General features: G+C 71.1%; 50 protein-coding genes, 1 tRNA gene and 1 pseudogene (2 of these 52 running past the window's edge). 25 read left to right on the top strand and 27 right to left on the bottom strand.

The genetic code is table 11. The annotated features are described in order from the left end of the window. Together ABTX18_RS21620 and ABTX18_RS21615 are read right to left on the bottom strand one after the other, a co-directional pair. A protein-coding gene (locus ABTX18_RS21620) for an aldo/keto reductase (protein ID WP_352124335.1) crosses the window boundary here: on the bottom strand, positions 1-229 show its beginning. It extends 653 nt beyond the left edge of the window; the window shows 229 of its 882 coding nt (coding positions 1-229); it begins with the start codon at positions 227-229; its stop codon lies beyond the left edge, outside the window. Further along, entirely contained in the window at positions 226-1,185 is a 960-nt protein-coding gene (locus ABTX18_RS21615; RefSeq protein WP_352124334.1) for an NAD-dependent epimerase/dehydratase family protein, read from the bottom strand. The genes ABTX18_RS21620 and ABTX18_RS21615 overlap by 4 nt, the downstream gene beginning before the upstream one ends. A gap of 70 nt (positions 1,186-1,255) precedes the next feature. On the opposite strand from ABTX18_RS21615, the gene ABTX18_RS21610 reads away from it, so the two are divergent. Further along, positions 1,256-2,176, top strand: a complete 921-nt coding sequence (locus ABTX18_RS21610) for a LysR family transcriptional regulator (protein WP_352124333.1) — start codon at positions 1,256-1,258, stop codon at positions 2,174-2,176. 29 nt (positions 2,177-2,205) lie between these two features. On the opposite strand, the gene ABTX18_RS21605 is transcribed toward ABTX18_RS21610, so the two are convergent. The 4 genes from ABTX18_RS21605 to ABTX18_RS21590 form a co-directional block, all read right to left on the bottom strand. Next, positions 2,206-3,663: an MFS transporter gene (locus ABTX18_RS21605; protein WP_352124332.1), complete on the bottom strand. Its 1,458-nt coding sequence runs from the start codon at positions 3,661-3,663 to the stop codon at positions 2,206-2,208. Between the two features lie 225 nt (positions 3,664-3,888). After that, positions 3,889-4,782 (bottom strand): cellulose-binding protein, encoded by an 894-nt coding sequence (locus ABTX18_RS21600; RefSeq protein WP_352124331.1) that lies wholly within the window; start codon positions 4,780-4,782, stop codon positions 3,889-3,891. A gap of 193 nt (positions 4,783-4,975) precedes the next feature. Further along, on the bottom strand, positions 4,976-7,435 hold the full coding sequence (locus tag ABTX18_RS21595) for an SUKH-4 family immunity protein (protein ID WP_352124330.1): 2,460 nt from the start codon (positions 7,433-7,435) through the stop codon (positions 4,976-4,978). Between the two features lie 5 nt (positions 7,436-7,440). Further along, positions 7,441-8,418, bottom strand: a complete 978-nt coding sequence (locus ABTX18_RS21590; protein WP_352124329.1) for an SMI1/KNR4 family protein — start codon at positions 8,416-8,418, stop codon at positions 7,441-7,443. Positions 8,419-8,722: 304 nt separating this feature from the next. On the opposite strand from ABTX18_RS21590, the gene ABTX18_RS21585 reads away from it, so the two are divergent. Together ABTX18_RS21585 and ABTX18_RS21580 are read left to right on the top strand one after the other, a co-directional pair. Then, entirely contained in the window at positions 8,723-9,256 is a 534-nt protein-coding gene (locus ABTX18_RS21585) for a YwqJ-related putative deaminase (protein ID WP_352124328.1), read from the top strand. Between the two features lie 10 nt (positions 9,257-9,266). Beyond that, positions 9,267-9,800 (top strand): SUKH-3 domain-containing protein, encoded by a 534-nt coding sequence (locus tag ABTX18_RS21580; protein ID WP_352124327.1) that lies wholly within the window; start codon positions 9,267-9,269, stop codon positions 9,798-9,800. Positions 9,801-9,896: 96 nt separating this feature from the next. Here ABTX18_RS21580 and ABTX18_RS21575 read toward each other — a convergent pair whose 3' ends face one another. Further along, a complete protein-coding gene (locus tag ABTX18_RS21575) occupies positions 9,897-11,198 on the bottom strand; it encodes a sensor histidine kinase (RefSeq protein ID WP_352124326.1) in 1,302 nt (433 codons plus the stop codon). A 199-nt stretch (positions 11,199-11,397) separates the two neighbouring features. Here ABTX18_RS21575 and ABTX18_RS21570 point away from each other — a divergent pair. The 6 genes from ABTX18_RS21570 to ABTX18_RS21545 all read left to right on the top strand — a co-directional run bounded on the left by ABTX18_RS21570 (position 11,398) and on the right by ABTX18_RS21545 (position 16,164). Beyond that, a tRNA-Gln gene (locus tag ABTX18_RS21570) sits at positions 11,398-11,469 on the top strand. A 109-nt stretch (positions 11,470-11,578) separates the two neighbouring features. Continuing rightward, positions 11,579-13,027, top strand: a complete 1,449-nt coding sequence (gene glmU / locus ABTX18_RS21565) for a bifunctional UDP-N-acetylglucosamine diphosphorylase/glucosamine-1-phosphate N-acetyltransferase GlmU (RefSeq protein ID WP_352124325.1) — start codon at positions 11,579-11,581, stop codon at positions 13,025-13,027. A gap of 120 nt (positions 13,028-13,147) precedes the next feature. Then, complete coding sequence (locus ABTX18_RS21560; protein WP_352124324.1) at positions 13,148-14,125, top strand: ribose-phosphate diphosphokinase; 978 nt, start codon at positions 13,148-13,150, stop codon at positions 14,123-14,125. Between the two features lie 180 nt (positions 14,126-14,305). Continuing rightward, positions 14,306-14,893, top strand: a complete 588-nt coding sequence (locus tag ABTX18_RS21555) for a 50S ribosomal protein L25/general stress protein Ctc (protein WP_352124323.1) — start codon at positions 14,306-14,308, stop codon at positions 14,891-14,893. Positions 14,894-14,998: 105 nt separating this feature from the next. Further along, positions 14,999-15,592 (top strand): aminoacyl-tRNA hydrolase, encoded by a 594-nt coding sequence (gene pth / locus ABTX18_RS21550; protein ID WP_352124322.1) that lies wholly within the window; start codon positions 14,999-15,001, stop codon positions 15,590-15,592. A 101-nt stretch (positions 15,593-15,693) separates the two neighbouring features. Beyond that, entirely contained in the window at positions 15,694-16,164 is a 471-nt protein-coding gene (locus ABTX18_RS21545; RefSeq protein WP_352124321.1) for a hypothetical protein, read from the top strand. Between the two features lie 26 nt (positions 16,165-16,190). On the opposite strand, the gene ppc is transcribed toward ABTX18_RS21545, so the two are convergent. Then, positions 16,191-18,920, bottom strand: a complete 2,730-nt coding sequence (ppc, locus tag ABTX18_RS21540; RefSeq protein ID WP_352124320.1) for a phosphoenolpyruvate carboxylase — start codon at positions 18,918-18,920, stop codon at positions 16,191-16,193. Between the two features lie 334 nt (positions 18,921-19,254). Here ppc and ABTX18_RS21535 point away from each other — a divergent pair, with 334 nt between their 5' ends. From ABTX18_RS21535 to ABTX18_RS21520, 4 genes are all read left to right on the top strand, one after another. After that, a complete protein-coding gene (locus ABTX18_RS21535) occupies positions 19,255-20,235 on the top strand; it encodes an acyl-CoA desaturase (protein WP_352124319.1) in 981 nt (326 codons plus the stop codon). Next, the gene (locus ABTX18_RS21530; RefSeq protein WP_352124318.1) at positions 20,232-20,918 is read left to right on the top strand and encodes a TetR family transcriptional regulator; all 687 of its coding nucleotides are present in this window, start codon (positions 20,232-20,234) and stop codon (positions 20,916-20,918) included. The genes ABTX18_RS21535 and ABTX18_RS21530 overlap by 4 nt, the downstream gene beginning before the upstream one ends. Positions 20,919-21,199: 281 nt before the next feature. Further along, positions 21,200-22,858 (top strand): FG-GAP repeat domain-containing protein, encoded by a 1,659-nt coding sequence (locus ABTX18_RS21525; protein WP_352124461.1) that lies wholly within the window; start codon positions 21,200-21,202, stop codon positions 22,856-22,858. Positions 22,859-22,960: 102 nt separating this feature from the next. Then, positions 22,961-24,715 carry an FG-GAP repeat domain-containing protein gene (locus ABTX18_RS21520; protein ID WP_352124317.1) on the top strand — a complete coding sequence of 585 codons (1,755 nt, stop codon included), beginning with the start codon at positions 22,961-22,963 and terminating at the stop codon, positions 24,713-24,715. A 49-nt stretch (positions 24,716-24,764) separates the two neighbouring features. Here the strand turns inward: ABTX18_RS21520 and ABTX18_RS21515 are convergent, their stop codons facing one another. Together ABTX18_RS21515 and ABTX18_RS21510 are read right to left on the bottom strand one after the other, a co-directional pair. Beyond that, positions 24,765-25,148: a VOC family protein gene (locus ABTX18_RS21515; protein WP_352124316.1), complete on the bottom strand. Its 384-nt coding sequence runs from the start codon at positions 25,146-25,148 to the stop codon at positions 24,765-24,767. After that, complete coding sequence (locus ABTX18_RS21510) at positions 25,148-25,945, bottom strand: trans-aconitate 2-methyltransferase (RefSeq protein WP_352124315.1); 798 nt, start codon at positions 25,943-25,945, stop codon at positions 25,148-25,150. The genes ABTX18_RS21515 and ABTX18_RS21510 overlap by 1 nt, the downstream gene beginning before the upstream one ends. Before the next feature lie 89 nt (positions 25,946-26,034). Between ABTX18_RS21510 and ABTX18_RS21505 the strand changes: the two genes are divergently transcribed. Further along, positions 26,035-26,532 carry a MarR family winged helix-turn-helix transcriptional regulator gene (locus ABTX18_RS21505; RefSeq protein WP_136328054.1) on the top strand — a complete coding sequence of 166 codons (498 nt, stop codon included), beginning with the start codon at positions 26,035-26,037 and terminating at the stop codon, positions 26,530-26,532. Here the strand turns inward: ABTX18_RS21505 and ABTX18_RS21500 are convergent. Continuing rightward, complete coding sequence (locus ABTX18_RS21500) at positions 26,491-27,294, bottom strand: LuxR C-terminal-related transcriptional regulator (RefSeq protein ID WP_352124460.1); 804 nt, start codon at positions 27,292-27,294, stop codon at positions 26,491-26,493. The two genes, ABTX18_RS21505 and ABTX18_RS21500, sit on opposite strands and share 42 nt — an antisense overlap. Positions 27,295-27,587: 293 nt before the next feature. On the opposite strand from ABTX18_RS21500, the gene ABTX18_RS21495 reads away from it, so the two are divergent. Next, complete coding sequence (locus ABTX18_RS21495) at positions 27,588-28,031, top strand: GNAT family N-acetyltransferase (RefSeq protein ID WP_352124314.1); 444 nt, start codon at positions 27,588-27,590, stop codon at positions 28,029-28,031. Positions 28,032-28,070: 39 nt separating this feature from the next. Here ABTX18_RS21495 and galK read toward each other — a convergent pair whose 3' ends face one another. The 3 genes from galK to galT are packed head-to-tail and all read right to left on the bottom strand — an operon-like array spanning position 28,071 to position 31,275. After that, a complete protein-coding gene (gene galK / locus ABTX18_RS21490) occupies positions 28,071-29,258 on the bottom strand; it encodes a galactokinase (protein WP_352124313.1) in 1,188 nt (395 codons plus the stop codon). After that, complete coding sequence (gene galE, locus ABTX18_RS21485) at positions 29,255-30,235, bottom strand: UDP-glucose 4-epimerase GalE (RefSeq protein ID WP_352124312.1); 981 nt, start codon at positions 30,233-30,235, stop codon at positions 29,255-29,257. Before galE ends, galK begins: the two co-directional genes overlap by 4 nt. Next, positions 30,232-31,275, bottom strand: a complete 1,044-nt coding sequence (gene galT / locus ABTX18_RS21480) for a galactose-1-phosphate uridylyltransferase (protein ID WP_352124311.1) — start codon at positions 31,273-31,275, stop codon at positions 30,232-30,234. Before galT ends, galE begins: the two co-directional genes overlap by 4 nt. Positions 31,276-31,512: 237 nt before the next feature. Here galT and ABTX18_RS21475 point away from each other — a divergent pair, with 237 nt between their 5' ends. Together ABTX18_RS21475 and ABTX18_RS21470 are read left to right on the top strand one after the other, a co-directional pair. Further along, the gene (locus ABTX18_RS21475) at positions 31,513-33,183 is read left to right on the top strand and encodes a sodium:solute symporter family protein (RefSeq protein WP_352124310.1); all 1,671 of its coding nucleotides are present in this window, start codon (positions 31,513-31,515) and stop codon (positions 33,181-33,183) included. A gap of 15 nt (positions 33,184-33,198) precedes the next feature. Continuing rightward, positions 33,199-33,495, top strand: a complete 297-nt coding sequence (locus ABTX18_RS21470) for a hypothetical protein (protein WP_352124309.1) — start codon at positions 33,199-33,201, stop codon at positions 33,493-33,495. Positions 33,496-33,534: 39 nt separating this feature from the next. On the opposite strand, the gene ABTX18_RS21465 is transcribed toward ABTX18_RS21470, so the two are convergent. Beyond that, a complete protein-coding gene (locus tag ABTX18_RS21465; RefSeq protein ID WP_352124459.1) occupies positions 33,535-34,230 on the bottom strand; it encodes a helix-turn-helix transcriptional regulator in 696 nt (231 codons plus the stop codon). A gap of 208 nt (positions 34,231-34,438) precedes the next feature. Between ABTX18_RS21465 and ABTX18_RS21460 the strand changes: the two genes are divergently transcribed. Beyond that, positions 34,439-34,885, top strand: coding sequence for a hypothetical protein (locus ABTX18_RS21460; protein WP_352124308.1), 447 nt, complete (start codon positions 34,439-34,441; stop codon positions 34,883-34,885). Positions 34,886-34,962: 77 nt separating this feature from the next. On the opposite strand, the gene ABTX18_RS21455 is transcribed toward ABTX18_RS21460, so the two are convergent. The 4 genes from ABTX18_RS21455 to ABTX18_RS21440 all read right to left on the bottom strand — a co-directional run bounded on the left by ABTX18_RS21455 (position 34,963) and on the right by ABTX18_RS21440 (position 42,846). Beyond that, positions 34,963-36,879 (bottom strand): outer membrane protein assembly factor BamB family protein, encoded by a 1,917-nt coding sequence (locus ABTX18_RS21455; RefSeq protein ID WP_352124307.1) that lies wholly within the window; start codon positions 36,877-36,879, stop codon positions 34,963-34,965. Positions 36,880-36,991: 112 nt separating this feature from the next. Beyond that, positions 36,992-38,860: an outer membrane protein assembly factor BamB family protein gene (locus tag ABTX18_RS21450; RefSeq protein WP_352124306.1), complete on the bottom strand. Its 1,869-nt coding sequence runs from the start codon at positions 38,858-38,860 to the stop codon at positions 36,992-36,994. Between the two features lie 250 nt (positions 38,861-39,110). Next, positions 39,111-40,853: an outer membrane protein assembly factor BamB family protein gene (locus ABTX18_RS21445; RefSeq protein ID WP_352124305.1), complete on the bottom strand. Its 1,743-nt coding sequence runs from the start codon at positions 40,851-40,853 to the stop codon at positions 39,111-39,113. 178 nt (positions 40,854-41,031) lie between these two features. Further along, a complete protein-coding gene (locus ABTX18_RS21440; RefSeq protein ID WP_352124304.1) occupies positions 41,032-42,846 on the bottom strand; it encodes an ABC-F family ATP-binding cassette domain-containing protein in 1,815 nt (604 codons plus the stop codon). A gap of 194 nt (positions 42,847-43,040) precedes the next feature. Here ABTX18_RS21440 and ABTX18_RS21435 point away from each other — a divergent pair, with 194 nt between their 5' ends. From ABTX18_RS21435 to ABTX18_RS21425, 3 genes are all read left to right on the top strand, one after another. Further along, positions 43,041-43,700 (top strand): lipoprotein, encoded by a 660-nt coding sequence (locus tag ABTX18_RS21435; RefSeq protein ID WP_352124303.1) that lies wholly within the window; start codon positions 43,041-43,043, stop codon positions 43,698-43,700. A gap of 96 nt (positions 43,701-43,796) precedes the next feature. Beyond that, the gene (locus ABTX18_RS21430) at positions 43,797-44,048 is read left to right on the top strand and encodes a type II toxin-antitoxin system Phd/YefM family antitoxin (RefSeq protein ID WP_352124458.1); all 252 of its coding nucleotides are present in this window, start codon (positions 43,797-43,799) and stop codon (positions 44,046-44,048) included. Beyond that, on the top strand, positions 44,045-44,305 hold the full coding sequence (locus ABTX18_RS21425) for a Txe/YoeB family addiction module toxin (RefSeq protein WP_352124302.1): 261 nt from the start codon (positions 44,045-44,047) through the stop codon (positions 44,303-44,305). The genes ABTX18_RS21430 and ABTX18_RS21425 overlap by 4 nt, the downstream gene beginning before the upstream one ends. Here the strand turns inward: ABTX18_RS21425 and ABTX18_RS21420 are convergent. The 6 genes and pseudogenes from ABTX18_RS21420 to rsmI all read right to left on the bottom strand — a co-directional run bounded on the left by ABTX18_RS21420 (position 44,293) and on the right by rsmI (position 49,778). After that, positions 44,293-45,198, bottom strand: a complete 906-nt coding sequence (locus ABTX18_RS21420) for a 4-(cytidine 5'-diphospho)-2-C-methyl-D-erythritol kinase (RefSeq protein WP_352124301.1) — start codon at positions 45,196-45,198, stop codon at positions 44,293-44,295. The two genes, ABTX18_RS21425 and ABTX18_RS21420, sit on opposite strands and share 13 nt — an antisense overlap. Continuing rightward, positions 45,195-46,067 carry a 16S rRNA (adenine(1518)-N(6)/adenine(1519)-N(6))-dimethyltransferase RsmA gene (gene rsmA, locus ABTX18_RS21415; RefSeq protein ID WP_352124300.1) on the bottom strand — a complete coding sequence of 291 codons (873 nt, stop codon included), beginning with the start codon at positions 46,065-46,067 and terminating at the stop codon, positions 45,195-45,197. The genes ABTX18_RS21420 and rsmA overlap by 4 nt, the downstream gene beginning before the upstream one ends. A 21-nt stretch (positions 46,068-46,088) precedes the next feature. Beyond that, positions 46,089-47,123 (bottom strand): annotated as a pseudogene (locus ABTX18_RS21410) (resuscitation-promoting factor); the annotation flags it as partial. A gap of 247 nt (positions 47,124-47,370) precedes the next feature. After that, positions 47,371-48,237, bottom strand: a complete 867-nt coding sequence (locus ABTX18_RS21405) for a TatD family hydrolase (RefSeq protein ID WP_352124298.1) — start codon at positions 48,235-48,237, stop codon at positions 47,371-47,373. Between the two features lie 62 nt (positions 48,238-48,299). Further along, the gene (locus ABTX18_RS21400) at positions 48,300-48,722 is read right to left on the bottom strand and encodes a hypothetical protein (protein ID WP_352124297.1); all 423 of its coding nucleotides are present in this window, start codon (positions 48,720-48,722) and stop codon (positions 48,300-48,302) included. Between the two features lie 159 nt (positions 48,723-48,881). Next, on the bottom strand, positions 48,882-49,778 hold the full coding sequence (gene rsmI / locus ABTX18_RS21395; protein WP_352124296.1) for a 16S rRNA (cytidine(1402)-2'-O)-methyltransferase: 897 nt from the start codon (positions 49,776-49,778) through the stop codon (positions 48,882-48,884). Between the two features lie 53 nt (positions 49,779-49,831). On the opposite strand from rsmI, the gene ABTX18_RS21390 reads away from it, so the two are divergent. From ABTX18_RS21390 to ABTX18_RS21375, 4 genes are all read left to right on the top strand, one after another. After that, positions 49,832-51,610 (top strand): dolichyl-phosphate-mannose--protein mannosyltransferase, encoded by a 1,779-nt coding sequence (locus ABTX18_RS21390; RefSeq protein ID WP_352124295.1) that lies wholly within the window; start codon positions 49,832-49,834, stop codon positions 51,608-51,610. A gap of 169 nt (positions 51,611-51,779) precedes the next feature. Then, a complete protein-coding gene (locus ABTX18_RS21385; RefSeq protein WP_352124294.1) occupies positions 51,780-53,432 on the top strand; it encodes a penicillin-binding transpeptidase domain-containing protein in 1,653 nt (550 codons plus the stop codon). Between the two features lie 68 nt (positions 53,433-53,500). Next, complete coding sequence (locus ABTX18_RS21380) at positions 53,501-54,016, top strand: YbaK/EbsC family protein (RefSeq protein WP_352124293.1); 516 nt, start codon at positions 53,501-53,503, stop codon at positions 54,014-54,016. Beyond that, entirely contained in the window at positions 54,013-54,864 is an 852-nt protein-coding gene (locus tag ABTX18_RS21375) for an EamA family transporter (protein WP_352124292.1), read from the top strand. Before ABTX18_RS21380 ends, ABTX18_RS21375 begins: the two co-directional genes overlap by 4 nt. A gap of 81 nt (positions 54,865-54,945) precedes the next feature. On the opposite strand, the gene ABTX18_RS21370 is transcribed toward ABTX18_RS21375, so the two are convergent. Both ABTX18_RS21370 and ABTX18_RS21365 read right to left on the bottom strand, forming a co-directional pair. Continuing rightward, on the bottom strand, positions 54,946-56,106 hold the full coding sequence (locus ABTX18_RS21370) for a serine hydrolase domain-containing protein (protein WP_352124457.1): 1,161 nt from the start codon (positions 56,104-56,106) through the stop codon (positions 54,946-54,948). Positions 56,107-56,206: 100 nt separating this feature from the next. Beyond that, on the bottom strand, positions 56,207-56,473 hold the 3' portion of the coding sequence (locus ABTX18_RS21365) for an energy-coupling factor ABC transporter ATP-binding protein (protein WP_352124291.1). Its footprint extends 513 nt past the window's final position; only the last 267 of its 780 coding nucleotides appear in the window; the start codon falls outside the window, past its right edge — the gene reads right to left on this strand; its stop codon occupies positions 56,207-56,209.

Raw genomic sequence — 56,473 nt, 5'->3', positions numbered from 1 at the left:
CGCCGCCGTGGAGCCGTAGCGCGCGGGCGATGAGGCGTTCGTTGTGGCCGCTCTCGCCGGCATGCCAGTGGTAGCTGTCGGCGGTGTCGATGAGGGTGACGCCCGCGTCGAGAGCGGCGTGGACGGTGGCGAGGGCCCGCTGCTCGTCCGGGCGTCCCTCGATGGAGAGCGGCATGGCGCCCAGGCCGATGGCGCCGACCGTGATGTTCCCGATGGTGCGCTGCCTCATGCCTGGTGCGCTCCTCGGGCCGCGGGGGCGGCGGAAGCGGTGACGGATTCGGCGGCGGCGCCCGGGAGCCAGTCGGCGGTACGGGAGAAGGCGAAACCCAGCGTCTTCGCACGGGAGTTGCTCATGGGGTAGTACCGGTCGAAGGAGAACGGCCCGGCCGGCTCGCCCGCGGCCGCCGTCCGGTACACGGGCCGGCGCCCGGTTGCCGCCGCGACGGCGTCGGCGATGTCCCGCACGTCGAGCAGCCCGTCGGAGCAGGCGTTCAGCGGGCCGGTGAAGCCGGTGGCCGTCGCCGCCCACAGGAGCAGGTCCGCCAGCTCCTCGTAGTGGATGAACACCGTGGGCAGCTCCCGCGCGTGCACGACGATGTCCGCGCCCCGGGCGAGGCGGTCGGCGTAGTACGCCAGCCGGCCGGTGAACTCCCGGGCTCCGCCGCCCAGTACGTGGGCGCTGCGCACGGAGGCGAAGCCGAACCGGCCGTCCTGGGTGAAGACGGCCTCGGCCTGCCGCTTGCCCTCGGCGTAGTGGGCGTCCAGGTAGGCCTCGTCGTGCCAGGGCAGGTCCGCGCGGACCGCCCACGTCGCCGGATCGACGCGCTCCTCCTCCGCCGGGGTGTCCTGTGCTCCGGCCGGCGGGGTGGCGGTCGCCGGGTCGTAGACCTCGATGGTCGACGTCATGACGTACCGCCGGGTGCGCCCGGAGAAGACGCGGACGGCGATCCCGGCCTGCACGGGCGTGTAGCAGACCTGGTCGACGACCACGTCGAACGTACGTGTGCCGAGCGCGGCGGCCAGCGCGGACTCGTCGTCGCGGTCGGCGACGAGGTGCTCGACGCCCGGGGGTGGCGGCGTGGAGCCGCGGTTGATGACCGTGACCCGGTGTCCGGCGGCGTGAAGCCGCTCGACCAGGAGCTTTCCGAAGTACCGGCTACCGCCGATGACGCAGATCCTTTGCATGCCCCCATCGTGGAGACGTACCGTCGCCAGCAGAAGTGCCCGCTTACTGGTTGCGTCGTAAGGAAAACTGTTGATCGATGTGCAGCGGCTCCGTGTCCTGCGGGCGGTGGCGGAGCACGGCAGCTTCAACCGGGCGGCCGCCGTCCTGCGCCTGACCCCCTCCGCCGTCTCGCAGCACGTGGCCGCCCTCGAACGGGGCCTCGGCTCCCAGGTCGTCACCCGCAGCACCCGCGGAGTCGCCCTCACCCCGGCCGGCCGGATCATGGTCGGCGCGGCCGAGTCGGTCGCCGCCGAGATCGAGCACGCGAAGCGGCAGGTCTCCGAACTCGGCACCGGCCGCGTCCAGCTCACCGTCGCCACGTTCACCAGCGGAGGCAGGCTGCTGCTCCCCGGTGCCCTCACCGCGCTGACCGCCGCTCACCCCGGCACCGTGCTGCACGTCCGGGAGTACGAGCCCGAGGACAGCCTCCCCCTGGTCCGCCAGGGCGCCGTCGACCTGGCGCTCGCTTACCACTTCGACGGCCCTCTGCCCGGGCAGCCGGGCGGCGGCAGCCCCGCCCTGGAGTGGACCCCGCTCCTGGACGACCCGCTGCACGTCGTCCTGCCCCTGGGTCACCGGCTGGCCGGACGCGAGGCGATCGTCCTGGCCGAGCTGGCGGGCGAACCGTGGGTGCTGGGCTGCCTCAAGACGGAGGCGTACCTGCGCCGTTACGCCGAGCGGGCGGGTTTCGAGCCCGAGGTGCGCGGCACCACGACCGACTACTTCTTCGCCCGCTCGCTCGTCGCCGCGCACATGGGCGTCTCGCTGATCCCGTCCATCGCGCTCACCCCGGAGGTGCCGGGCCTGTGCACCGTCCCGGTCGAGCCGCCGGCCCCGGCCCGGCACATCGGCGTGGCCACGCTCGGCCACCGCCGCGCCCGTGCGGAGATCACCGCTCTGGTACGCGCCCTGGAACACGCCTCCGCGGCGCTGCGCCCGTACGCGCCCTGACCGGCACCGGCCCCTCGGGGGCCGGGACCTCAGCTCCTGGCCGTGGCCGCCTCCGGGGCGGAGGTCGCCGCCGCCTTCCCGCCGGCGTCGGCGGAGCCGCGTACGGCCGGGATGAACGCCGAGATCAGCACGGCGACGAGGGCGACACCGCAGCCGAAGATCAGGCCCGTGCGGAACCCGGCCTCCGAGGTGAAGGTGAAGCCGGCCGTCTCCGTGGTCATCTGGGCGAGGACCGCACCGATGACGGCGGCGCCGATCGACGTGCCCAGCGCGCGCATGAGGGTGTTGAACCCGTTGGCGGCGGCCGTCTCGGAGGCCGGGACCGCGCTCATGATCAGGGCGGGCATCGCCCCGTACGCGAGGCCGACGCCGCTGCTGCTGACCATGAGGAAGAGCATCAGGCCCCACGCGGAGCCCATCAGGACGATCCCCAGACCGTAGGCGGCCGCGATGACCAGCACGCCGGAGATCAGCGTGAACTTCGGGCCGCGGGCGTCGGTCAGCTTTCCGCCGAACGGGGAGACGATCATCATCATGATGCCGCCCGGGGCCATCCACAGGCCCGCCTGGAGCATCGACTGACCCAGGCCGTAGCCGGTGGCCTCGGGGAACTGCAGCAGCTGCGGCGCGATCAGCATGCCGGCGTACATGCCGAAGCCGACGAAGAGCGACGCGAGGTTGGTGATGAGCACACGGGGGCGGGCCGTGGTGCGCAGGTCGACCAGCGGGTCCTTGGTGCGCAGTTCCCAGAAGCCCCAGGCGATGAGCACCACGACGGAGGCGGCGAACAGGCCGGTCGTCGTCGCGGAGCCCCAGCCCCACTCGGCGCCCTTGGAGACGGCGAGCAGCAGGCAGACCAGGCCGACCGCCAGGCCGAGGGCGCCGGGCACGTCGAAACGCTGCCCCTTCGCGGCGGCCGGCACGTCCGGGACGAGGAACCAGATCAGTGCGGAGATGGTGAGGGCCAGCACCGCGGAACCCCAGAACAGCACCCGCCAGTTCGCGTACTGGGCGACCGCGGAGGCGATCGGCAGGCCGAGGGCACCGCCGATGCCGAGGGAGGCGCTGACGAGCGCGATGGAGGAGCTCAGCTTCTCCTTCGGCACCACGTCGCGCAGCAGGGCGATGCCGAGCGGCACCATGCCCATGCCCATGCCCTGCAGACCACGTCCGACGATCATGGGGACGACAGTGGACGAGAGCGCGCACACCACGGAGCCGGCGAACAGCGGCACCGAGCACACGAGCAGCATCCGGCGCTTGCCCAGCAGGTCGCCCAGCCGTCCGGAGACCGGCACACAGACCGCGGAGACCAGCAGGGTGACGGTGATGACCCAGGCGGCGTTGGACGACGACGTGTTCAGGAGCTTCGGCAGCTCGGCGATGAGCGGGGTGACCAGGGTCTGCATGACCGCCGCCACGGTGCCGGCGAAGGCCAGCGTGGCGACCACGCCGCCGGATCTGGCTGTCGGCTGGGGGGCATCCATGAGGAGGGGCTCCTTGGGGTCGTGGTCCCGGCTACCGGGACGGCGACGTGCATCGTACATGCCTGATGTGTCATACACATCATGTGTCCAGTGCACACCCCGCGAGGGCGAGCCGCCGCCCGCAACCGACCACCCCTTCAACGCCCGCGGTCCCCGCAACTCCCCCGGAACGCGGGAGTTGCGGGGACCGTGAATTCCCGGACCTCCGGGCCGGCGCGAGCGGCCTCAGTCCTCCGCCGGAGCCACCCGCCCGGTCAGCGCCGCCAGAGAGTTCCGCACATGCGCCATATGCGCCTGCACCTCCTCGCGCCCCTCCTCGTGCTCCCGCAGAATCCGCTCCGTCTCCCTCACCACCCGCTCCTCCCGCACCCGGGCCTCCGCCACCAGCCCGGCCGCCCGGGCCTCCGCGTCCTCCTGACCGTGACGCGCCGCCTCCTCGGCCTCCGCCAGCGCGCGCCGCGCCCCCGCAAGACCGGCCTCCGCCCGCTCCAACAGCTCCACGTGCCCGGCCGCCTGCGCCGCCTCCGCGTCCGCGAGCTCCTGCCCGGCCGCCTTCCAGCGCTCACCGTGCTCCTGCTCCTGATGCGCCAGCACACTCGCCGTACGGCTCACGGTCGCCGCCATCGCGGCCTCCGCCTCCTCGCGCAGCCGCGCAGCCTCCAGCCGGGCCGCGGCCAGCGCCTCACCGGCCGTCTTCCCGGCAGCGGCCAGCACCTGCTCGGCGTGGCCGTTCGCCGCCGCGCGCATCGCCTCGGCATCCGCCCGCGCCGACTCGCGCAAGGCCCGCGCCGCCGCATCCGCCGCGTCCGTCAGCGCCTGCGACTCCTCCGCGGCAGCCGCCCGGACGGCCTCCGCCTCACGCTCGGCCAACGCCAGAATCCGCTGCGCCCGCTCCCCCAACGACGCGTAGTCCTGCGGCGCCAGCCCTGCCACCACCTCGTCCAGCCGGGCCGACTCGGCCACCAGCCGCTCCGCCAGCTCCGTCAGCCGCGCCACCTGCTCCCGCGCCCGGTCACCCTCCGCCGACAGTGCGGCCACCACCCGGTCCACCTGCTCCGGACGGTACCCACGCCCCCGTACGCCCACGAAGCCGTGCCCGGACACCGGTGCAGCACTCATCCTTGACGCCTCTTTCCGACTCTCCGACCACTGAGCAATACGCCAAGGATGCGGCAATTGGCCAAGAAGTCCGAATCGCTTCGCTGCTTTCCGGACGGAAGCGACCCGCATCACAGCCCACAGAAAAGGTGCGGCGCCCCTCCCCCGAAGGGAAGAGGCGCCGCACCCCGGCACCACCGAGAAGACCCGGGCGTCAGATCAGCCCGTCCCACATCTGCTCCAGCAGCACCGACCACCAGCTCTCCGGCGACGCCAGCGCCGCCGGATCGATCGCCACCAACTGCGCCTGAAAATCGACCGTCCAACGACCCGCCTGCTCAGGGTTCAACCCGAACCGCAGCTGCCACATGCGGCCCAGCAACGCCATCGAACGCGCGAACTCCGGCAGCCCCGTGTTCACGAACTGCGGCGGCACCGACTGCCCGCCGGGACCCGCCTCCACCGGCACGGCCACGATGTTCGCCGTCCCGTACTGCACACAGACGGCACGGCCGAAGTCCGAACCCATCACCAGATACGACCCCGCGTCAGGAGCCGCCTGCACCTGCCGCTGCGCCGCCAGCTCCGCCAGCGTCGGAATCACCGGCTGACCCGGCTGCGCCCAGAAGAACGGCCCGAAGTCGGCGGGCAGCCCCGCCCACACCAGCGTCCGCGCCACGATCTCCGGCACACCCTGCCGGGACACCGCACGCTGATCGAAGCGCAGCACCCTCTGCGGGCCGAACGTCTGCAGCATCTCCTCCGCGATCGCCTCCGGCGGCACCGCCATCGCCGGCGGCACCTGCGGCAACGGAGCGCGCACCGGCGCCGGACGCGCCGGACCGTCCGCGACCTGATGCAGCTCGCCCTGATGCGTGAGCAGATGCCGCATGCCCTGCTGCCGGCTCGCGTGATCCGTCCCGTACGGCGCGACACTTGTGATCCGCACCTGCGGCCACGTCTCACGGATCATCCGGGCACAGTAACCACCCGGCAGCTCACACGACTCCAGCTCCGTGTGCAGCTCGATGACCTGCTGCGGCGGCACGTTCATCGCCCGCAGCTCGTGCAGCATCTGCCACTCGGGATGCGGAGTGCCCGGCGCCGAACGACGGATCAGCTGCTGCTCACTGCCGTCCGGCCCGCGATACCTCAGCACCGCCTGGTAGCCGGGGCCGACGGTCGGCTGCCCCGCCGGAGCCTGCGGATACCCGTACGCGGGCGGCGGCGTATGACCCTGCGGCGGTACGGGACCGGGGGCCCCGCCCAGCGAACCGCCCGGGCCCATCGGCGCACCGGGAGGACCGGGAGGACCGGGCGGACCGGGCGGCTGCGGAGCCGACGGCCCGACCGGCCCCGGACCCGCGAGCATCGTCGCCGCATGGTGGACACCGCCACCGGCGGGCGGCGGCGTGGAACCGGGCGGCGCGGGCGGCTGCGGCGCACCGGGGGCCCCGGGCGGACCCGGAGGCTGCGGAGCACCAGGCACACCAAGGGCACCAGGCGCACCAGGCGGGCCCGGCGGCCGCGGAGCCGACGGCCCTACCATGCCCGGATCGGCGAACATCGTCGCCGCATGGTGCACATCGCCACCACCGGGCGGCGGCGTGGAACCGGGCGGCGCCGGCGGACCGGGCGGCTGCGGCGCACCGGGCGGGCCCAGCTGCGACACGAGCTGCGTCGGCACATACCCGCCCGCCGGAGCACCCGGCGCACCCGGCCCCGAAGGCGGCGGCAGAGGCGCACCCGGCCGGGCGCCCGGCGTACCGGGAGCACCCGGCGGCGGCGGAGTCGTCACACCACCGCCCCGCGCACCGCGCGGCGGAACGACCGCCTTGCTCGTCGCCTCGTCCGAAATGTCACCGGAACCGGAGCCCCGACCCGGACCCGCCGGGCGGCCCGGCGCCGAAGCACCCGGCACAGGAGCCGGCGGAGTCACCGGACCGCCGTGCACGGGCGCGGCCGGGGCGGCGGGCGCCTGCGGACTCAGGCCCGGCACGATCGCCGTCCGCGGCAACTGGCTGCCACCCGACATCAACGCCGTCGGGGCATCGGCCGACACCGCCCGCGGCGGCACACCCTCGTCATCGGCACCCGAAAGCGGCGGCGCGAACACCGTCGCCGGCAGCGCCACCTCACCCTCGTCGGACCCCGCGTTGGTATCCGTCCCCGCCCACGGAGTCGCCCCCACAGGCGGCTGCGGCACGGACGCCCGAACGCCGGGCGAAGCCGTCGGCTCATACGGAACCGGCCCACCCTGCGCGGCCGGGGCTCCCTGCCCCGCCTCCGCACGCCGGTCCGGAATACCCAGCTTGTCCGCCGCCTCCTGGAGCCACTCCGGCGGGCTCAACAGGAACGACGTCTGATTCAGATCGATACGCTGCGGCGGCTCCGGAGCCGAAGGCGCAGCGCCCAAGGACCCGTACTCCTCCTCGTACCGCCGGATCACCTCACCCACCGGCAACCCCGGCCACAGCGTCGCCTCGCCGCTGTCCCGGGCGATCACCAGGCGCTGGCGCCCACCGTCCGACACCGGACCCTCGGCGCGGTCCTCGGCCCACACGACGAAACCCAGCTCGAACTCACGCACCCGCACCTCGCGGTGCTGGTACGCGGGAACGTCACCGTTGACCCACTCGTCCGCACGCTCCTGCGCCTGCGCAAACGTCACCATCGCGCTCACCCCTCCACCGGGACGGCACGCGCGAAGCCGCCGTCCACCATCAGGTTCGCCACCGTCTCCAGCTCCGGCGGATTCCCCGCGAGACGCTGAAGGAACGCGTCGAAATCGGCGCCGCACGGCAACAACAGGCGCTCCACCCGCTCCTGCACACTCCAGCCGTCCCGGTCACGCGCGTCGTCGTACGCGCAGAACCAGACCGAACCCAGGCCCTCACCCCGGACCTTGACCGTGAGGATGCCGCCCTGGACGAAACCGACCCCCAGATAGTCCTTCGTCAGGTGATCCCGCAAACACTTGTTCACGTACACCAGGTCGTTCACGCCGGCTTCCTCACGCACCGTGAAGAACGGCTGGTCGACCAGCAGACCGAGCTCCGCGTCGAGCGCCGCGCCGACCGGAGCCGAACCGCCCGCCGCCTTCAGGAACGAGCGGTACGCACCCGGCAGCCGGTAACCGAGGTCCTCCTCGACACCCTGGATCTGCTGCTCACTCACCGCCACGGAGCCCTTCGGCAGCCGGAAGTGCGCGGGCCGGGTCTCCTGCAGCGGACGCGTGCCCCGCTTGTTCTGGTCCACCGCGGTCGTCGCCAGCCCGCCGTGATGCCGGAGCAGCGCCTTCACCTCGACCGGCACGAGCTCCATCCGCCGGCCACCTGGCACGTGATGCCACGTCCAGCCGTGCGGGGTCGCCACCGCGGGAATCGTCCCCCACAGCTCATGCCCGCTCGCCGCCAGCGCAGCGTTCGCCGACACATAGTCCGTGAGCCGCAGTTCGTCGACACCGAACCCCTGCGGAGGCTCGGCGATCTCAGCGGCGGCACGCGCATACGGCGCGAAGTCCGGGCAGCCGTTCCCGTCCATACGCACACCCCTGGGGTGGCGGGACGCCCGGACCGGGTCCGGGAAGTGCACGAGCTGCCCGGCGTAGGCCGCATTCGGTGGCGCGGCTTGCTGCCCGAGCCGACCTGTCGTCATGGCGGTTGCCCCCTGCTGCGTCTGGTCTGATGAGGACCGACCTGCCCACGGGGGCGGTCCAGGCACAGCCTAAGCGGTGAGCCCGCCACCGACCCCGCCCCAGTGCCCCACGGCCACTTCCGTCACCAACCGTCACAACAGCGTGACGGACAAGCGACAAACAGGCCACTGAATCGCGACACGCAGACACGTTTCAGCGACCCCGCTTTCACAGGACCCGACACATTTGGCAGGCTGTCACCGCATACACGGGGGCGTGCACATTCGGCAGCAGCCGCTGCGGGCACGGGAGGGACACAGCACCATGCACACCGCACACTCGGCACACACCGTCACAACCGGGGACCCCCGACTGAGCTGGAGCAGCAACGAGACCGGCCACACCCCCCGGCTCACCCACCGCCGCGACGGCATCCTGCCCGCCGTCGCCGCGGCACTGTCCGTACGCGGCGAAACCCTCACCTGCACCGCGGGCAAGGGCGACCAGCCACCCGTACTCCACCACCTCGTCCAGGACTTCCTCGACACCCTCCCCACCGGACAACGCGAACGCTTCACCGGCCGCTGCCCCGAGGCCATACTGCTGTCCCGCCACCTCACCGCCGCCGAAACCGACCGCTCCAAACGAGCCCAGCGCAAACCCCTCACCAACGGCGAAGCCCGGCGCTCCCTCAAACACGCCCGCCTCACCGCACGCCGCATCCGCGAGGACGGCGACCCCCTCCACGGCAGCTACGCCGCACCCTGCCGCTCCTGCACCGTCATGCTCGCCCACTTCGGCGTCCGTCCCGTCGACCTCACCACGACCGGAACGGCGACCACCGCCGAGAAGGGCTGACCGCGCCCCCATGCAGGACCGAACCGACCTCCCCGCACAAACCGGCCCGGCCCACCACGACCGCCACAGCACCACCCGCTTCCCCGTCGCCGTCGACGCCGCCCTGCGCACCGCCGGCTGGCAGCCCGGCCGCTGGGACATCCGCCAGGCCGAGGAATGGGCCGACGCCCTGCGCTCGCACGCCTCCCCCGCCGGACACCAGCACGCCGTCTTCCCCGCCGCCGTCGAAGCATGGGCCGAATTCGGCGGACTGCGCATCACCGCCACCGCACCCGGACGCCAGATCGCACCCCCGGCCGTACGCATCGACCCACTGAGCGGACTCCATCTCGCCCGCACCCTCGGGGACCTCGGACGCGCCCTCGAAACCGAGGTCGCGCCCCTCGGGGAAGAGGGAGACGGACAGGCCGTCCTCGCCATCGACGCACAGGGCCGGGTCTACAGCATCGACCACACCGGGGACTGGTACCTCGGACCCGACATCGACAGCGCGCTCGCCACCCTCGTCACCGGCACCCAGCCCGAACGCCTCACCTCCGGCTGACGCGGGCGGGACGAGACCGCAGGCTGAGGCGGGACGGGACGGAACCTCCGGCTGACGCGGCCGGGAGGGGCAGGCGTCACGGCCGTCGCCTCCCCGCTACGCCCCGCCACCGTCCGGCAGCACCGCCGACACCCGGAAACCACCCGCGTCCGTCGGACCGGACACGAACACACCCCCCAGCCCCAGAACCCGCTCCCGCATCCCCACCAGGCCATTACCCCCGCTCGGCAGCCCCGCATCCGCCGTGGCCGCGTCCGACGGGCCGTTCTCCACCTGCATGGCCACCTCGGAATCCCGGTGCGCCAACCGCACCCACGTCTTCGCACCCGCCGCATGCTTGTGCACGTTCGTCAGAGCCTCCTGCACCACCCGGTACGCCGTCTGCTCCACCTCCGCCGCATACGGACGCGCCTCGCCCTCCACCGAGAGCTCCACGGTCATCCCCGCCGCCCGCGACTCCCCCACCAACGTCTCCACCTCGTCCAGCCGCGGCCCCTCCTCCAGCACCACCGGAACCGACCGCCCGACCGACGCCAACGGCACCTGCGCCACCCGCGCCGCCACCGGCTCACCCGTGCGCAGCACACCGAGCATCTCGCGCAACTCCGTCAGCGCCTGCCGGCCCATGTCCCCCACCAGCGCCGCGTTCCGCACCGCCTTCGCCGGATCCTTCGGCGCCACCGCCTGCAAAGCCGCCGCGTGCACCACCATCAGGCTCACCCGGTGCGCCACCACGTCATGCATCTCGCGGGCGATCCGGTTCCGCTCCTCCGTACGCGCCCACTCCGCCCGCTCCTCCGCACGGTCCGCGAGCAGCGACAACTCCCGCTCCAGCGAATCCGCCCGCTCCCGCAAGCTCTCCATCAACCGCCGCCGCGCCCCTATGTAGAGGCCGAACAGCACCGGCGGCGCGGTCAGGCCCAGCGCCATGAAGAGGGACAGCATCGGGACGTACCAGTCACCGGGCCCGAAGTCCGCGTCGGCGTCGACGCCCTGCCGCAGCCGTACGTACGTGACGATGAACGTCCCCACCAGCGACATGCTCATCAGCACCGCGGTGATCCGCCGCGGCACATCGGACGCGGCCAGCGTGTACAGACCGACCAGGCCCATCAGGAAACCCATCTCGGCGGGCGTCGTCGCGATCGACACCAGCACCACCGCGATCGGCCACTTCCGCCGCACCAGCAGCACGGCCCCCGCGAACAGCCCGAAGACCACCCCCAGCGGCACCGGCAGCCCGGTGTCCCCGGCGAACACCACCCCTTCCAACGCGCACTCCAGCGCCGAAGCCAGCGCCAGCCCTCCGTCGAGTGCGACACTCCGTCGCCGTTCCCACCACCAGTAGGAGCGGGTGGTCGATCCCGCCGCCTCCCGGTCTGCCCCCGTTGCGGTCATGGCATCCAGCGTACGGGCGGGCGCACCTCATTTTCGGGTGACCTGCGCAGCACGTCCCGGCGTCGAACGGATTCGAATGGGCGGGGGTTCGCGTCGACCGAGCGCGGACCTATACCGTCGCGCCGAGGGCCGGTGGTACGGCATAGTGTTGGGTGCCGATCCGGCGACCTGACGCAATGTCCGGTCAGTTCGGCTTTATTCCCCCATGGTGTAATTGGCAGCACAGTAGCTTTTGGTGCTATTTGTCCGGGTTCGAGTCCTGGTGGGGGAGCATCGCGATGCGGGCCCCGATCTCACCGGTCGGGGCCCGCACTCATGTCCGTCTCATCGCCCCCCGGTATCCTGCGGATGTCCATCACCCGAAGCCGAAGGGCCTATCCGTGAGCTCCGTACGCCCGGCAGCCGTCGTCGTCCTCGCAGCGGGTGAGGGCACCCGCATGAAGTCGAAGACCCCCAAGGTCCTGCACGAGATTTCCGGGCGCTCGCTCGTCGGTCATGTCGTCGCCGCCTCCCGCGAGCTGGACCCGCAGCACCTCGTCGTGGTCGTCGGCCACGCGAGCGAGCAGGTCACCGCCCACCTCACCGCCGCGGACGCCCAGGTGCGCACCGCCTTCCAGGCCGAGCAGAAGGGCACCGGGAACGCGGTGCGCGTCGGGCTCGACGAGCTGGGCGGGACCGTCGACGGCACCGTGATCGTCGTCTGCGGCGACACCCCGCTGCTGTCCGGCGGGACGCTCGCCGCGCTCGCCGCCACCCACACCGCCGACGGCAACGCCGTCACCGTGCTCAGCGCGGAGGTCCCCGACGCGACCGGCTACGGCCGGATCGTCCGCGACGCGGCGACGGGTGCGGTCACCGAGATCGTCGAGCACAAGGACGCCACCGACGCGCAGCGCGCGATCCGGGAGATCAACTCCGGGGTGTTCGCGTTCGACGGGCAGCTGCTCACGGACGCGCTCGGCAAGGTGCGTACGGACAACAGCCAGGGCGAGGAGTACCTCACCGATGTGCTGTCGATCCTGCGCGAGGCGGGGCACCGGGTCGGTGCGTCGGTCGCCGGTGACCACCGGGAGATCCTGGGGATCAACAACCGGGTGCAGCTCGCGGAGGCGCGCCGGCTGCTGAATCTGCGGCTGCTGGAGCGGGCGATGACGGCGGGCGTGACGGTGGTGGATCCGGCGTCGACGCTGATCGACGTGACGGTGACGTACGAGCGGGACGCGGTCGTGCACCCGGGTACGCAGCTGCTGGGGTCGACGCATCTGGCGGAGGACGCCGAGGTCGGTCCGAATTCGCGGCTGAAGGACACCGTCGTCGGGGCGGGCGCGCGGGTGGACAACACGGTCGCGGACGGGGCCGAGGTCGGCGCCGGTGCGACGGTCGGTCCGTACGCGTATCTGCGGCCGGGCACGCGGATGGGCGCGAAGTCCAAGGCCGGTACGTATGTGGAGCTGAAGAACGCCTCCCTCGGTGAGGGGACGAAGGTCCCGCATCTGTCGTACGTGGGTGACGCGACCATCGGTGATCACACGAACATCGGTGCGGCGAGCGTCTTCGTGAACTACGACGGCGTGAACAAGCACCACACGACGATCGGCTCGCACTGCCGTACCGGTTCGGACAATATGTTTGTGGCACCTGTCACGGTCGGGGACGGGGTGTACACCGCCGCGGGTTCGGTGATCACGAAGGATGTGCCGGCCGGTTCGCTGGCCGTGGCCCGGGGCCAGCAAAGGAATATCGAGGGTTGGGTGGCCCGTAAGCGTCCGGGGAGTGCGGCCGCGCAGGCCGCGCAGGCCGCGGCGGAGGACGCCGGCAGCGAAAGCTGACCGGAAACAGGTGCGTCACGTACGGCGTACCGTGATAGATGCTCACCCCATTTCGGCTGGCTCGTTGCACATCGGGACATCTGCGTGCAGCGCCAGATACACGTCTGAGGAGACTGTGCTGTGACCGGGATCAAGACGACCGGCGAGAAGAAACTGATGTTCTTCTCCGGCCGCGCCCACCCCGAGCTGGCCGAGGAGGTTGCGCACCAGTTGGGTGTGGGCCTCGTGCCGACGAAGGCCTTCGATTTCGCCAATGGTGAGATCTACGTCCGCTTCCAGGAGTCCGCCCGCGGCGCCGACTGCTTCCTGATCCAGAGCCACACGGCTCCGATCAACAAGTGGATCATGGAGCAGCTGATCATGCTGGACGCGCTGAAGCGCGCGTCGGCCCGTTCCATCACGGTGATCGTGCCGTTCTACGGTTATGCCCGTCAGGACAAGAAGCACCGTGGCCGTGAGCCGATCTCGGCCCGTCTGATCGCGGACCTGATGAAGACGGCGGGTGCGGACCGCATCCTCACCGTCGATCTGCACACGGACCAGATCCAGGGCTTCTTCGACGGCCCCGTCGACCACCTCTTCGCGCTGCCGATCCTGGCGGACTACGTGGGCGCCAAGGTCGACCGTTCGAAGCTGACGATCGTGTCGCCGGACGCCGGCCGGGTCCGGGTGGCCGACCGCTGGTGTGACCGTCTGGACGCTCCGCTGGCGATCGTGCACAAGCGTCGCGACAAGGACGTGCCGAACCAGGTCAGCGTCCACGAGGTCGTGGGCAACGTCGAGGGCCGGGTCTGTGTGCTGGTCGACGACATGATCGACACGGGTGGCACGATCTGCGCCGCCGCCGACGCGCTGTTCGCGCACGGTGCCGAGGACGTCATAGTGACGGCGACGCACGGTGTGCTGTCGGGTCCGGCCGCGGACCGGCTGAAGAACTCGAAGGTGAGCGAGTTCGTGTTCACGGACACGCTGCCGACGCCGGGTGAGCTGGAGCTGGACAAGATCACGGTGCTGTCGATCGCGCCGACGATCGCGCGTGCGGTGCGTGAGGTCTTCGAGGACGGTTCGGTGACGAGCCTGTTCGAGGAGCAGTCGTAGCCGCGCTGTAGAAGATCCACTTTGGGTGCGGCCTCCCCGCCGGGTAGACTCAGCGAGTTGCTCGGCGAGGGAGGCCGTACTCATAGGTACGGCGGTCCGTTATCGACGCGCTCTTCGTAGCAGGCCTGTCGTGGGCCGGGTGACCATCCGTAGCTTTGTCACCTTACGAGGAGTGCAGTCATGGCCGAGATCAAGCTCAACGCCGCGGTCCGTTCGGAGTTCGGCAAGGGCGCTGCCCGTCGCACCCGTCGCGCCAACCTGGTTCCCGCGGTTGTCTACGGCCACGGCGCCGAGGCCGTCCACATCACGCTTCCGGCTCACGAGCTGCACCTGGCGCTGCGTACGGCCAACGTTCTGATCGGTCTCGAGATCGATGGCAAGGACGCCCTGGTCATCCCGAAGGCCGTGCAGCGCAACGCCCTCAAGGGCAACATCGAGCACGTCGACCTGCTGACCGTGAAGCGCGGCGAAAAGGTCGAGGTCGAGATCGCGGTGCACGTCGAGGGCGAACTGGCCCCGGGTGGCAACCTGCTCGAGTACGTGCAGAACACCCTGCTCGTCGAGGCCGAGGCCACGCACATCCCCGAGTCCGTCACGGTCTCGATCGCGGGCCTGGACGCCGGTGACTCGATCCTCGCGAAGGACGTTCCGCTTCCGGCGGGTTCCGTGCTGGCCGGTGACGAGGACGCCGTCGTGCTGCAGGTCGTCGCCGCGCAGGCCGAGGAGCCGGCTGCCGAGGGCGCCGAGGCCGCGACCACCGAGGCCTGATTCTCGCCTCACCTGCTTGACTGACGGGGTGGCGGATCTCCGAAAGGGGGCCGCCGCCCCGTTTCCCTGTCTGCCACCCGTCTGTACGCGAGGAGACCGAGCGTGATGTCCGACGCCACTGACCCCTGGCTGATCGTGGGCCTGGGCAATCCCGGTCCTGAGTATGCGGCGAACCGGCACAATGTCGGTTTCATGGTGGCCGACCTGCTCGCGGAGCGGATCGGCGGGAAGTTCAAGCGGGCTCCGAAGGCTCAGGCGCAGGTGCTGGAGGGGCGGATCGGTCCTCCGGGGCCGTTGAGCCGCCGGGTGGTGGTGGCCAAGCCGTTGTCGTACATGAACTTGTCGGGTGGCCCTGTCACGGCGTTGCGCGACTTCTACAAGGTGCCGCTGGACCATGTGGTGGCGGTGCATGACGAGCTGGACATCGATTACGGGACGCTGCGGCTGAAGCTGGGCGGCGGGGACAACGGTCATAACGGGCTGAAGTCGATGACGAAGTCGATGGGGCCGGGTTATCACCGGATCCGGTTCGGGATCGGGCGGCCGCCGGGTCGGATGCAGGTGGCGGATTTCGTGTTGAAGGACTTCTCCTCCACGGAGCGCAAGGAGCTCGCTTTCCTGGTGGACCGGGCGGCGGACTCGGTGGAGTGTCTGCTGGCGGAGGGGTTGGAGCGCGCACAGGGCGCGTACAACTCGTGAGCGGGGCGGGCGGGTGCGAATCCTGACATACCTGCTGGTAACCCTGCTGTTTTCAGCCACGGCTTGACCGATCGCAGGGCTCTGGCCAAGGATCGGCCCCCATGAAGCGGAGCTCCTCCCACCGGGCCGTGCTGTACGGCCGCAGCGCGGCGCTCGGCTGTGTCGTCCTGGTGTTGCTGGTCGCGGGTGTGTGGTCCTCGTGGGACTCGGCGCATCACATCGTGCTGGCCAAGGGCCGTGAGCACGGGACGATGACGGTCACGGGCTGTGGCAGTGACGTGTGCACGGGCCCCTACGCGCCGACGGACGGCGGGGCGGCCCGCTCCCGGGTGTCGGTGGAGAAGTCCGTGGCGGCGAAGAAGGGTGACCGTTTCCCCGTCGTCGTGAAGCCGGGCACCTTCGAGGTCGTACGCACCGGGACGCCGGGCTTTCTGCATGCGTGGGTGCCGTTCGGCGGGGCGCTGGTGCTGGCCGGGCTGGTGATCGGGGGCGGTCTGCGGCTGCCCCGGGTGGGCTGGGGCGCCGGGATCGCGGGCGGGGTCCTGCTCGTGGCGACGTTCATCGCCCTGTGAGAGGCCCCCGCCCGCGTCCGCGGTGATCAGCCGGTGTTGCGCAGTCCGGCGGCGACGCCGTTGACGGTGAGCAGCAGGGCGCGGGCGAGGAGCGGGTCGGCTTCTTCGCCGCGTTCGGCTGCTTCGCGCTGGCGGGCCAGCAGGGATACCTGGAGGTAGGAGATCGGGTCCAGGTAGGCGTCGCGGATGGCGAGGGTCTGCTGGAGTACGGGGTTGGTGCCGAGGAGTTCGGTGTTGCCGGTGACCTTGAGGACTTCCTGCACGGTCAGGGCGTGTTCGGCCTCGATGGCGTCGAAGACGTGCTTGAGCTCGTCGGGGACGAGGGTGTCGACGTAGTGCCGGGCGATGCGCAGGTCGGTCTTGGCGAGGGTCATCTCGACGTTGGACAGGAAGTTCTGGAAGAAGTGCCACTGTTCGCGCATTTCGTCCAGGACGGTGTCCAGGCCGGCTTCGCGCAGTGCCTTGAGGCCGGAGCCGACGCCGTACCAGCCGGGGACGATCTGGCGGGACTGGGTCCAGCCGAAGACCCACGGGATGGCGCGGAGTCCGTCGAGGGAGACGCCGGAGCCGGGGCGGCGGGAGGGCCGCGAGCCCAGGTGGAGGTCGGCGAGCTGGTCCACGGGGGTGGAGGCGAGGAAGTACGTGGGCAGGTCGGGGTCTTCGACGAGCTTGCGGTACGCGGCGTGGGCGGCGTCCGAGACGGTGTCCATGGCCGCGTCCCAGCGGGCCAGGGCCTCGTCGGACTGGCGGGGGGCGGTGTGCAGCGCGGAGGCCTGGAGGGTGGCCGCGACGGTCAGTTCCAGGTTCTCGCGGGCGAGGGCCGGGATGAGGTACTTGTCGGAGATGACCTCGCCCTGCTCGGTCACCTTGATCTCGCCCTCCAGCGTGCCCCACGGCTGCGCGAGGATCGCGTCGTGCGAGGGGCCGCCACCGCGGCCGACGGTGCCGCCGCGGCCGTGGAAGAGCCGCAGGCGTACGCCGTAGCGGTGGGCGACGTCGCGGAGCCGGCGCTGGGCGCGGTGGATCTCCCACTGGGAGGTGGTGATGCCGCCGAACTTGGAGGAGTCGGAGTAGCCGAGCATGACCTCCTGGACGTCGCCGCGGAGTGAGACGAGGCGGCGGTAGGACGGGTCGGCGAGCATCTCGTCGAGGATGACGTCGGCGGCCTTGAGCTCGTCGGTGGTCTCCAGGAGCGGCACGATGCCGATCTTGGCCCAGCCGCCGTGGAGGTCGAGGAGTCCGGCTTCGCGGGCGAGGACGGCCGCGGCGAAGACGTCGTCGGCGCCCTGGCACATCGAGATGATGTAGGACTCGATGACTTCGGGGCCGAAGCGTTCGAAGGCCTGGCTGATGGTGTGGAAGACGCCGAGGGTCTTCTCGCCCGCGGCGTCGAGCGGGGCCGGGGTCGGGGCGAGGGGGCGGCGGGAGCGGAGCTCCTTGGCGAGGAGCTTCTGCCGGTAGTCGCGCGGCATGTCGGCGTAGCGCCAGGATTCCTCGCCGAGGCGGTCGAAGAGCTGGCCGAGGGCGTGATGGTGGGCGTCGGCGTGTTCGCGTACGTCCATCGTGGCGAGCTGAAGGCCGAACGCGGAGAGCGTGCGGATGGTGCGGTCCATGCGGCCGTCGGCGACGATGCCGCCCTTGTGCTTGCGCAGGGAGGTCTGGATGAGGGTGAGGTCGGCGAGGAGTTCGGCGGTGCCGAGGTAGTCGCAGCCGGGGCGGTGGGGGGTGCCGGTGGCGAGGCGTTCGCGGGTGTTGACGAGCTTCTGCCGGATGCAGGTGGCCTTGAGCCGGTAGGGCTCTTCGGCGTTGAGGCGCTTGTAGCGGGGGCTGATCTCGGGGAGTGCTTCGAGGTCGGCCTGGAGGGAGGCGAGGAGCTCGTCGGTGGCTCCGGTGTAGCGGATGGAGTTGGAGAGGAGTCCGCGGAGCTGGTCGACGAGTTCGAGGGCGTCGGTGATGCCGTGCTCGTGCTGGAGGATCAGCACCTCCCAGGTGACGGCGGGCGTCACGTTGGGGTTGCCGTCGCGGTCGCCGCCGATCCAGGTGCCGAAGGTGAGGGGGCGGGTGCCGGCGGGCAGTTCGACGCCGACGCGCTCGAGTTCGGCGGCCAGGTCCTCCAGGACGTCGCCCACGGCGTTGGCGTGGAGTTCGTCGAGGTAGTAGATGGCGTTGCGGGCCTCGTCGGCGGGCTCCGGGCGGGCGACGCGCAGTTCGTCGGTCTGCCAGATGAGGTCGATGTTCTCGGCGAGCCGGATGTCCTGACGGCGCCGGTCGGCGTCGATGACCGGGCTCTCCAGGAGCGCGGCGATGCGGCGCAGCTTGTTCAGTACGGAGCGCCGTGCGGCTTCGGTGGGGTGTGCGGTGAAGACGGGCCGCACGTTCAGGTTCTTGACGGTCTCGCGCAGGTGCTCGGGGTCCGCGTCCTTGAGCCGGTCGGCGGTCCGGGCGAGGAGTCCGCCCTCGGCGGCGCGCCGGTCGCGCATCTCGTGGGCGCGGTGGACCTGCTCGGTGACGTTGGCGAGGTGGAAGTAGGTGGAGAAGGCGCGGACGAGCTGCGCGGCGGTCTCCAGGTCCGTGTCGCCGAGGAGCTGGGCGGCGGCTTCGCCGTCGGTGCGGGTGAGGGCGCGGACGCGCTCCACGAGGTCGAGGAGTTCCGGGCCCTCCTGGCGGACGAGGGTCTCGCCGAGGAGGTCGCCGAGGCGGCGGATGTCGGCGCGCAGCTCGGGGCTTGCGGCGGGGGTCTGGTCGGCACTGCTCACAGTGTGCGGCTCCTTGCAGTGGTTGAGCACGGGATCCGGGACCCGCGGCCGGCTGCGGTGCCGACGCGACCCCCCGGGTGGCAGGGTGCGGACCGCGCTGTCCGACGTGTCCAGGATAGGTGTCCGTGCTGTCGGTGCTGTTCGCGGCCCGAGGGGTGCCGGGTGTTCATCGCGGGTAGGCGTGAGGGGCGCGGCCTTGTAGGGGACCGGTTGGTTCCGGCCGCGTTGTCCTTCCGTGTGGCGGGGCTCGGCGCTGCCATACTTACGATGCCGTAGGTTACGGGTGCGTAGCCCCGGCTGTTTCCCTCGCATTCCTACCCACAGGGGACTCCCCATGAAGTCCAGCCCCGAAGTGATCGAGGCCGCCGACGCGGCTGACGGTCAGGTTCTTCCCCCCGCCACGCTCGGCGGGGACAGCAAGCAGTCGGTCGAGCAGGTCGCGCTGCTGCTGTTCATCGTCGTGCCGTTCGTGGCGCTGGTCGCGGCGGTGCCGCTGGCCTGGGGCCGCGGTGTGAGCTGGCTCGATCTGGGTCTGCTGGTGGCGATGTACTTCATCGGCTGCCATGGCATCACGATCGGTTTCCACCGGTATTTCACGCATGGCTCGTTCAAGGCGAAGCGTCCGCTCCGTATCGCCCTGGCGGTGGCCGGTTCGCTGGCGGTGGAGGGCCCGGTGGTCCGCTGGGTGGCCGATCACCGCAAGCACCACCGTTTCTCGGACGCGGAGGGTGATCCGCATTCGCCGTGGCGGTTCGGCGAGACGCTGCCGGCCCTGCTGAAGGGCCTGTGGTGGGCGCACATCGCGTGGATGTTCGACGAGGAGCGGACGCCGCAGCAGAAGTACGCCCCCGATCTGATGAGGGACCCGGCGATCCGCGGGATCTCCCGCCACTTCCTCTCGTTCACGATCGTGTCCCTGGCCATTCCGCCGCTGGTGGGCGGCCTGGTGACGATGTCGTGGTGGGGTGCGGCGACGGCCTTCTTCTGGGGTTCGCTGGTCCGGGTGGCGCTGTTGCACCATGTGACCTGGTCGATCAACTCGATCTGCCACGCGGTCGGCAAGCGCCCGTTCAAGTCCCGTGACAAGTCCGGCAATGTCTGGTGGCTGGCGGTCCTGTCGTGCGGTGAGTCGTGGCACAACCTGCACCATGCCGACCCGACGAGTGCGCGGCACGGGGTGATGCGGGGTCAGATCGATTCGAGTGCCCGGCTGATCCGCTGGTTCGAGCTGCTGGGCTGGGCGTCGGACGTGCGCTGGCCCGACTCCGCGCGTATCGAGTCCCGGCGGCGCTCCGCTCGGGCCGACGCGGCATGATTGAGGACGTGGCGACCGATGGCAGCGCAAGCAGCGAGAACACCCGTGCACCTTCGCCCCGGCGAGTCCGCCGGGTGCGGATGACGGGGAAGGAACGCCGCGAGCAGTTGCTGGACATCGGTCGCACCCTCTTCGCCGACAAGGGGTTCGAAGGCACGTCCGTGGAGGAGATCGCGGCGCGTGCCGGGGTGTCGAAGCCTGTGGTGTACGAGCACTTCGGCGGCAAGGAGGGGCTGTACGCGGTGGTGGTGGACCGGGAGATGCGTCAGCTCCTGGACATGGTGACGAGTGCGCTGACCGCCGGTCATCCGCGTGAACTGCTGGAGCAGGCGGCGTTCGCGCTGCTGGACTACATCGAGACGTATACGGACGGTTTCCGCATTCTGGTCCGTGATTCTCCGGTGGCCCAGTCGACGGGGACATTCGCTTCTCTTATCAGCGATATCGCCACGCAGGTGGAGGACATTCTGGGTCTGGAGTTCAAGGCCCGGGGCTTCGATCCGAAGCTGGCGCCGCTGTACGCCCAGGCGCTGGTGGGGATGGTGGCGCTGACGGGTCAGTGGTGGGTGAACGCACGCAAGCCGAAGAAGGCGGAGGTCGCGGCCCATCTGGTGAATCTGGCGTGGCACGGCCTGGAGAACCTGGAGTCGAAGCCTCGGTTGATCGGGCATCGGAAGAGTTGAGCGGGGCTGTCCTGAATTGCTCCCTGCCGTGCGCCGGATCCGGACACTGTTCATCGCTAAAACACTTTATTCCCGCTGGTCACAGTTGTAGAGTCTGTGACCATCCCGGGAATGCTTCAGTGTGCACGTGATGCACCTGTGAAGGCGTTTCTCCCGGTTCCACCACACGTACCCCTGGGGGGGCTTTGTCTTCTGTGGAACCCGGCCGTCGTGCCCTGCCCGCGCGCTCGAAGCGCGCCGGCCGGATCGCGGCCTGCACCGCACTCGTTCTCTCGGCCGGCATGCTGCTGGCCGCCCCGGCCTCGGCCGATGACAACGCACCGAACCGCACCGCCGTCGAGCAGTCCGCACCGGCTCTCGACCGGCTGCCGTCCCTGACGCTCCCGAAGCACCCCGCGCAGAAGTCGCGTGCGGCGGCCGTCGAGGGTGCCGCTGCCGCGGTCGTGCCCGCGAAGCCGCGCCTGGACCTGGACGGCGACGGGTACAGCGAAACGATGTACCGCGCGATCGACGGCAAGGTGTACGTCGAGCCGTCGACCGGCGCGGATTCCTACGAGTACTCGATCTACGGCGCGGACGGCGTGCAGTTCAAGGACCTCGTCGCGCCCGGCGATCTGGACGGCAACGGCAGCCCCGAGTTCCTGACGCTGTCCGCCACCGGCACGCTCTCGCTCTACCAGAGCCAGAGCACCGGCAGCAGTTACGCCACCTGGTCCGGCATGGGCTGGCAGGCGTACAACAAGCTGGTCGGCGCCGGGGATCTGACCGGTGACGGGCGCGGCGACCTGCTGGCCCGTACGCCGTCGGGCGAGCTGTACCTGTACGCCGCCAACGGCGCGGTCAGCAGCAACCCGTTCAGGTCCCGGGTCAAGGTCGGCAACGGCTGGGGTGCCTACGACCAGCTGGTCGGTGCCAACGACGTGACCGGCGACGGCATCGGCGACCTCTTCACCCGTACGCCCGCCGGTGAGCTGTACTTCTACGCCGGCACCGGCAAGGCCGCCCAGCCGTTCACCGGCCGGGTGAAGGTCGGCAACGGCTGGAACGGCTACAACCAGATCATCGGCGTCGACGACGCCAACGGTGACGGCCTCGGCGACATCCTCGCCCGGACGACGGCCGGCGCGATGTACTACTACGAGTCGACGGGCGTGGGCAGCTTCCTCACCCGTTCGGGCGGCGGCACCGGCTGGTACGTGGCGTCGCAGTTCGTCGGGGCGGGCGGCAACCCCGACTTCGGCAAGAACGAGATGCTCGGGCTCGACACCCAGGGCAACCTGTACTGGTACTACCCGAAGAACAACGGCCTGCTCGCCGCCCGGCAGCAGGTCGGCAAGAACTGGGGCGGTGCCAACATCACCTTCCCGTCGTCCCTCACCAACAGCGGCCGGGCCGACCTCCTGGAGCTGTACGCCGGGACGCTCTACAACGGCGACTACGTCATCGGCAAGGGCTGGGGCGTCTACAACAGCCTCGTGGGCCCGGGTGACCTCAGCGGCGACGGCAAGGGCGACCTGCTGGCCCGCACCACGGGCGGGACGCTCTACCTCTACCGGGGTACCGGCACGGGTGCCGGGTTCGCGTCGCGGATCACGGTGGGCGGCGGCTGGAACGCGTACAACAAGCTGGTCGGCGCCGGTGACTACAACGGCGACGGACTCACCGACCTGCTGGCCCGCACCACGGGCGGCACGCTCTACCTCTACCCGGGTACGGGCGTCGCGTCCAAGCCCTTCAAGTCGCGCCTGACCATCGGCGGCGGCTGGAACACGTACAAGAAGCTGGCCGCGCCCGGCGACATCAACGGGGACGGCAAGGCCGACCTCCTGGGTGTCGACGGCAAGGGCGACCTCTACCGCTACACCTCGACCGGCACCGGCAAGTTCGGCGCCCGGGCCAGGGTCGGCGGCGGCTGGGGTACGTACGCCAACCTGTACTGATCCACGGCACGACCGCACCATCGCGTTCCAACGGGGCCCCGTCACCGGTTTTCCGGTGGCGGGGCCCTCGCGGACGCTTCACCACGTATCCCTGGGGGGACCATGTCATCTGTGGAATCCGGCCGTCGCGTCGTGCCCGCACGTTCCACGCGTGCGCGCCGCCTCGCGGCCTGCACCGCACTCGTTCTCTCGGCCGGCATGCTGCTGGCCGCCCCGGCCTCGGCCGACGACACCGCACCGCAGCGCACGGTGACCGAGCGGCCCGCCTCCTCGGCGGAGCTGCGGCCGGCCCTGAACCTGCCGGAGCACACCGACCGGCTGCAGGCGGCCTCGGCCTCGAAGCCCCGTGCGGACTTCGACGGCGACGGTTACTCGGACCTCGTCTACCGGAACTACGAATCCGACCTCCGCACCACGCCGAGCAGCGTTGACGGGGAGCACGGCTTCGAGATCCCCGGCAACGTTCCGTCGGCGTTCAAGGACCTCATCCCCATCGGCGACCAGACGGGGGACGGGGTCGCGGACCTCCTGACCCTGTCCCCGTACGGCTCGCTCACCTTCCGTGCGGGCCTGTCGGGCGCGGGCACCGGCAACGCCGGCTGGACCGGCAAGGGCTGGCAGATCTACAACAAGGTGCTCTCGCCCGGCGACCTCACCGGCGACGGGCGCGCCGACCTGCTGGCCCGCACGCCCGCGGGCGAGCTGTACCTGTATCCGGCCACCGGCAACACGAGCACCGCGCCGTTCGGCGCGAGGGTCCTGATCGGCAAGGGCTGGGGCTGGTACGACCAGCTCATCGGGGCGAACGACGTCACCGGGGACGGCATCGCCGACCTCTACGGGCGGACCGTCTCCGGCGATCTGTACTTCTACACGGGCACCGGATCGGCGAAGGCCCCCTTCACGGAGAGCACCCGGATCGGTCACGGCTGGCACATCTACAACCAGGTGATCGGCGCCGACGACCTGGACGGCGACGGCCGCGGCGACCTGATCGCCCGCGCAGTGAACGGTGACGTCTTTGTCTACCTCTCCACGGGCGACAGCGGCGAGCTGGCGACCCGCGTCGCGGGCGGCAGCGGCCTCAACACGGCCTCGCTCCTCGCCGGTGCGGGCGGCAGCCCGGACTTCGGCAAGAACGACCTTCTCGGGCTCGACACCAAGGGCACCCTCTGGGCCTACTGGTCGCTGAACAACGGCAAGCTGACCCCACGCGACCAGTTGAGCAGTCCCGGCGGGTGGAGGGGCGCCAAGCCCTTCTACGCCTCCTCGCTCAACGAGAACGCCCTGGTCGACCTGATGGACGTGCACGAGGGCACGGTCTACAACTACAGCTACGCGCCGGGCGATCCACGTCGGATGAGCAACAGCTGGGGCAGCTACAACCTCACGATCGGCCCCGGCGACCTCACCGGCGACGGGAAGGGCGACCTGCTGACCCGCGACACCGGCGGCACGCTGTACCTCCACCCCGGCAACGGCACGGGCAGCGGTCTCGCCGCGCGGATCAGGGTCGGCGGCGGCTGGAACACGTACAGCGTGATCATCGGCGCCGGCGACTTCACCGGGGACGGCCTCACCGACGTACTGGGCCGCACCTCCGACGGGGTGCTCAAGATGTACCGGGGCACCGGTGACAGGTACCGGCCGTTCCAGTCCCCGTTCCCCGTGGGCCGGGGCTGGAACACCTACACGAAGCTGGCCGCACCCGGCGACCTCACAGGGGACGGCAAGGCCGACCTCGTCGGGGTCGACCGCAACGGCAGCCTCTACCTGTACATCTCGAACGGCTCGGGCCAGTTCGCCCACCCGGTCAGGCTCGGCGGCGGCTGGAACACGTACAGCGTCCTGAACTGACCCACGACGCGCGACCGCGACCGCACGATCGCGTTCCGACGGGGCCCCGTCACCGGTTTTCCGGTGGCGGGGCCCCGTCCGGTTCCAGGAACTCCAGCCGGTTGCCCACCGGATCGTGGCTGAAGAAGCGGCGGTGGCCCGGCAGGTCGCCGTCCCAGCGGACCTCGGCGCCGTGCTCCGTCAGCCGGGCGGCGTACGCCTCGATGTTCCGGACCCGCAGGCCGGGGTGGGCCTTGCGGGCCGGGCGGAAGTCCGCCTCGACGCCCAGGTGGAGCTGGACCGGGCCGGCCCGGAACCAGCAGCCGCCGCGGGCGGCCAGAACGGGGGGCTTGGGGATCTCCGTCATGCCGAGGACGTCGACGTAGTACGAGCGCAGCGCCTCCTCCGAGCCTGCGGGGGCGGCGAGCTGGACGTGGTCGAGGGCGGCGATCATCACTTCTCCCGGTGGGCGACGGCGAAGACGCGGCGGAACGGGAAGACGGTGCCGTGCGGGCCCGCGGGGTAGGCGGTGCGCAGCAGGTCGCGGTATTCGGCGAGGAAGGCGTCCTTGGCCTCCTCGTCGTCGGCGAGGGCGGTGAGGACGGGGCGCAGTGCGGTGCCCTTCACCCAGTCGAGGACGGGGTCCTTACCGGGCAGGAGGTGGAGGTAGGTGGTCTCCCAGACGTCGGCGGTGACGCCGGGTGCGGTGAGGCGGTCCAGGTAGCCGGCGGGGCTCAGGACCGCGTCGGTGTGGCGCAGGCGGCCGTCGAGACGGGTGCGCCAGTGGGGGGACTCGGCGAGCCGGCGCATCAGGGCGTGGGACGGCTGGTCGAAGTTGCCGGGGACCTGGAGGGCGAGGGTGCCGCCGGGGGTGAGGGCGTCCAGCCAGTCGGGGAGGCGGTCGGCGTGGCCGGGGACCCACTGGAGCAGGGCGTTGGAGATGATCAGGTCGTGGGGCTCGTCGGGGGACCAGGCCGCGGCGTCGGCTTCGGCGAAGTCGAGCAGGGCGGTGGCGTGGGTGCGGGCCCGTTCCAGCATCTGCGGGGAGTTGTCGTAGCCGGTGATACGGGCCCGGGGCCAGCGCGCGGCGAGCAGGGCGGTGACGTTTCCCGCGCCGCAGCCGAGGTCGGCGATGCGGGGAGAGGGGGCGGTCGGGAGCTCGGGGACGCGGGCGAGAAGGTCGTGGAAGGGACGGGTGCGGTGGTCCGCGTGGCGCAGGTACTGCTGCGGGTCCCAGGTGGGTGCGGTCATGGCATCCAGCATCGGCCGAAAAGTATCTTGATGTCAAGACACTTGAATTCAAGAGACTTCATGTCGACAGACCCTCTACACTGATCCACATGGAGGACGAGGTCGACCGACTGGTCGCTGCATGGCGCCGAGAGCGCCCCGACCTCGACGTGGAACCACTCGAGGTGCTCAGCCGCGTCTCGCGCCTGGCCCGCCATCTCGACCGGGCCCGCAGAATCGCCTTCGCCGAGCACCAGCTGGAGCCGTGGGAGTTCGACGTCCTCACGTCGCTGCGCCGCGCGGGCGCCCCGTACCAGCTCTCCCCCGGCCAGCTCCTCACCCAGACCCTCGTCACGTCGGGCACGATGACCAACCGCATCGACCGGCTGACCAAGAAGAATCTCGTCGAGCGGCTGCCCGACCCCAACGACCGCCGCGGCGTACTGGTCCGCCTCACCGCCGAGGGCCGCGACAAGGCCGACCAGTCACTGGCCGGCCTGCTCGCCCAGGAGCGTGCCATCCTCGGCGAGCTCTCGCGTCAGCAACGGGGCGAACTGGCCGGGCTGCTACGCCAGTTGACTGCCCCGTTCGACAACATCCCCGGTTAGCGCCGACCCCTCCGCATCGAGGTCGGCGGGTCCTACGCCCGCCCGCCTGGCCAGTGCCACGGCCGCCAGCGTCGAGTGCACGCCGAGCTTCCCCAGCACGTTCTGCATATGGGTGCGCACCGTGTGCGGGGAGAGATAGAGCCGCTCCGCCACCGCCTTGCGGCCGAGTCCCGCCACCATGCAGCGCAGCACCTCGTGCTCGCGCGGGGTCAGGGACTCGACGAGCTGTTCGCTCTCGGTGCGGTGCTTGCGGTCCGCCATCAGCTCCCGCAGTACGCCCGTGAGCAGCGCGGGCGGCAGATGCGTCTCGTCGCGCAGCACGCCCCGGATCACCGCGAGCAGCCGTTGCAGGGAGCTGTCCTTGGCGACCCAGCCGCAGGCGCCGGCCTGGAGGGCGAGCGCGGCCCGGCGCGGGTCGTCCCTCTCGGCGAGCACCACCGTACGCACGGGGGTGCGCAGCGAGCGGATGCCGGCGACCAGGGAGATGCCGTCGACCAGCCCGTTCTCCCCGCTGTTCTGGGCGGGCACCGGGACCGGGCCGGTGGGCGGACGTCCGGGCGGGCGCACGGTGCCCAGCTCGGCGTCGACGAGTATCACGTCGTAGCCGCGGCCCTCGGACGCCGCGCGCTCCAGACAGCGCAGCGCGGCCGGGCCGCTGCCCGCGGCGGCCACGTCGACGTCCGGCTCGGCGGCGAGGGCCGCGGCGAGCGACTCGGCGAAAATGCGGTGGTCGTCGACGACGAGAACCCGGATACGGACCACAGACACCCCCATGCTGTGTGCTTTGGGGGGCGCGACAGGCGCGCGGCCCCCGGCAGGGACGGACCGGCACGGGTACGACGCCCGGGGCGGGGAGCCGAACCGCAGTCCACGGCCGCCGCCGTGCAGCGACTGCCACCCCGTCCGGGCGTCGCACCCGGCGCTCTCGTACCCCTGAATCAGCACCGGCCCCCACCGGCGCTGTGCATCAGGGTACGGGCGGCGGCTCCGGCGGGAGGGGAGATTCGCAGAACTGACGGGCAGTCGGACCGAAGCGGGGTCCTAGGGTGTGGTGCATGTTCCGTCTTGAGACAGAAGTGGACAAAGAACGACGTCAGCTGTTGAACAAGTGGCTGCGTGACGACAACACGGCCCGCTCACCACGGCTGCGCGCCCTGCGCGATACGCCCGCCGCGCTCGAAGTCCCGCTGGAGGTATGGGCGCTGGACGCCGAGGACCGGCTCGTCGCGGGGCTGACCGGCCGGACGTGGGCGCACTGGCTCCATGTGGACCTGCTGTGGGTCGATCCCCGTCTGCGCGGTTGTGGCCTCGGCTCGCGGCTGCTCGCCGAGGCGGAACGGGTGGCCCGCACGGACCGGGCCTGCGCCCGCTCCCGGGTGGAGACGTGGGACTTCCAGGCCCCGGACTTCTACCGGAGGCTGGGGTACGAGGTGAGCGGGCGGATCGAGGACTATCCGCCCGGCCTCACCGAGTTCACGCTCATCAAGGAGCTCGTCTGAACGGCGTGCAGCCGGCTCCGGTCCGTGCCCGGCCGGTGCTCAGGCGAGCCGGCGGGCCCCTGCCGACGGCACCGCGGGGAAGACACCCGGGGCCGCGTATCCCGCTGCGGCGAAGGCCTCGCGCACGGACTTGGTGACCGTGTCCGCCTGCGACTCCTCCACGAGCACGATCGCCGAGCCGCCGAAGCCGCCGCCGGTCATCCGCGCGCCGAGCGCACCGGCCGCGTTCGCCGTCTCCACGACGAGGTCCAGCTCCACGCAGGAGACCCGCAGGTCGTCGCGGAGCGAGATGTGGCCGGCGGTGAGGACCGGGCCGGCCGCGCGGACCCCGCCCGCGTCGAGCAGCGCGATGACCTGCTCGACCCGCTGGTTGTCGCCGACCACGTGGCGTACGTAGCGCACCACGGACTCGTCCGCGCCTGCCGCGGACAGCGTCTCGAGCGCGGCGGCCAGTCCCTCGTACGGGAGCTCGCGCAGGGTGCCGATGCCGAGGAGACGGGCGCCTTCCTCGCAGCCCGCGCGCCGCTCCGCGTACGCGCCGTCGCCGAGCTCGTGCTTGACGCGGGTGTCGACGACGAGGAGCTGGAGGCCGTGCGCGGCCAGGTCGAAGGGGACCTGGCGCTGGGTGAGGTCGCGGGTGTCCAGGTGCAGGGCGTGGCCGTCGGTGCAGCAGGCCGACGCCATCTGGTCCATGACGCCGCAGGGGACGCCGACGAACGCGTTCTCGGCGCGCTGGGCGAGGACGGCGAGTTCGGCGGGGGCGAGTCCGAGCCCGAAGAGGTCGTTCAGGGCCAGTCCGGTCGCCACTTCCAAGGCGGCGGACGAGGAGAGCCCGGCGCCGGTGGGGACGGTGGAGGACAGCTGGATGTCGGCGCCGGTGATGTCGTGGCCCGCCTCGCGCAGCGCCCAGACGACCCCGGCCGGGTAGGCGGCCCAGCCGTGGCCGGAATGGGGGGCCAGCTCGTCGACGCGGAGCTGGACGACGCCGCCCGGCACATCGGTGGAGTGGAGCCGCAGCTGGCCGTCGGTGCGGCGGGCGGCGGCGGCCCGTACGGTGTGCGGCAGCGCGAGCGGCATCACGAAGCCGTCGTTGAAGTCGGTGTACTCGCCGATCAGGTTGACCCGGCCGGGCGCGGCCCAGACTCCCTCGGGGGCGCTCCCGTACAGCTCGGTGAAGGAAGCGGTCAGGTCGGTGACGGCTTCGGTCGGCTCAGCGTCGTGGGTCATGGTGCGGTGGGCTCCTCTCGGCGGGCGAACGTCCAGGCGTCGGACACGATGGCGGCCAGGTCGGCGCGGGACGGCTGCCAGCCGAGGCGCTCCCGGGCGGTGGCGGCGGAGGCGACGAGGACGGCCGGGTCGCCGCCGCGGCGGGGGGCCGCGGTTTCGGGGACGGGGTGGCCGGTGACCTGGCGGACCGTCTCGATGACCTCGCGGACCGAGAAGCCGTTGCCGTTGCCGAGGTTGCAGATCAGGTGTTCGCCCGCGGTGGCGGCCTCCAGGGCCAGCAGGTGGGCCTCGGCGAGGTCGGCGACGTGGATGTAGTCGCGGACGCAGGTGCCGTCGGGGGTGGGGTAGTCGTCGCCGTAGACGGAGATCGACTCGCGTCGGCCGAGCGCGACCTGGAGGACCAGCGGGATGAGGTGGGACTCGGGGCTGTGCCGCTCGCCGCAGCTGCCGTACGCCCCCGCCACGTTGAAGTAGCGCAGCGAGACCGCGGCCAGGCCGTGGGCGGCCGCCTCGCCGGTGATCATGTGGTCGACGGCGAGCTTGGTGGCGCCGTACGGGCTGGTCGGGGCGGTGGGGTCGGTCTCCGTGATGGGGCTGGAGACCGGTTCGCCGTAGGTGGCGGCGGTGGAGGAGAAGACGAGGGTGCGCACCCCGGCGTCGCGCATCGCGGCGAGCAGGGCGGTGGAGCCGCCGACGTTGTTGACCCAGTACTTCTCGGGGTCGGTGACGGACTCGCCGACCTGGGAGTACGCGGCGAAGTGCAGCACCCCGTCGTAGGAGGAGTCCAGCCACTTGGCGGCGTCCTGGATGCGGCCCTCGATGAACTCGGCGCCGGCCGGGACGCCCGCGCGGAAACCGGTGGAGAGGTCGTCGAGGACGGTGACGGTGTGCCCGGCCTCCAGCAGGTGCTGGGCGACCACGCTGCCCACGTATCCCGCGCCGCCGGTCACCAGGTACTTCTTCGGGGACTTGCTCACTCGCTCGCTACCTCTCGCAGTCGCTGGGCCGCGGTCTCCGGCGGCACGTCGTTGATGAACACGCTCATGCCGGATTCGGAACCCGCGAGGAACTTCAGCTTGCCGGAGGTGCGTCGGATGGTGAAAAGCTCCAGATGGAGCCCGAAGTCCTCCCGTCCCTCGACCCTGAACGGCGCCTGGTGCCAGGCGGAGATGTACGGGGTCGGCGGCTCGCCGGGGCCGAAGATCCGGTCGAATCGCCTCAAGAGTTCCAGATAGACCTGTGGGAATTGTGTGCGGGCGGCCTCGTCGAGTTCCCGCAGGTCGGGGACGCGGCGGCGCGGGTGGAGATGGACCTCGTACGGCCAGTGGGCCGCGTACGGCACGAAGGCGACCCAGTGTTCCGTGGCGAGGACGATCCGCGAGCCGTCGGCCTCCTCCCGGGCGACGAGGTCGTCGAAGAGGTTGCCGCCGGTCTCGGCGCGGTGGGCGGCCGCGGAGCGGAGCATCAGCTCGGTGCGTGGGGTGACGAAGGGGTAGCCGTAGATCTGGCCGTGCGGGTGTCCGAGCGTGACGCCGATCTCGGCGCCCCGGTTCTCGAAGCAGAACACCTGGGTGACCTGCGGAAGCTCGGCGAATTCGGCGGTGCGGTCGGTCCACGCCTCCAGGACGAGAGCGGCCTGCTCCTCGGTGAGGTCGGCGAAGGACGCGTCGTGGTCGGAGGTGAAGCAGACGACCTCGCAGCGGCCGGAGTCGCCGGCGAGGGAGGGGAAGCGGTTCTCGAAGACGGCGACGTCGTAGTCCGGCTCCGGGATCTCACTCTGCCGGCCGTCCCGCGAGGGGCAGAGCGGGCACTCGTCGGCCGGCGGGTGGTAGATGCGGCCCTGGCGGTGCGAGGCGATGGCGACGCTGTCACCGAGGAGCGGGTCGCGGCGGACCTCGGACGACGTCGAGACGGCATCGAGCGGACGCGGGTCGACCGCGTCGCGGACGACGTCGTCACGGCTGTCGTAGTAGATCAGCTCCCGGCCGTCGGCGAGCGTCGTAACCGTCTTCTTCACCAGACTCCTCCCAAACAGAACCGAACACAATGAACCACGAATCAACAGGCGCGTCAATGAGTCGACCGCCTGTCGTGCACGCGGGCCCGGGAGCGAGGTCTTTGGAGGGTTGAGACCGGTTTTTCTGGCCATACGATCACAATCAAACAAAGAACCTCAGGTGAAGTGTTCATTTTTTGAACACAAGAGCGTAGTTTCCTTCGGGTTCAGTTCGCGCAACGAAGCGAGTACCCCCACATGCACTATCTGGCTGCAGGGCTCCGGCTCCCCACGAACGGGCTCGACTACACGATCCTGGCCATCTACTTCGTCGTCGTCCTCGGCATCGGCTTCGCCGCCCGGGCGAGCGTGAAGACGAGCCTCGACTTCTTCCTGTCCGGACGGTCACTGCCCGCGTGGGTGACCGGCCTGGCCTTCGTCGCGGCGAATCTCGGCGCCACGGAGATCCTCGGCATGGCGGCGACCGGCGCGCAGTACGGCGTCGCGGTCGTCCACTGGTACTGGATCGGCGCCATCCCGGCCATGGTCTTCCTGGGCCTCGTGATGATGCCCTTCTACTACCGGTCGAAGGTGCGCTCCGTCCCGGAATTCCTCCTCCAGCGCTTCGACAAGTCCGCGCACCTGCTTAGTTCCATACTCTTCGCCTTCGCGGCGATCCTGATCGCGGGCGTCAACCTGTACGCCCTGTCGATCGTCGTGGAGGCGCTCCTCGGCTGGCCGCAGTGGGTCGCGATCGTGGTCGCGGGCCTCTTCGTGCTGATCTACATCACCATCGGCGGTCTGTCCTCCGCGATCTACAACGAGGTGCTGCAGTTCTTCGTCATCCTCGCCGCGCTGATCCCGCTGACCCTCCTGGGCCTCAAGCGCGTCGGCGGCTGGGACGGGCTGACCGGTTCGCTGGAGAAGAGCCACGGCCAGGACTTCCTGTCCGCCTGGGGCGGCACCGGCATCGGTGACGCCAACCCGCTCGGCGCCAACTGGCTGACGATCATCCTCGGCCTCGGCTTCGTGCTCTCGTTCGGCTACTGGACCACCAACTTCGCCGAGGTGCAGCGCGCCCTGTCCGCGAAGAACCTCTCGGCCGCGCAGCGCACCCCGCTGATCGCCGCGTTCCCGAAGATCTTCATCGTCTTCCTCGTGATGATCCCGGGTCTGGTCGCCGCCGTCCTCGTGCCGCAGATCGGCACCCCGGGATCGGACCTGACCTACAACGACGCGATCCCGCTGCTGATGCAGGAGCTGCTGCCCAACGGTGTGCTCGGCATCGCGGTGACGGGTCTGCTGGCCGCGTTCATGGCCGGCATGGCCGCCAACGTCTCGTCGTTCAACACGGTGTTCACCACGGACATCTGGGCGCGGTACGTGAAGAAGGACCGGCCGGACGCGTACTACCTGCGCTTCGGACGGCTGATCACGGCGATCGGGGTGCTGGCCTCCATCGGCACGGCGTTCATCGCCGCCAGCTTCTCCAACATCATGAGCTACCTCCAGACGCTGTTCTCCTTCTTCAACGTCCCGATGTTCGTCGTCTTCATCATCGGGATGTTCTGGAAGCGCGCCTCGATGAAGTCGGGCGTCTGGGGCCTGGTCGCGGGCACCACCGCCGCGATGATCAACTACTTCGTGATCTACAAGCAGGGTGTCATCGACATACCGACCGACCAGGGCGCCAACTTCGTCTCCGCGATCGTCGGCTTCGTCGCCGGTGCGGTCGTCATGGTCGCCGTCACGCTGTTCACGGCTCCCAAGCCCGAGGCCGAACTGGCCGGTCTCGTCTACGGAACCGAGTCGCCGGACACCGACGAGGTGCCCGAGGAGGGCGACAGCGCCTGGTACCGCAGGCCCGCGCTGCTGGGCTGGGGCGCGATCGTGCTCGCCGCCCTGTGTTACCTCCCCTACTCGTTCTGATCGGAGTCACCCACCATGTCCGACCTGCACAAGGAAGTCTCCGATCTGGAGAAGAAGTCCGCCACGGCGGCCCGGCTGTTCGACATCCGGCGGATCATCGGCGGCCTGTTCGTCGTCTACGGCGTCATCGTCACCATCGCCGGGATCAGCCCGTCCGACGCGGATCTGAAGAAGGCCGAGGGCGTCCACATCAACCTGTGGACGGGCATAGCCATGCTGGCCCTGGGGCTGTTCTTCCTGGTCTGGCTGAAGCTGCGCCCGATCCAGCCGCCGGCCGCCGCGCCGGACACCGCGGACACGTCGGCAAACTGACGCCGGATCAGCTCACCGCCCGCAGGGGCCGGACCGCCGTCAGCCGACTGCGTCCGGCCCCTGCGGCGTCCCCAGGGCCGCCCGGTCCAGCAGACCGGTGCGGGCGGCGAGCGCCGCCGCCTCAAGCCGGGAGCCGACGCCCAGCTTCATCAGTACGCGCTGCACATGCGTACGGGCGGTGCTCGGCGCGATCCGCATACCGGCCGCGATCACCCGGGTGTCCTCGCCCTCGGCGACCCGGACCAGGACCTCGGCCTCGCGCGGCGTGAGCATCAGCAGCAGCCGGCGGCCCTCGTCGTCCGGCTGCGCCGCCGGGTTGAGCAGTTCGGCGAAGGCGCCCTGGAGCAGTTGCGGCGAGATCGCCGCCTCACCGGCGCGCGCCTTGACCATCGCGCGCTCCACGCCCTCGATGCGTTCGTCGTGCCGGACGTAACCCGCCGCGCCGGCCGCGAAGGCGGCCGCGATGCCGCGCGGGCTGGGCACCGGGCCGAGGACCACCACTGCGGTCTGCGGGCGCTCGCGCCTGATCCTGACGACCGGGTCGAAGGTGCCCGGTTCGGCGGGCGCCGCGGTGCCGAACAGGCAGATCTCCGGCGCCCTGCTGACGACCAGTTCCGCCGCCCCGGAGGTGGGCGCGGCGGCGGCGAGCACCCGGTGCCCGCGCAGTTTCAGTGCCGAGGCGAGTGCCTCGGCGAGCAGTCGGTGGTCGTCGACCACCATGAGCCGCACGCCCATTGCCATCCCCCTCGCACCGTGCAGGCCCCCCGGCCCTCCAGACCCGGCAAGCTACACGCTTGTTCGAGGCCGCGGGCGTCTTAACGGAGAGAAGGACCGAGATCGCCGGTTTCCGCCGCGTCGAGGGCGAGTTGATGATGCATCATGGCGGTTTTCCGCCTGTTGTAACCTGCATGCTGTTCATGACGAATCACCTTCTGGGGGAATCTTGCGTCTCAGGAAGACTCTGCTCGTCTCGGCCGCCACCTGTGCCGTGCTGGCAGGTCCCGCGTTCACCGGGACGGCCTCGGCCGCCTCCAACGTCACCGGCGAGGACGTCTCCACGACCTGGGGATACGCCGAGGTGAAGGCGGCCTGGCGGCTGAACCCGTACCGGCTCGACCCGCTCTACCTGTACGTGAAGGACAAGGACGCCGACGGTCACTCGGTGGGCGTGCGGCTGATCACCACCGGTGACGCCGGCACCCACTACTTCCCGATCCACCGAGTCTCCACCGGCGCCGGCACCGCGTGGAGCGCGACGAGCTACGCGAACCCCGGTGGCTGGATCAGCACCGCGCGGATCGAGCTGTGCCAGATGGAGGGAACCACGATCCTGAAGTGCGTCTCCTCCGGCATCATGTACCCGGCGTTCGACGACAGCACCAACTCCTGATCACCTTCCCGGCCGTCGGGAGACATGCGTGAGGGGGTGGAGCCGGCCGGCTCCACCCCCTCACGTGTGTGCTGTGGTCAGCTCGTGGCGAACGAGACGACGAGGTACTCCTTGTCGCCCAGCGAGCTCTCCCGCGGCTTGCTGATCATCGTCTCCGAGATGAACAGCCGGCCGGCGCCGTAGAGGTACTCGGCGTAGTCCGGGGAGAAGCTGGTCTCCGCGTCACGTACGGATTCGTCGCTCGGGTTGTCCATCAGGACGGTCTGCTTGAAGGTGGCCCCGTCGATGGAGACGATCTGGCCGCCCTTGTCGTAGGGGGGCTCCTTGTACGCGATGAGGTTGCCGCCGTCCATGCGGACCGGGAACATCGAGTAGCGGTCGCCGGCGTCGGCCCGGTCGCTGGTCGGCTTGCCGGTGGTCAGGTCGAACGAGACGATCTCGTTGGTGTTGCCGTACTCGCCGGTGCCCTCGTGCTCCTCGGTGGGCAGGTAGACGCGGTTGTTGCCCACGGCGAGGTGCTGGCAGCTCTCCACCTTCGTGGCACGGCAGCTCGCCGCGTACTTGTCGCCGTCCGCCGCGATCTTGGTGAGCAGCTTGCCGGTGGCGGCGTCGATCGAGAAGAGGTCGGAGATCCCGCTGCCGTCGCCCGCGGTGTCGCCGACATCGGCGGCGACGACGAGGGGCTTGGTGGAGACGATGCTCGCGTACTCGACGCCGGGAGGCATCTTGAACGAGGAGAGCGGGGCGCCCGTCGTGGGGTTCAGGGCCTGGATGGTGAGCTGCGGGTCGTCGTACGTCCCGCACTTGCGGACCACCGCGAGTGCCTCGCCGCCGCCGTACCCCGTGTCGTAGCAGCCGTCCGTGCTGACCTTCGGCTTCCAGCGCTCGGCGCCGGTGTTCAGGTCGAAGGCCGCGCCGCCCTCGGTGCCGCCGGCGGCGACCGTGCTGCCGCTGAGGGTGACCTCCTCGAAACGGACCGGGCGGTCACCGCCGGTGGCGGCGGTCACCGACTTGCTCCACAGGAGCTTGCCGGTGCTGAGGTCGAGGGCACCGACCTGGTTGCAGGTGGGGTACTTGTTGGCCGCGGTCCGCTTGCCCTCCTCGAAGGCGATGGCCGTCTTGAAGTCCTTGGTCATGTGCCGGGAGGCGGCGCAGAGCTGGCCGTCCAGCGGGATCGACCAGAGCTTGGTGCCCTTGGCCGGGTCGTAACCGACGATCTCGTCGACGCCCGTCTTCACGTACGCCTTGTCGGTCAGCCAGGAGCCGGAGACCGTGGTGACCTCGGTGACCTTGGGCTGCGGGAGCTGGAAGCCGGCCTGGGACTTGACGTCGGCCGGTGCCTTCTCCTTGCCGCCGCCGCCGATGCCGCTGTTGCCGCCGTCCGCCCCGCCCTTGTTCTCGCCGGTGGCGCCGGCGGAGGTGGACGCCTCGTCCTTCTTGCCGTCGCCGCCACTGGAGGCGAACCAGACGCCCCCGCCGATGATCAGGGCCACGGCGACCGCGGCGGCGACGATGATCTGGGACTGGGCGGAGAACTTCTTCGGCCCGTTGCCGCCGGGCTGCTGCGGCGGGTACGGCTGCTGCATGGGGGCGGTCGGGTAGCCGTAGCCCTGCTGAGGCGCCTGGCCGGGCGGGAATCCGTAACCCTGCTGCGGCTGGCCCTGCGGCGGCGCCTGCGGGACTCCGTAACCGGGCGGCTGGGGCGGGCCCTGCGGATAGCCGTAGCCGGGCTGCTGCGGCGGGCTCTGCGGATAACCGTAGCCGGGCTGCTGCTGGGGCGGGCCGGCGGGGGGCGGGGTGCCGTAGCCGCCGGGGGCCGGGGGCGGCGGAGTGGCCGGCTGCTTGCCGTACGGGTCGGCGGGCGGCGGCGTCGGGGCACCGAAACCGCCGGGGGGCGGGTCCTGGGGGGCGCCGAAACCACCGGGCGGCGGGTCCTGGGGGGCGCCGAACCCGCCCTGCGGCGGGTCGTTGGGCGGCTGGGGCGGCTGCGTCATGGCGTTGCGTACCTCTGGGGAAGGGAGTCGGTCGGTGGGCCGGAGCCGGGCGCGGACGGGTCTGCCACCGTCCGCGGCCCGGCGGTGTTCCTGCGGGCGCTGTGGGGAGCGGTTACTTGCCGAAGGCCATCATGGTCTTCGTCTCCAGCTCCGCCTCGTCGTTGGTCGCGCTGACACGTCCGCTGATGATGAACGAGCGGCCGCCCGCATACCGGACCCTCTCGCTCCAGAACGAGTTCTCGATCTCCGAAGTGGAGGCCGGGTGCTGGAGCAGCATCTTCGGGGTGCCGCCGGAGGGTGTCAGAGAGGCGATGCCGCCGCCCTTGCCGTAGCCGGCGTCCACGTAGAGGAACACGCTGCCACCCTCCGTCCGCAGTGGCTTCATGGTCTGCCCGGCCGGGGCCTTCGCCTTCCACTTCGTCTTGCCGGTGTTCAGGTCGAAGGCGACGACCTGGTTGGTGCGGGCGGATCCGCTGGTGTCGTCCTCCGTCCGCATGTAGAGCGTGTTGGCGTCGGCGGCGACACCGTCACAGCCGTCGACAGGCTTCCCGAAGATGGCGAAGGCGTTGCCGCAGGTCATCGGGAACTTGTCACCCTTGTCGCTGATGACCTGGGAGCGGAGCGTGCCGTTGTCCCGGAGCGCGAGGATGCTCCACTTCTTGTCCTTGCTGCTGGAGCCCTTGGTCAGCGACACGACGAGGGGGCTCACCGAGTAGACGTTGTCGACCTCCCAGCCGCGGGCCGGCTTGTAGGTCCACTTCGGCTTGCCGGTCCCCGGGTCGATCTCCTCGATCTCGTGCTGCGGGTTGTACGGGTCATCGGTCCGGCAGTTGGTGGCGGCGATCAGCTTGGCGCCGCCCGCGAAGGCGAACGGCTGGCAGATGCCGTCGCGCTTGCCGAACAGTTCCTTGCCGTCGCTGACCTGGTAGGCGTTGGAGCTGCCGGTGCGGCCGACCGTCACGGTGTTGCCGCTGATGGCGAGGGAGAGGTCCGACATCAGGTCGAAGAGCCCGCTCTTCTTGACCTCCTTCTTCCACCCCGCCTTCCCCGTGGTGAGGTCGATCAGCTGGAGGGTGGAGCAGTCGGCCTTGTCGGTCGTGCCGTTCTTCACCGCGATGACGATCTTGCCGTCCGTGGTGGTCTGCTGCGGCGCGGAGCAGATGTCCGCGGGCAGCTTCAGCGTCCACGCCTGCTTGCCGTCGGCCACCGAGTAGCCGGAGACCGTGCGGTACATACCCTTGACGATGGTGTCGCCGACGATCCACGGGCCGTACACGTCCGCGCCGTTGCGCGGCAGGTCGACGTCGTTCTTCTGGAGCCAGAGGACCTTCGCCTCGCCGGGCTTGCGTCCGCCGTTGAGGTCGTCGCCGCCTTCACGACCGGTGCCGTTGCCGTCGCCCTCGTCGACGGACGGCGAGGTGGACGGCTTCAGGGCCTCTTCGCTCTTCTTCGCGACGGGCTTCTTGTCGTCGTCGTCCCCGCCCGACAGCAGGAAGACGCCGCCGCCGACGACCAGGAGCGCGGCGACCGCGGCACCGATGATCACGGCGGGCTTGCCCTTGAAGGGGTTCTTGCCGCCGGGAGCCGCCGGGACCGGTGCACCGGGGTACTGCTGCTGCGGATATCCGGGACCCGGCTGCTGCGGCTGGCCGTACGGGCCCGGCTGCTGGCCGTAGGGGCCGGGCTGCTGGGCGTACGGACCCGGCTGCTGCTGGCCGTACGGGCCGGGCTGCTGCTGGCCGTAGGGCCCGGGCTGCTGGGCGTACGGACCGGGCTGCTGCGGGTAGCCGTAGCCGGCCTGCGGCGGCTGGCCCGGCTGCTGCGGATAGCCGTAACCCGGCTGGGCGGCCGGCGCCTGGGGCGGCTGCGCGGGCGGAGGTGTCTGCGGCGGGCCCTGGGGCGGCTGAGGAACTCCGTGCGGCGGCTCCTGCGGAGCGCCGAAGCCTCCCTGCGGCGGTTGCTGGCTGGGCGGCTGGGTCATCAGCACGTCCCCCTTCATGCGGTCCGGTGCCCGGTCCGGACTCCCCCGCGATCGCGCCGGAACCGCAGGAGTCCGCGAAGACCCCCGAATTGCCGGCGAAATGGAGCGAATCGGGCATGGATCCCGCAGTGTTACGTCAGTCGGGCGGGGCTTCTTTCTACCACCCGGCCCGTCACCGCAGCCGGTTCGGTCCACCCCTGTGCCCAAGGGAGAACCGCCCCGTGATGCCGCCGTTACGCCTAAAGGCACGTCAGTTGCCGAACGCCGCGATGGATCGCTGCTCTATCTCGTCGTCGTCCGTGCCGCTGATCCTCGAATGCGTCAGGAAACTGCGCCCGTTGACGTAGAAGATGTGCGGTCCGAAGAAGGCGCGCTCGATGCTCGATGCCGCCGCCGGGTGTTGCAGCACCACATCCCAGTCACCGCCGGTGGACGGCACGGAGGCGATGCCACCGCCCTTGTTCTTGGCCGCCGCGAGATACATCAGCAGCTTGTCGCCCTCCGTCCGCAGTGGGGTGAGGGGCTGGTCGGCCGGGGAGGTGACCGACCACTTGTACTTGCCGGTGGACAGGTCGAAGGCGGCGACCTTGTTCGCCGTACCCACCTTGATGTCGACGGCGTCGGTCGCCATGTAGAAGGTGTTGGCGCCGGCGGCCACCCCGACGCAGCTGTCGAGATTGGACCCCCGGCTCCGCTGGTCCTTGTCGCACTTGGGCGCGTAGTTGCCCGGTCCGCCGGAGAGCTGGGAGCGGTAGGTGCCGTTGGCGTTGAGCACCAGGATCGCCCACTTCTTCTCGCCCTTGAGTGAGATCACCGGGGGGTCGGCGGAGTAGATCTGCGCGACCTGCCAGCCCTTCTTGACCTTGTACGTCCACCGCACCTTGCCGGTGGCGGGATCGATCCGCTGCACCAGGTGTTCCTTGTGGTCGTCCGCCGCGGTCTGGCAGCTCGCCGCCGCGATCCCCACGGGGCCGCTGGCGAAGCCGAACGGCTGGCAGTTGCCGGGCAGTTTCCCGAACTGGACCTTGCCGTCGCTGACCCGGAAGGCGTCGGTCCTGCTGGTGCGCCCCACGGTCACGGTGTCGCCGTTGATCGCCATTGCGAGGTCGGACAGTCCGTCCCAGGCGCCGTCGCGGACGTACGCCTTGCGCCAGCCGGCCCTGCCCGTGGTGAGGTCGACCATCTGCAGGTTGTCGCAGGCCGCGTCGGTCGCGGTGCTGTGTTCGATGCCCAGGACGAGCTTGCCGTCGGCGGTGGGCAGGGTGGGCGCGGCGCACGCGTTGGCGGGCAGCCGCAGGCTCCACTTGAGCGAGCCGTCGGCGATCGAGTAGCCCGTGACGGTGTGGTACATCGCCGTGACGACGGTGTCGCCGGCGAACCACGGGCCGTACACGTCCTCGCCGAGCTCCGGGAGGTCGACGCCGGCCTTCTGGAGCCAGAGGAGCTTCGACTCCCCCGGCTTGCGCTGCGCGTTGACGGCGGCGGTCTCGGCAGCGGGACTGATCGTTTCTTCGCCCTTGCCGTTCCCGTTCCCGCCGGTCGGGGAGGGGGAGGGCGCCGGGGGCGCGGAGCTGTGGCCGCCGCCCTTCGCGGCGGGTTCGTCCTCGTCACCGGTGGCGAGCCAGATGCCGCCGCCCGCGAGGAGCGCCACCGCGAGCAGCCCGCCGATGAGTATCCCCGCCCGGCCGCGGAACCGGCCGCCGCCGGAGGGCCCGCCGGGCGGCGGGGGCTGCGACGGGTAGCCGTACCCAGGCTGTTGCTGCTGTTGCTGCGGCGGGTAGCCGTAACCGAAGCCCGGCGTCGGCTGGTTGCCGTAGGGGCCGGGCTGATTGCCGTACGGACCCGGCTGATTGCCGTACGGACCGGGCTGCTGCCCGTACGGACCGGCCGGCTGCGGCGGGGCGGCCGGGGGCGGATACGAACCGGGCGGCGGGTCGTAAGGAGCTCCGAACCCGCCCTGCGGCGGCGGCTGCTGTCCGGGCGGCTGACTCATCGGCCCGATCCCCTGTTCCGTTGTCGTTCCGTCGGTGCCTGTGGTGCGAGCGACGCGGTCCCGCCCTCACGCACCTCACGCCGGACGGGACTTCTTTTTACCACCCGTCCCACAGACCACACCGGCCACACCGGTCACAGCAGTTGTACCGGCCACGCGGCGGAGCCTCGGCGACCGGTCAGGCGTCCTCGGCCAGTTCGAGCCAGCGCATCTCCAGCACATCGCGTTCCGCGACGAGTTCGCGCAGTTCGGCGTCGAGCTTCGCGACCTTCTCGAAGTCCGTGGCGTTGTCGGCGATCTGGGCGTGCAGCGTCGTCTCACGGGTCGACATCTTCTCGAGCTGGCGCTCCACCTTCTGGAGTTCCTTCTTGGCCGCGCGTGCCTCCTGCGGCGAGACGGCCGGTGCCTGGGCGGCCTGGGCGACCGAGGCGGGTGCGGCGGAGGGCGTGGCCGAGGCGGCCATCTGCAGCCTTCGCTCCAGGTACTCGTCGATGCCGCGGGGCAGCATCCGCAGCGACTTGTCACCCAGGAGCGCCAGCACCCGGTCCGTGGTCCGCTCGATGAAGAACCGGTCGTGGGAGATCACGATCATCGACCCGGGCCAGCCGTCGAGGAGGTCCTCCAGCTGGGTCAGTGTCTCGATGTCGAGGTCGTTGGTGGGCTCGTCGAGGAAGAGGACGTTGGGCTCGTCCATCAGCAGCCGCAGGATCTGCAGCCGGCGCCGCTCACCGCCCGACAGGTCGCCAACGGGGGTCCACTGCTTCTCCTTCGAGAAACCGAACTGCTCGCAGAGCTGGCCCGCGGTCATCTCCCGGCCCTTGCCGAGGTCGACGCGGTCGCGCACCTGCTGCACGGCCTCCAGAACCCGGAGGTTCGGGTTGAGCTCCGCGACCTCCTGGGAGAGGTAGGCCAGCTTGACGGTCTTGCCGACGACGATCTTCCCGGCCGCGGGCTGCGCCTCGCCCTGGGTGCGGGCCGCCTGCTCCAGCGCCCGCAGCAGCGAGGTCTTGCCCGCGCCGTTGACCCCGACCAGGCCGATCCGGTCGCCGGGGCCGAGCTGCCAGGTGAGGTGCGTGAGCAGCGTCTTGGGGCCGGCCTGGACCGTCACGTCCTCCAGCTCGAAGACGGTCTTGCCGAGCCGGGCGTTGGCGAACTTCATCAGCGCGCTGGTGTCGCGCGGGGGCGGCACGTCGGCGATCAGCTCGTTGGCCGCCTCGATGCGGTAGCGCGGCTTGGAGGTGCGGGCGGGGGCGCCGCGCCGCAGCCAGGCCAGCTCCTTGCGCATCAGGTTCTGCCGCTTGCCCTCTTCGGTGGCGGCGATCCGCTCGCGTTCGGCCCGGGCGAAGACGTAGTCGCTGTAGCCGCCCTCGTACTCGTGGACCGTGCCGCGCTGGACGTCCCACATGCGGGTGCAGACCTGGTCCAGGAACCACCGGTCGTGGGTGACGCAGACCAGTGCGGAGCGGCGGGCGCGCAGGTGCCCGGCCAGCCAGGCGATGCCCTCGACGTCGAGGTGGTTGGTCGGCTCGTCGAGGACGATCAGGTCCTGCTCGGCGATGAGGAGCTTCGCCAGCGCGATCCGGCGGCGCTCGCCACCGGAGAGCGGGGCGATGACGGTGTCCAGGCCGTGCTCGAAGCCGGCCAGGGCGAGTCCGCCGAAGAGTCCGGTCAGTACGTCACGGATCTTGGCGCTGCCCGCCCACTCGTGGTCGGCGAGATCGCCGATGACCTCGTGGCGGATGGTGGCCTTCGGGTCGAGCGAATCGTGCTGGGTCAGGACACCGAGGCGCAGCCCGCCGTTGTGGGTGACCCGGCCGGTGTCCGCCTCCTCCAGCTTGGCGAGCATCCGGATGAGGGTCGTCTTGCCGTCCCCGTTACGGCCGACGACACCGATCCGGTCCCCCTCGGACACGCCGAGGGACACACCGTCGAGCAGTGCACGGGTGCCGTACACCTTGCTGACCTGCTCGACATTGACGAGGTTGACGGCCACGAACGCTCCAGCTAGAAGGAGAACACTGAACCTTCAGCGTAGTCGCCGCGGCGCCGGTCTCCTGACGAGCGCCCGCTCACCTGTACGGGCCGGTGCCGGGCACGGCGTTCTCGTCTACACCCCCCGTGCGGTACCTTGCCCGAATTGATCAAGGCCCGGGGCCCGTCCCCGGGTGACCCGGGGTGGGGAACTTCATGACACGACGTACGGTCCGCGCACTGGCGCCCGTCCTCCTGCTGGCAGCCGCGGCGCTGACCGGCTGCTCGTCGGAGGCCGACGACGCGACGAAGGTGGACACGAAGCCGGGCGGCGCCACGGCGAAGAGGACGGCCAAGGCGACGACGGACCCGTCCGCTGCCAAGGGCGGCACGGTCGGGGGCCCCGGCTCCGTGTGCAAGCTGCCCGTCGTCCTCGACACGGCGCAGCACTGGACAGCGGAGTCCGTGGTCGCCGCCGAGCCGGGCTCGGACTTCGCCGAGCTGGGCGTCCAGGGCCCGGTCACCCTGGCCTGCGAGATCGACGCGAAGCCCGCCGGGCACATCGGGTTCCTCCGGGTGTGGCAGGGCGACGACAAGGGGAGCACGGCGCGCCAGGCCCTGGAAGGCTTCGTGAAGGCCGACACCGGGTCATCGAAGATCACGTACACGCAGACCACGGTCGGCGAGCTGTCCGTGACCGAGGCCCGCTACACCATCTACAGCGAGCTCCTGGACGAGACACGCCTGAACCGGGCCTTCGCCGTCGCCACCCCGGACGGGCCGGTCGTGGTGCATCTGGGCGGGCTGGACGCGCACGAGCACAAGTCCATGCTGCCGGCCTTCGAGCTGGCGAAGCGGAGCGTGCGGCTCGGCTGAGGCGGGGGCGTACGGGTGTCGCCGTTGCCCCACTCGACCGCTGTACGCACACTTATCCGTACGTACAGCATCCTGTACGCCACCGAGGAGGCAGCCGTGCGGACGATGACCTACACCGAATCGCGGGCCAAGTACGCCGAGACCCTCAGCGCGGTCGTCGACGACCGCGAAGAGGTCATAGTTACGCGTGCCGGGCACGAGCCCGTGGTGATCGTGGCGCTCGACGAGTACGAGGCCATGAAGGAGACGGCCTACCTGTACCGGAGCCCCGAGAACGCACGTCGCGTGCTGGCTGCGATCGATGATCTCGAGAACGGTGGCGGCTCGGTCCGGGAGCTCGTCGAATGAAACTCGTCTGGCACGAGACCGCGTGGGCGGACTACGTGTGGTGGCAGGCCCAGGACCGGAAGATTTTCAAGCGGATCAACGCCCTGCTCCTGGACATCACCCGCAAAGGGAACGAGGGCATCGGGAAGCCGGAACCTCTGCGGCACGCGTTCCACGGGTACTGGTCCCGAAGGATCAGCGACGAACACCGCCTCGTCTACCGCGTGACCGAGGACGAGGTACGCATCGCCTCCTTCCGCTACCACTACGGCCGCTGAACCGTCGCTCCCGGCGCCGGGGACGACGCGATCCGGGCGGTGCGGCAGGTCCCCGACGCGGTCAGCGCGTCGGCGATCGCGCGGGCCGATGCCTCGTCCTCGGTGAGGAACGCGGTGGTCGGCCCGGAGCCCGAGACCAGGGCGGCCCGTGCGCCCGCGACGGTGCCCGCGGCCAGGGTGCGGGCCAGCGAGGGCCGGAGCGACAGCGCCGGGGCCTGCAGGTCGTTGCTGAGGGCTCCGGCGAGGGCGTCGGTGTCGCCGGACCGCAGGGCGTCCAGGAGCGTGGGCGACACGACGGGGTCGGGCACCGGGGTGCCTGCCGTAAGGCGGTCGAACTCGCTGTAGACCGCCGGGGTGGAGAGGCCGCCGTCGGCGACCGCGAAGACCCAGTGGAAGGTGCCGCCCACCTCGACGGGGGTGAGCCGCTCCCCGCGGCCGACGCCGAGGGCCGCCCCGCCGACGAGGCTGAACGGCACGTCGCTGCCCAGCTCGGCGCAGATCTCGAGGAGCTCCTCGCGGGTGGCGCCGGTGGACCAGAGCGCGTCGCAGGCCAGTAGCGCACCGGCCGCGTCCGCGCTGCCGCCCGCCATGCCGCCGGCGACGGGGATGTCCTTGGCGATGTGGATGTGGACGTCCGGGGCGATGCCGTGACGCCCGGCCAGCGCGGTCGCGGCGCGGGCGGCGAGGTTGGAGGCGTCCAGCGGCACCTGGCCGGCGTCCGGGCCCGAGCAGGTGACGCGCAGCGCGTCGGCCGGGGTGACGGTGACCTCGTCGTACAGGCCGACGGCGAGGAAGACGTTGGCGAGGTCGTGGAAGCCGTCGGGGCGCGCGGGGCCGACCGCGAGCTGGACGTTGACCTTGGCGGGTACCCGGACGGTGACGCTCTGGCTCATGCGGTGGGCTCCGGCTTGTTCTCGGCGATGGCGGCGAACTCCTCGACGGTGAGGGCCTCGCCGCGGGCCTGCGGCGAGATGCCGGCCGCGACCAGGGCCGCTTCGGCGGCGGGCGCGGAGCCCGCCCAGCCGGCCAGGGCCGCGCGCAGCGTCTTGCGGCGCTGGGCGAAGGCGGCGTCGACGACCGCGAAGACCTCGGCCTTGCTCGCCGTCGTGGCGACGGGCTCGGTCCTGCGCACCAGCGACACGAGCCCCGAGTCGACGTTCGGCGCGGGCCAGAAGACCTTGCGGCCGATGGAGCCGGCGCGCTTGACGTCGGTGTACCAGTTGGCCTTCACCGACGGCACGCCGTAGACCTTGTTGCCGGGCCTGGCGGCCAGCCGGTCGGCGACCTCGGCCTGCACCATGACCAGGGTCCGCTCGATGCTGGGGAAGCGGTCGAGCATGGTGAGCAGCACGGGCACCGCGACGTTGTACGGGAGGTTGGCGACCAGTGCGGTCGGCGGCGGCCCCGGCAGTTCCCGTACGAGCATCGCGTCCGAGTGGACGAGGGTGAACCGGTCGACGCGCTGCGGCATCCGGGCGGCGACGGTGGCCGGCAGGGCGCCCGCCAGCACGTCGTCGATCTCGACGGCGACGACGCGGTCGGCCGCCTCCAGCAGCGCCAGGGTCAGCGAGCCCAGACCGGGGCCGACCTCCACCACCACGTCGTCCGGGCGGACCTCCGCGGTGCGCACGATCCGGCGGACCGTGTTGGCGTCGATGACGAAGTTCTGGCCGCGCTGCTTCGTGGGGCGTACGCCCAGCGTCGCGGCCAGCTCGCGGATGTCTGCGGGGCCCAGGAGGGCGTCGGGCTCTGTGGTGCTCACCCGTTAAGCCTACGGCCGCCGGGCGGCCGCGGGGCCCGCCCCCCGGGGCCCGGTGCCGGCCTTCACGACCCGGCTGACCGGTTCCTCCAGGACCTCCGTGGCCAGTACCCGGGGTTTCTGCCGGACGCCGTTGACGGTCCGCACGGCGTACATCACGCGGCGCGATCCGTCGCGCCCCTCGCGCTCGACCACCTCCGTGCCGGCGGGCAGGTTCCCGTCCCCGGTCCGTTCGACGGCGTACGGCAGCAGCTCCTCGCGCACGACCCTGGTGGTCGCGATCCGGAGTACGGAGACGGTCTGGCCCTCGCGCGGGAAGCTGTCCGGGGCCACGGACGTGGTGTCCTCGCCGTGCAGGACGACGCCGGCCCGGGCGACGGCCTCGCGGACGGTGGCGGCGTTGGTGCGGACGGTGTGTTCGCGGCCGTCGGCCATGACGGTGACGGTGCGTTCGGTGCGCACGTCGAGGGTGAGTCCGGTACGGCCGATGGGCGCGGCACGGGACACGGAGAGGTAGGCGCCGTCGGCCGGTACGCCCAGCCGGCGCAGGGCGGCGCCGACGGTGGGCTCGGAGGTCCAGACCCTGCGCCGCACCCCGTCGAGCGTGAGCGTCACCGGGCGCGGGCCGCCGACGGTGATCACGTCGCCGTCGCCGAGGCGGGTGCCGGGGGCCGGTGAGACCGCCGCGGTGCCGGCGTCGATGCCCTCTTCGGCGAGGAGTTCGCCCACGTCGTCGGCGAAGGTGTGCAGGGTGCGGGGCTCTCCGTCGACGTCCAGCGTCACCGCCTTGTCCTCGGCGACGAACGCGGTCGTCCCGCCCGCCAGGACCGCCACCACGAGGGCCTGCGGCACCAGGCGGCGCAACTGCTCGGGCCCGGTGGACGCCCGCCGCCGGGTGCCCCGCCGCGCTCCGGCCCTGCCGCCGGAGGCCGGCACGGTGAGGGCGGTGACGGTGGGGGCCTGGGCGAGGCGCCCCGCGCCGCCGGTCGCGGCCTCGGTCCGTCCCGCCGGTACGTCGACGACGGTCGGCGTGGGCCGGGGCCACGCGGCGAGCGTCAGCTCCTCGTGCGGCGGTACGGGGGACGGGCCCGGGACGACGACGGTGACGGGCCCGCGCGGACGGGTCGCCGCCGTACGTCCTCTGCCGCGTGCGGCACGGTGACTGCCCTGCGAATTGCTCACGACGCTCGCTCCAGAAGATCCGTACCGGCCGGCTCACCCTTGGCGCCCGGGACGATAGCGGAGGCGGCGTCACTCTCCAAGGCGGCGCGACTACACAGCGTCGCCGGGCACGGGCCGGGACGGGTCAGTAATCGAAGGCGCGTGCCGTGTTGTCCGCGATCACCGACGCCAGGGTGTCCTCGTCGACGCCCTTGACCACCGCCATGGCGCGCAGCGTGACCGGAATCAGGTACGGCGCGTTAGGCCGTCCGCGGTACGGGACGGGGGTGAGGAAGGGCGCGTCCGTCTCGACCAGGACCAGTTCCATCGGCGCCACGGCCAGCGCGTCGCGCAGCGGCTGGGCGTTCTTGAACGTCATGTTGCCCGCGAAGGACATGAAGTACCCGGCGTCCGCGCAGAGGCGGGCCATGTCGGCGTCGCCGGAGTAGCAGTGGAAGACGGTCCGCTCGGGGGCGCCCGCGTCGGCCAGGACGCGCAGCACGTCGGCGTGCGCCTCGCGGTCGTGGATGACGAGTGCTTTGCCGTGCCGTTTGGCGATCTCGATGTGGGCACGGAAGGACTCCTCCTGGGCGGCCATGCCCTCGGGGCCGGTGCGGAAGTAGTCGAGTCCCGTCTCGCCGACGGCGCGTACGTGCTCCAGTGCGGCCAGTGCGTCGATCTCGGCGAGCGCCTCGTGGAGCGCTGCGGCTCCGCCGCCCTCGCGCGCGCCCTGCCGCGCCGAGTTCTCCGGGTCCCCGTGCACGATCCGCGGGGCCTCGTTGGGGTGCAGCGCCACGGCCGCGTACACACTGGCGTGCGCGGCGGCGGTCTCGGCCGCCCAGTGCGAGCCCTTCACGTCGCAGCCCACCTGGATCAGGGTCGTCACGTTCACCGCGGCGGCCCTGGCCAGGGCCTCCTCGACGGTGCCGTCCTGCATGTCCAGGTGGGTGTGCGCATCGGCGACCGGCACCCGGAGGGGCTCGGGCAGCGGCGGGGCTTCGGTACGGCTCATGGCCACGATCGTACGAGGACCGTGGCCGGTGACGTCACCGTGCGGGTCTCACCGGGCGGGCGTCACCTGCGGTGGAAGGGGTGGAGCAGGTCGGAGAGGTGCCAGTGGTGGCCGCTCGTCGGCGCGGCGGTGGCGGCCACGCGCTCGCCCTGAGGCGGCTCGACGGGCCGCAGCGGCCCGGCGGGTGCCTGCACCTGGTCCTGGCTTCCCCGGCCGTAACCCTGGCCCTGGTTCTGGAGCAGCTGCTGCACGGTCGAGACGCGGCCGGCCCGCATGATCCGTACGACGTGCCCGCCGCAGTTCGTGCACGTCGGGGTGGAGAGCGGCGACGGCACGCGTTCGCCATCGGCCTTGTAGACGACGAATGCGTGGTTGGAGGCGTCGACGTGGTGCTCTATTTCGTAGGCCTGTTCCCAGCCGTATCCGCACCTCATGCACGCGAAGGCATACGCCTCGTGCACGGTGGTTGCTGCGATGTCGCTCATGCCTGCTCCTCTTGTCCGCCGGACAAGCACTCCGGAGAATGCGTCCTGGATCCAGTGGACGCCTTTACCGGCGGGAGCGCACCGGCCCCTGTCGAGTGTTGGAGCGGTTTTGGCCTTCTCGTGGCAAAAGGGCCCGGAACACGGCTCTCGCTTTGCCTTTCAGAGTAGTCCTTTGACGTCCGCCGGGCCGGTCCGAGCCGCATTCTTTGCCGCGACGACCGCGTCGAACACCTCGCGTTTGGGAAGCCCCGCCGCCGCGGCGACGGCGGCGATCGCCTCCTTGCGCCGCTCCCCCGCCTCCTCGCGCACCCGCACCCTGCGCACCAGCTCCTCGGCGTCGAGTTCCTCGGCCCCGGAGTCGGCCGCGCCCTCGACGACGACGGTGATCTCGCCGCGTACGCCCTCGGCCGCCCAGACGGCGAGCTCGCCCAGCGGGCCGCGCTTCACTTCCTCGTACGTCTTGGTCAGCTCGCGGCACACCGCGGCGCGCCGCTCGGCTCCGAAGACCTCGGCCATCGCGGCGAGGGTGTCGTCGAGCCGGTGCGGGGCCTCGAAGAAGACCATCGTGCGGCGCTCGTCGGCGACCTCCCGGAGCTTGCCGAGGCGCTCACCGGCCTTGCGCGGCAGGAAGCCCTCGAAGCAGAACCGGTCCACCGGCAGCGCGGACAGCGCGAGCGCGGTGAGCACCGCCGACGGGCCCGGCACCGCCGTGACCTTGATGTCCTTCTCCACGGCCGCGGCGACCAGCCGGTAGCCGGGGTCGGAAACGGACGGCATCCCGGCGTCCGTCACCAGCAGCACACGGGCGCCGCCCAGCAGCGCCTCGACGAGTTCGGGCGTACGGGCGGACTCGTTGCCCTCGAAGTAGGAGACGACACGCCCCGTCGTGTGGATGCCCAGCGCCTGGGTCAGCCGGCGCAGCCGGCGGGTGTCCTCCGCGGCGACGACGTCGGCCGTCTCCAGTTCGGCGGCGAGGCGTGGCGGGGCGTCCGCCACGTCGCCGATGGGGGTCCCTGCGAGTACCAGCGTTCCAGTCGATCCAGTCACAACGTCCATCCTCCCAGCACGGGCGACGCCACTCGCACAGACGCGTTCCCTACGATGGCGCGGTGACGAGTACTGCGCCCGAAGCCCGGCAGGGCCAAGACGCCGGGGAAGAGCACGGCCCGCAGCCGACTTCCTGGCAGCAGCGGCTGCGCCGCTTCGGCCATTTCCCGCGCCCCGGTATCGGGCTGCGGGAGCGGCTGGTTCCGCCGTACACCCGCCCCGGGGGGCAGTTCTGGGCGGTGCTCGGGGTGCCCCCGCTGCTCGCGGACCGGCTGGTGCGCTGGTCGGCGTGGGGCGGTCCGCTGCTGGTGGCGGCCGTCGCCGGGGTGCTGCGGTTCTGGAAGCTGGGCACCCCGCACGCGGTGATATTCGATGAGACGTACTACGCCAAGGACTCCTGGGCGCTCGTCAAGCAGGGCTACGAGGGCTCGTGGCCCAAGGACGTCGACAAGCTGATCCTCAACGATCCCTCGCAGGTGCCGGTCCCGACCGATCCCGGTTATGTGGTGCACCCGCCGGTCGGCAAATGGATCATCGGCATCGGTGAGCAGCTCTTCGGGTTCACGCCGTTCGGCTGGCGGTTCATGGTGGCCGTGCTCGGCACCCTGTCGGTGCTGATGCTGTGCCGGATCGGCCGCAGGCTGTTCCGCTCGACGTTCCTGGGCTGTCTGGCGGGCGGGCTGCTCGCGGTGGACGGGCTGCACTTCGTGATGAGCCGGACCGCGCTGCTCGACCTGGTGCTGATGTTCTTCGTGCTGGCCTCGTTCGGCTGTCTGCTGGCCGACCGGGACTGGGCGAGGCGCAGGCTCGCCGCCGCGCTGCCGGTCGGCGAGGACGGTGTGCTGCGGCCGGACGCCGGGGTCGCGGAGGGGCTGCGGCTGGGCTGGCGGCCGTGGCGGATCGCGGCCGGGATCTCGCTGGGGCTGGCCTTCGCGACGAAGTGGAACGGGCTGTACATCATGGTCGCCTTCGGCCTGATGACGGTCCTGTGGGATGTGGGCGCGCGGCGGACGGCGGGCGCGGTGCAGCCGTACAAGGCGGTGCTGAAGCGGGATCTGCTGCCGGCGTTCGTCTCCACGGTGCCGGTCGCCATCCTCACGTACCTCGCCTCGTGGACCGGCTGGATCATCCACAACGACCCCGACCGGCACGGCTACTACCGGGACTGGGCGGCGACCGACGGCAAGGGCGGCAGCTGGACCTGGCTGCCGGACTGGCTGCGCAGCCTGTGGCACTACGAGAACCAGGTCTACGAGTTCCATGTGAACCTGACGTCCGGCCACACCTACCAGTCCAATCCCTGGAGCTGGATCGTGCTGGGCCGGCCCGTCTCGTACTTCTACGAGGACCAGAACGGCTGCGTCCAGTCGTCGACGGGCAAGTGCGCGCGCGAGGTCCTGGCGATCGGCACGCCCCTGCTGTGGTGGGCGGCGTGCTTCGCCCTGCTGTACGTGCTGTGGCGCTGGTTCTTCCGCCGCGACTGGCGGGCGGGCGCGATCGCGTGCGGGGTGGCGGCGGGATGGGTGCCGTGGTTCCTGTACCAGGAACGCACCATTTTCCTTTTCTACGCGGTCGTGTTCGTGCCGTTCCTCTGTCTCGCGGTCGCGATGATGATCGGCGCGATGCTGGGCCCTGCGGCGGGGGCCGGGACGAAACACGAACTGGGTCTGGCGAAGGGTGATCCTTCGGGTGAACGGCGCCGGACCGTGGGGGCCGTCGCGGCCGGTGTGCTGGTCCTTCTGATCGTGTGGAATTTCATCTATTTCTGGCCGCTCTATACCGGGACCCCGATTCCGGAGGATTCCTGGCGGGATCGCATGTGGCTGGATACCTGGATTTGACCGATCTGTTCGGTGGCCTATGCACCGGTCTGATCACCGGTCTCTTCGCACCGGACCGGATCGCATTCCGATAACAACACCCCCCGCTGTCACGGCAGTCCCGTAAAGTGCCGGGAAAAGCCCCCTTGAACACGTTCAAGGGGGACTCCTGGGGAGGGGGACTGCAGGGATGCGCAGTGGAGCGAAGGTAGCCGTGGTCGGCGGGGTGTTCGCGGTGGTGCTGGGCGGGGTGGGATACGGCGCGTACAACATCCTGGACGGGCTTGGGGACAGCGGTGTCGGGGGCGGCACGGACAGCAAGGCCACCACGGCCGAGGTGAAGACGGGTCCGGTCACGAAGGACGAGATAGCCGAGACGTCGGAGAAGTTCCTCGCCGCGTGGGCGAAGGGCGACGCGGCCGTCGCGGCGGAGCTCACGAACAACAAGGGCGACGCCGAACCGGCCCTGGCCGCGTACAGCGAATCCGCCCATGTCACCAAGGCAGTGATCACCCCGGGCCCGGCGACCGGCTCCAAGGTGCCGTACACGGTCAAGGCGACCGTCTCCTACGAGGGGAGGACGAAGGCCTGGTCGTACGCCTCCGAGCTCACCGTCGTACGCGGACTGACGACCGGTCACCCCCTGGTCGACTGGCTGCCCTCCGTCATCCACCCGGAACTGGACAAGGGCGAGTCGCTGGAGACCGGGGAGTCGAAGACCGCGTCGATCGAGGCGGTCGACCGCAAGGGCAACGTGCTCACCAAGGAGAAGTACCCGTCGCTTGGCGGCATCCTGGACGAGCTGCGCGCGAAGTACGGCGAGAAGGCCGGCGGCACCACGGGCATCGAGACGTGGATCAACAGCGCGAACGCCGACGGCGCGGACCAGACGCTGCTGACCCTGGTCAAGGGAAAGCCGGGCCGCGTCCCGACCACGCTGGACGCGGGGATCCAGGCGGCGGCGGAGAAGGCCGTGAAGAAGTACGACAAGTCGTCGGTGGCGGCCGTCGAGCCGTCGACCGGCGCGATCCGGGCCATCGCCAACAACCCGGCGGGCGGCTTCGAACCGGCCCGGTTCGCCACGGTGGCCCCCGGCTCGACGATGAAGATCGTGACGGCCGCGATGATCATCCAGAACGGACTGGGCAGCGCGAACGGGCCGGCCGAGTGCCCGTCCACGGTGCCCTGGGAGGGCCGGACCTTCCACAACCTGGACGATTTCTCGCTGCCGAACGCCACCCTGAAGCGAGCGTTCGCGAAGTCCTGCAACACCACGTTCATCAAGCCGGTCCTGCCTCTGGGCAGCGGCAAGCGGGACACGGCACTCGGCAACGAGGCCTCGCAGTACTTCGGAATCGGCCAGAACTGGCAGGCCGGGATCAAGACGTTCGACGGCTCGGTGCCGCCCTCCGAAGGGGCGGAGACCGCCGCGTCGTACATCGGCCAGGGCAAGATCCAGATGAACCCGCTGAACATGGCGTCCATCACCGCCACCGCTGTCAACGGCCAGTTCCTGCAGCCGTACATCGTCCCGAGGGACCTGGACAACCGGAAGTTCGCCACCGCGAGCCCGCTGCCGGGCGGGGTGTCGGCGCAGCTGAGGGAAATGCTGAAGTACACCGCCACGAGCCCGGAGGGCACCGCCACGCGCGCGATGGCGAGCGTGGGCGGCGACAAGGGCGGTAAGACCGGCTCGGCGGAGATCGGCGGTCAGGCCACGTCCGACAGCTGGTTCACCGGCTACAGCAACGACCTGGCGGCGGCGGCCCTCGTCCAGTCCGGCGGCCACGGCGGGGACGCGGCCGGTCCGGTGGTCGCGGAGGTCCTGCTCGCGGGCCCGTGACCGCGACCGCGCCATGACCGCCGGAACCCGATCGCACGCCCCGGGCGACGGCCGATAGCGTGCGGGGCATGAGCACTTCCGACGCCTCCGCCCCGACGGGCAACGAGACCTCCGCCGCCCACCCCCGATTCGCCGAGGCCCTGCGCGAGCTCGGTCTCGACGTCGAGATCCGCCGCTTCCCGGAGGCCACCCGCACCGCGGCCGAGGCCGCCGCCGCCCTCGGCTGCGAGCTCGGCGAGATCGTCAAGTCGCTGATCTTCGAGGCCGACGGGGTCCCGGTCCTGGTCCTGATGGACGGCGCCTCACGCGTCGATGTGGAGCTGGTACGTCAGGAGTTGGGCGCGGTGAAGGTGCGGCGCCCGGGCGCGGACGTGGTGCGGGAGGCCACCGGGTACGCGATCGGCGGGGTGCCGCCCTTCGGGCACCGCACCAGGACCCGGGTACTGGCCGACCGCGGGCTGCTCGCGCACGAGGTGGTGTGGGCGGCGGCGGGCACCCCGTACACGGTGTTCCCGCTCGACCCGAAGACGCTGATCGGGCACGCGGGCGGCACGGTGGTGGACGTCCGCGAGCAGACGGCGTGACCCCGCTCGTCGCGATAGCCGTCCTGACGGCCGCCTTCACGCACGCCGGCTGGAACGCCATCGCGCACGCGATCCACGACAAGCTGCTCTCCTTCACGCTCATCTCGGGAGGCGGTCTGCTGATCGGCGCGGCCGCCGCCTGCTTCGTACCGCTCCCGGCGGCCGACGCCTGGCCCTGCCTGTTCGTGTCCGCCGCCCTGCACGTGGCGTACATGCTGCTGCTGATGCGGTCGTTCACGCTGGGCGACTTCGGCCAGATGTATCCGATCGCCCGCGGCACGGCCCCCCTGGTCGTCACCGTCCTGGCCGCCGTCTTCGTGGGTGAGCACCCGGACGCGTGGGCCGCGGCGGGCGTCGCGGTAGCCTCGGCGGGGCTGGTGGGCCTGGCCCTGTGGGGCATCCGCGGCTCGGGGGAGCGCCCCCACTGGCCCGCCATCCTGGCCGCGCTCGCCACCGGCCTGGCGATCGCCGGCTACACGACGGTCGACGGCGTCGGGGTGCGCGCCTCGGGCAGCTCGCTCGGATACGTCGCCTGGCTGATGATCCTGGAGGGCATCGCGATCCCCCTCTACGCCCTGCACCGCCACCGCTCCACCCTGCCCGCCCGTCTCCGCCCCTACGCGGTACGCGGCCTGCTCGGCGCGGCCCTCTCGGTGACGGCGTACGGCCTCGTCCTGTGGGCCCAGACCCGCGCGGCCCTCGCCCCGGTCGCGGCGCTGCGCGAGTCGTCGATCATCGTGGGCGCGGCCATCGGGGCGGTGTTCTTCAAGGAACGCTTCGGCGCTCCGCGCATCGCGGCGGCGGGGCTGATGGTGGTGGGGATCGGGCTGATGCTGCATACGAGTTGAGCGGCGCGCAGGTCGTTGCGGGCGGGCCGGTTCTTCATGGTGGCGCAGCTTGTTGAGATGCTCGGAGCCACCCGGCCCGCGTCACAGCGCCGAACGCACCGCCCGCACCAGCGCCTGCGCGCGGGGGTCGGCCGTGACTCCCTTCTGCAGGCCGTTCGTCACATAGCCGAAGGCGATGCCCGATTCGGGGTCGGCGAAGCCCAGGGAGCCGCCGCGGCCCGGGTGGCCGAAGGAGCCCGGGGCGAGGAGCGGGGACGCCGGGCCGTGCAGCATGTAGCCGAGGCCGAAGCGGGTGCCCACGACCAGGACGCGGTCCGGGCCCGCCGACTCCTCGGTGCGGGCCAGGGTGAGGGTGGCGGGGGCGAACAGCCGGTGGCCGTCGACCGGGCCGATCATCGCGGCATAGCAGCGGGCCAGGCCGCGCGCGGTCGCGATGCCGTTGGACGCGGGGAGTTCGGCGGCCCGGTAGCCCGGGTCGTTCTCGTCGGGGAACGGGTCGATCGCGCCGAACGCCCGGCGGGTCAGCGAGTCCGGGTCGCGGTAGGCGTCGGCCACCGAGCGCTTGGGGCGCATGCGCAGGGCGCCGGAGCCGTCGCCCGCGGGCGCCTCGACCGGGCCGATCCGTCCCACCCGGTGGGCCTCGTCCGCCGGGATCCCGAACCAGAAGTCCAGGCCGAGCGGGCGGGCGATCTCCTCGGCGACCCAGCGGCCGATGGTCCGCCCGGTGACGCGCCGCACCAGCTCGCCCACCAGCCAGCTGTAGGTCTGCGCGTGGTAGCCGTGATCCGTGCCGGGCTCCCACTGGGGGCGCTGCGCGGCGACCGCCCGCGGCCCGCTCACCCCGTCGGCCGCCTCGTCCGGCGTGAGCGGCCGGTCCAGGGCCGGGATGCCGGCCCGGTGGGCGAGGAGGTGGCGGACGAGGACGCGTTCCTTGCCGTTCGCCTTGAACTCCGGCCAGTACGTGCCGACCGGGGCGTGCAGGTCGATCTGGCCGCGCTGGTGCAGCAGGAGCGGTACGGCGGCGGCGATGCCCTTGCCGGCCGAGCGGACGACCTGCACGGTGTCGACGGCCCACGGTTCGACGCCGTCGACGTCTCTCGTGCCGGCCCACAGATCGACGACCTTCTGCCCGTGCCGGTAGACGGTGACCGCTGCCCCTCGGTCGCCCCGCTGTTCGAAGTTACGGATGAAAGCATCCCGGACCGGTTCGAATCCGGGCGCCGCCGTACCCCGTACGTCCACGCCTGCTCCTGCGCTCCCGCTCATCCCCCCATGGTGCATTGCGCCGCAGGTCGGACGAGGGGCGGGTCACCCGATGTTCACCGTCACGGAACGCGGATCGTCACGGAACGCGAACCGTCACGGACCGCGGATCGAAGCCGAAGGGGAGTTCCAGACGGTGGGCCCGCATCAGATCCTCGTCGCACAGGAGGTCCTGCGTGCGGTCGTCGGCGGCGATGACGCCGTCGCTGAGGATGACGGCGCGGCCGCACAGCTCCAGGGCGTACGGCAGGTCGTGCGTCACCATCAGCACGGTGACGTCCAAGGACCGCAGGATGTCGGCGAGTTCGCGGCGGGAGGCCGGGTCCAGGTTGGAGGACGGCTCGTC

Origin of the sequence: Streptomyces sp. NPDC096323 (genome assembly GCF_040302845.1) — a bacterium.
In the GTDB taxonomy this organism is placed as follows: Bacteria; Actinomycetota; Actinomycetes; order Streptomycetales; family Streptomycetaceae; genus Streptomyces.
This window is presented reverse-complemented; position numbering and strand designations above follow the sequence as displayed.

Bases quoted from the DNA above. Each gene is read 5' to 3' on its own strand.
- ABTX18_RS21530 (WP_352124318.1), top strand. From the start codon at position 20,232: ATGATTGAGGACGTGGCGACCGATGGCAGCGCAAGCAGCGAGAACACC.
- pth (WP_352124322.1), top strand. From the start codon at position 14,999: ATGTCCGACGCCACTGACCCCTGGCTGATCGTGGGCCTGGGCAATCCC.
- ABTX18_RS21580 (WP_352124327.1), top strand. From the start codon at position 9,267: ATGCAGGACCGAACCGACCTCCCCGCACAAACCGGCCCGGCCCACCAC.
- ABTX18_RS21545 (WP_352124321.1), top strand. From the start codon at position 15,694: ATGAAGCGGAGCTCCTCCCACCGGGCCGTGCTGTACGGCCGCAGCGCG.
- ABTX18_RS21385 (WP_352124294.1), top strand. From the start codon at position 51,780: ATGCGCAGTGGAGCGAAGGTAGCCGTGGTCGGCGGGGTGTTCGCGGTG.
- rsmI (WP_352124296.1), bottom strand. From the start codon at position 49,778: ATGGACGTTGTGACTGGATCGACTGGAACGCTGGTACTCGCAGGGACC.
- ABTX18_RS21605 (WP_352124332.1), bottom strand. From the start codon at position 3,663: ATGGATGCCCCCCAGCCGACAGCCAGATCCGGCGGCGTGGTCGCCACG.
- ABTX18_RS21400 (WP_352124297.1), bottom strand. From the start codon at position 48,722: ATGAGCGACATCGCAGCAACCACCGTGCACGAGGCGTATGCCTTCGCG.
- ABTX18_RS21495 (WP_352124314.1), top strand. From the start codon at position 27,588: ATGTTCCGTCTTGAGACAGAAGTGGACAAAGAACGACGTCAGCTGTTG.
- ABTX18_RS21515 (WP_352124316.1), bottom strand. From the start codon at position 25,148: ATGATCGCCGCCCTCGACCACGTCCAGCTCGCCGCCCCCGCAGGCTCG.
- ABTX18_RS21585 (WP_352124328.1), top strand. From the start codon at position 8,723: ATGCACACCGCACACTCGGCACACACCGTCACAACCGGGGACCCCCGA.
- ABTX18_RS21445 (WP_352124305.1), bottom strand. From the start codon at position 40,853: ATGAGTCAGCCGCCCGGACAGCAGCCGCCGCCGCAGGGCGGGTTCGGA.
- ABTX18_RS21420 (WP_352124301.1), bottom strand. From the start codon at position 45,198: ATGAGCCAGAGCGTCACCGTCCGGGTACCCGCCAAGGTCAACGTCCAG.
- ABTX18_RS21435 (WP_352124303.1), top strand. From the start codon at position 43,041: ATGACACGACGTACGGTCCGCGCACTGGCGCCCGTCCTCCTGCTGGCA.
- ABTX18_RS21535 (WP_352124319.1), top strand. From the start codon at position 19,255: ATGAAGTCCAGCCCCGAAGTGATCGAGGCCGCCGACGCGGCTGACGGT.
- ABTX18_RS21575 (WP_352124326.1), bottom strand. From the start codon at position 11,198: ATGACCGCAACGGGGGCAGACCGGGAGGCGGCGGGATCGACCACCCGC.
- ABTX18_RS21465 (WP_352124459.1), bottom strand. From the start codon at position 34,230: ATGGGCGTGCGGCTCATGGTGGTCGACGACCACCGACTGCTCGCCGAG.
- ABTX18_RS21595 (WP_352124330.1), bottom strand. From the start codon at position 7,435: ATGGTGACGTTTGCGCAGGCGCAGGAGCGTGCGGACGAGTGGGTCAAC.
- ABTX18_RS21615 (WP_352124334.1), bottom strand. From the start codon at position 1,185: ATGCAAAGGATCTGCGTCATCGGCGGTAGCCGGTACTTCGGAAAGCTC.
- ABTX18_RS21380 (WP_352124293.1), top strand. From the start codon at position 53,501: ATGAGCACTTCCGACGCCTCCGCCCCGACGGGCAACGAGACCTCCGCC.
- ABTX18_RS21475 (WP_352124310.1), top strand. From the start codon at position 31,513: ATGCACTATCTGGCTGCAGGGCTCCGGCTCCCCACGAACGGGCTCGAC.
- ABTX18_RS21555 (WP_352124323.1), top strand. From the start codon at position 14,306: ATGGCCGAGATCAAGCTCAACGCCGCGGTCCGTTCGGAGTTCGGCAAG.
- ABTX18_RS21470 (WP_352124309.1), top strand. From the start codon at position 33,199: ATGTCCGACCTGCACAAGGAAGTCTCCGATCTGGAGAAGAAGTCCGCC.
- ABTX18_RS21590 (WP_352124329.1), bottom strand. From the start codon at position 8,418: ATGACGACAGGTCGGCTCGGGCAGCAAGCCGCGCCACCGAATGCGGCC.
- ABTX18_RS21405 (WP_352124298.1), bottom strand. From the start codon at position 48,237: ATGAGCCGTACCGAAGCCCCGCCGCTGCCCGAGCCCCTCCGGGTGCCG.
- ABTX18_RS21600 (WP_352124331.1), bottom strand. From the start codon at position 4,782: ATGAGTGCTGCACCGGTGTCCGGGCACGGCTTCGTGGGCGTACGGGGG.
- galK (WP_352124313.1), bottom strand. From the start codon at position 29,258: ATGACCCACGACGCTGAGCCGACCGAAGCCGTCACCGACCTGACCGCT.
- ABTX18_RS21510 (WP_352124315.1), bottom strand. From the start codon at position 25,945: ATGACCGCACCCACCTGGGACCCGCAGCAGTACCTGCGCCACGCGGAC.
- ABTX18_RS21450 (WP_352124306.1), bottom strand. From the start codon at position 38,860: ATGACCCAGCCGCCCAGCCAGCAACCGCCGCAGGGAGGCTTCGGCGCT.
- ABTX18_RS21455 (WP_352124307.1), bottom strand. From the start codon at position 36,879: ATGACGCAGCCGCCCCAGCCGCCCAACGACCCGCCGCAGGGCGGGTTC.
- ABTX18_RS21425 (WP_352124302.1), top strand. From the start codon at position 44,045: ATGAAACTCGTCTGGCACGAGACCGCGTGGGCGGACTACGTGTGGTGG.
- ABTX18_RS21520 (WP_352124317.1), top strand. From the start codon at position 22,961: ATGTCATCTGTGGAATCCGGCCGTCGCGTCGTGCCCGCACGTTCCACG.
- ABTX18_RS21525 (WP_352124461.1), top strand. From the start codon at position 21,200: ATGCTGCTGGCCGCCCCGGCCTCGGCCGATGACAACGCACCGAACCGC.
- ABTX18_RS21505 (WP_136328054.1), top strand. From the start codon at position 26,035: ATGGAGGACGAGGTCGACCGACTGGTCGCTGCATGGCGCCGAGAGCGC.